Origin of the sequence: Paenibacillus sp. S28 (assembly GCF_016624415.1) — a bacterium.
GTDB classification, from domain to species: Bacteria; Bacillota; Bacilli; order Paenibacillales; family Paenibacillaceae; genus Paenibacillus_AQ; species Paenibacillus_AQ favisporus.
The window spans coordinates 57,672-115,342 of record NZ_JACVTM010000012.1; the positions used below are offsets into that span (position 1 = coordinate 57,672).

The following is a 57,671-nucleotide window of genomic DNA, read 5'->3' on the forward strand; positions in this document are numbered from 1 at the left end:
GTTATTTTTGAGTCCGACCGCATGCAGGAGGATATATATGTTTTGTCCTTCTTTTGTAGGACAAAATAGGGATGTGTCCATTGTATAAGGACAGATCCCGTTTTTTATGCTGTGGATGGCCAAAAGGCAAATGATCATCGTCACATTTTAATTTTATTGTTGATATAAAAAGAGGCGGACCGTACCAGACCCCTAATAGGGTCGCCGGTACAGACTGCCTCTTTTGTTGTTAAAGCGAAGCTTGCTTTGCTATCGAAGCATGATGCGGTCAGCTCGCGATTGTTCGTTGGTGTGCGGCTCCGACCGCTTTGGTCTGGGCGTTCTACATCTTCGTGTTCAAGACGTGAGGGGGATGATACGTTGCCTGGAAATCCGAGTAGAGGGAGGCAGCTATTTAGGCAGACGAATGCGGATAATGACGCCCTTCGGATGGTTATGAAGCGCCTGGATAGTGCCGTGATGGCTGTGCACGATCCACTGGGCGATCGAGAGCCCGAGTCCGGAGCCGCCGCTCTCCCTGGTGCGTGCCCGGTCTTCCCGGTAAAACCGGTCGAAGACGCGCTGAAGGCCCTCCTCGCTGATCCCGATGCCGGTGTCGATGACTTCGATAAACACCCGATTTTCCTTGATATAGGTGCTGATCCCGATGCTGTCGTGCTCTCCCGTGTATTTGAGGGCATTGTCCAGCAGAATGACCATCAGCTGGTGAAGCCGGGCGGGATCCGCTTGGATCCGGGCCATGCTCGTCAGCCGGAGCCAGATATGCTTGTCCGAAAGCTCGGCGATCTCGATATACGGGCTGCACATTTCGTGGATCAATTCGTCTATATCGACCAGCTGCTTCTCCAGCTGGGTTTCGGTGGAATCGGCCCTGGCGAGCGTGAGCAGATCGGTCGTCAGCCGGGACAGCCGACGCGTTTCTGAGAGGGACAAGGCGATGTTCTCGAACGTGTCCACGATTTTTTTATCCGGCATGGTCTGCAGCAGTTCCAGTTTGTTCTGGATGATGGTGAGCGGGGTCCGCAGCTCATGCGATGCGTTCTCCACAAACTCCACCTGCTTCTCCCAAGAGCGTATGACGGGTTTCATCGTTTTCCGAGATAAAATGATACTGGCGGTGATCGATAGCAGGATAAACACGGCCGCACAAATGATGATGATGCGCTTGAAGTTGCCCAGCAGATTATGCTCGGTATCGACATCAACCAGCAGCTGGATGTAGCTGCCCTTGAAAAGGGGGTCGGGAACGGTCAGTGTGCGGAAATGGTACGTGCCGTTCAAGGTCAGGTTGGAAATGACGCCGATCGTAGACAGGTCGAATTTGAGATTTTCCAAGCCGTAATTTTCGTAGTTCAGCATGCCGATCTGCTGGATGTTGGTAATTTCTCCGTTGGCGTCCCATTGAACGGGAATGATCCGGGGGCTTGGAGGGGGCATGACCCTGCCAAACCGGAACCGCTCCGACGCCCCATCCTTGAGCGGACTGCCGCCGAACCTGGCTTCGATGATGCTTTTGTACATGGTCAGATCCCGGTCGGGTTTGGCGAACAGCGTTGTTCGCATTTGGCCGAATACGATCGCTCCGAAGAAGCCGAAGAGCAGGGTGAATGCGATCAGATTGTACAGAATCAGCCGGAGCTGCTGGTGACGGATCACTTTGTTTTTATTCATGATCTTCACCGTTCTCCGACAGCATGTACCCCATGCCGCGGATCGTCTTGATGTATTTGTCGTAACCGGCCGCTTTGAACTTTTTGCGCAGGTTGCTGATATAGACCTCGATCACCGTGTTGGTGGTGTTGGAATCCATACCCCAGACCCGGTCGAAAATTTGTTCTTTGGTCACGATAATGTTTTTGTTGTTCATCAGGTATTCCAGCAGGTCGATCTGCTTGCCGTTCAGCAGGATCGCTTCCTCGCCAATGCTGACCATACGGCTCTTCAGATTGAGCTTCAGTTCCTTGAAGGAGAGGGTGTGCTCCCTGAACCCACCGACAGAGCGCCGGACGATGGCCTCCAGGCGAAGTAGGAGCTCCTCGCGATGGAACGGCTTGACGAGATAGTCGTCGGCCCCCTTCTTGAAGCCCTGAATCTTGTCGTCGATGCTGTCCTTGGCGGTCAGTATCAGCACCGGCGTGGAGATGCCGTATTCCCGAAGATGGGTCAGCACTTCGTACCCGTTCATACCCGGCATCATAATATCCAGAATGATGACATCGTATATATTTTGCTGGGCGAGATACAGTCCCTCTTCGCCGTCAAAGGCTTGATCGGCCTCAAACAGGTCCCGGGTCGTCTCGCATACCGTATCGGATAAATGCTTGTCGTCCTCAATGACAAGAAGCCGCATGGCATGTTCACCTCAATTGACGTTTGATCCTAATCGAAACCTATTTTGTCAGGAATGTCAAATGGGGAGCTGCTTGCGGCTTAACTTGTTCAGAGCCGTAATGCATTCCGCTGCACGAGGCTCGTTCAACCAGCGGTCGTCCAAGGAAGGATTAAGCGTGATTTCCCGTCTGCTGCTGAGGTTTCCAGGCACTCATGAGCGGGCCCGCCGCACCGTACAGCGGATCGGTATTCGGAAGGGGCACCCGGGCGATGTCTTCCAGCACGTTTGGGCGCTCCCCGGGCTTGCCGGTGCACAGATTGTAATCCATGCCGTCCGGATAGGCTCCGACGACCCTGAAATCTTTGCTTGCAGAGCATCGCTTGTGCCCCGTTCCGGCCGGAAGGACGGCCACGTCACCGGCGGTCAGCTCGAACTTCTGGCCATGTTCACCGCCGAGCTGAAGCACGGCGGAGCCGCGAATAACCCCCAGCACCTCATGTGCATTGCTGTGATAATGATGGTAATCAAAGACGCCGTTCGTCCAGCTGTTCAGCCAGCCGTTGCGGTTAAAGATAGCTTCCGTTTCCTCCGGTTCATCCTTAAGCGAACCCAAGTATAGGATGACCGGCAGGTTGGGGTTGCCCGGAATGACACCATCATCCTTAAAAAATATCGTTTTGATCTCCGCACCGTTCATGCCGTCAACCTCCGCTCATCTGCTTTAATTTGGAATGTAAATAAACATATTCGCACTTTATGAAACGCGGTTGTTCTTGGAACGATACCTATGCTATAATCAAGACTGGTAAACGTCAATTTCATATTGTCGGGTAAATGAATGAATATATCCTTGGATAAAAGTCATTTATGGCCTAACTTTTTCTTGCTGTTAAAGGGAAAGTTAGGCCTTTTTGTTTTGCTGAGGACCCGGGGGTTGTGCCGGGGACAGGGAAACACCCGCTTATTTCGTAATCAGGAGGGATATAAAGACACGCTTTTGCGGACACGTGATATAGCGGCCTGCCGCGATTATGTTTAGCAGCGTACCGCAACGACGCGTCTAATTCAATGGATCAATTACATAACCAACAACCATTTCATCAGCTCTTTGCCAGCTATACCAGCAAGCTATTAAGAGACCACTTTGGCAAAGGACCTGAATCCGTGGTGGTTTCTGTCGGTCACACCTTTATTACGATATATTTGCGCAACTTCCTGACGCCGTCTGAACGCATCCTGCTGGAACAGGAGCAGGAGGACATGATTGTGCAGACCAGAGCCAATCTGATGCGGGCGGTGATTCCCGAAATTATCAGTTATCTTGAAATCATGAACGGATCGAAGCCGGAAGAGGTGTATTATGACTGGAATCTCCGTAAAAGATCGGGGATGATCGCAGTCGTATCGGCAGAGGCGGTCAAACAGGGCACCGCGGTGAACAGGGAGTACCCTGCGAAATCCGAAGTGGAAGCGGAAATACTCCACATTTGCCGGCAGATTCAAAAATCACCCGAGCAAATCGACTCTTATGAGCTCAATCCCAGAACGCTGCTGGTGGTGCGAAGCGGCGTGTATCTGGAGCTGGAGAAGGCACTGATCCGGATGGGCCATGGCCGCTTGCTGAAGTCGGTGAAGAGCGGACTGGAAAAAGAGTATATTATGCGCAGCAAGCACCTGAACGGCCTGCTGCATCAGCCGGTATCCGATTGCTTTATAGACTGGAATGATACGCTGGATAAGAGCATTCTTCTGCTGATCATGAATCCGCCCCGATAAATTTCGCGGGCGGATTTTAATTTTACAGTGGCGGGCTTATGGCGTACGGGGCGTGTAACGGTGCATCAGCTTGACCGTCATCTCCCGGATTTCCTCCTCGGCCGGCAGATGCAGGCGGCTCGCCGCCTCGGATACTCCCGCGGCCGTCTGCAGGCTCCGGACCACTTCTTTGACGGAAGCGGCAAACGTATCGGCCGCCCCCGGGCCCATGCCGGTCAGCTCGTCCAGCGAAGCCATGGTACCGGGCTCAACGGACGGGTAATCTCCGTCTTTGGCCCCGGCTGCAGCCAGGTCGTAGAACGACTTGACCAGCTGACCGCGCTCCCGCCCGGATCCGCCTGCGATGACAAAAGCCTGGATCACGTAGGCATGGGCCTGGCGGCGCTGCGCAATGCCGCAGAACTTGCGTCCGCCGATGCTCAGATCATAGTCACCCGGGCAGTAAGCCCCGGCGACTTCCCCTTTGTCCACCGTTTTGCCGGTGGCGGCCAGCGCCTGCCGGATGAGCGCGTACATCCGCTCGAAGTCCCGGTGGAAGTGGAGATCGCCCGCGCCCCGCTTCGGCAGGATGAGCGACACGTTGACCACGTCCGGATCGAGCGGAACGGCGGCGCCGCCCGAATTGCGGATGGCCGTTCGGTACCCGAGCGATTCCAGCCAAGCCCGGGCCTGCTCCGCTCCGGGAAGCCGGCTGTCCCTCAGACCGATAATAAAAGAGCGGGGATGGCGCCAAATATGGCATAATGGCGGACCGCCTTCTCCTGTGCGCCGGCACAGCAGCTCGTCCATCGCGAATGGATACAGAGCATCCACATCCTCCAGGTGTGCCGTCCGGTCCAAAATGAGCATCTGCCCCGCTATTTCCGTAATATCTTCAAACATGCGCACCGCTTCCTTTTCCTCAGGTGATACCGGGACCACCGGTTACCAAACGTTTATTCCGTACCTTTTACAATCTCCCTGATCCTGATTATGACATAACCGATCCGGCGTGGCTACTGCATGAGCATGGGCTACCCGACGGAGCAGGCTGCCCGAAAATGTCAAAAAACAGACAAAGAAGCAGCATACACCAGGCCCATAAATACCATATAATGGATACAAACCGGACGGTCGGTTTTAAAACAACAAGGAGCCTTCCGATCATGAAAAAGCGTAAATACGAAGCCGAACAGACCAAACAGACCATTGTCGAGGGAGCTAAGGCGCTGTTTGCCGCCAAAGGGTATGCCGCAACGTCCATGATGGATATTTGCGAGGCCACGGGCTGCAGCAAGGGAAGCATCTACCACCATTTTCAGAGCAAAGAGGATTTGTTTCTCTACTTGGCGGAGCAGGCGTTTACGAACTCCTGGCAGACCTGGCATGAGCAGTCCGGGGAAGATCGTTCCGCGACGGAGCAGCTCTACGCTTACGCTGACTATTTTGTCGACACGCTTCAGAAGCCGCTCAACAAGGCCGGCGAGGAATTTATGATCCGGGTGGGTGCCGATTCGGAAGCCGGGCGGCGGTTCATGGAGATCATCCAGAACTACATGAAGGGATTTGAGGATCTGGTCCAGGCCGGACTGGACAGCGGGGAATGGAAAGGGGAGAGCGTGCAGGAGCTTTCCTTTATTATTCTCAGCTATTACTCCGGTCTCAGCGACAGCTACCACCTGATGGACAAGGCAGCGATGAAAGAGCTGTTCCGCAAAGCCACCACGTTACTGCTTGATGGGATTCGCAAGTAATCAATCCTAGGGAGAGATGGCTGATGGAAACAAAGCGGTTCGCAGGTACCGACCACACGGGGAACATTAAATTTTCGGTGATTATTCCGGCCAGAAACGAAGAGAACTATATCGGGCGCTGCCTTGATTCTCTGGCTGCCGCGGCGAAGCCTTATCCGGGACAGGTGGAGATCATCACCGTCTTAAACCGGTGCACCGACCGGACTGAGGAGGTTGCTTCGTCGTACGGGGCCGTCATTGTGAAGAACGACAGCAAAAATCTGTCGCAGATCCGCAACGCCGGGATTCAGGCGGCAAGGGGTGACATCATCGTGACGATTGACGCCGACAGCTGGGTGACGGACAACATGCTGACGGAGATCGACCGGCTGCTGGCAACCGGACAATGGATCGGCGGCGGGGTGAGGAGCCAGTTTGAGCGGGTGTCACTCGGTATCATCGTCTCCGGGATGCTGCTGATCGTGCCCCTTCTGTTCAAATACGGACTGGTCACCGTCGGACTGTTCTGGGGGCACAAGAAGGACTTTGAAGCGATCGGCGGCTTTAACGAAAACATGCTGATGGCGGAAGACGCCGAGTTTGCCAAGCGGCTCAAGCAATGGGGCAAGCAGCAGGGGAAGAAATACGGCACCGTCACGAAGGCCAGCATGACGACCTCCTGCCGGAAGTTCGATCAGTACGGCGATTGGGGCGTCGTCAAGAACCCGAAAATTATATGGGCATATCTGAAAGGAACGGACCGCAAGCACGCGGACGAAACGTACTACGAAATCCAGCGGTAGCTGTTTTACGGATCATCAGGCGATTTTTATCATAAATATATATTTCTGGGGCATACTAAGCGGACACCGATGAACTGAGGTAAATAACGGGAGGGTTCGCGATGTATTTCGGAAAAAAAGTGGTCGAGGAAATTCCCGAGGCCGATACTTTAATCTGGTCATGCGTAAACGATGGATGCAACGGCTGGATGAGAGACAACTTTGCTTTTGAAACGGAGCCAGTTTGCGTCCAGTGCAACTCTCCAATGGTGAGCAGCATGAAGATGCTGCCGCTGGTCGTCAACGACCATCCGACGAAAATGCTGAAGAAGGGGACGCTCATCTAAGGGCGCCTCGTTCGGTCAGTTAAAAACACAGTATGAAGAGGTCCTGCGGGGGCCTCTTTTTCGTTTTCAGGCGGATGTTCTGCATACGGGTCTATGGATGCGGCCGTAGTCGAATATGCCCCCTATGAAGAATGATACATATAGGTGTTTGGAATTATTTTCATCCGTTTAATCAGATACGTTGTTTCTTTTTACATTGGCGTTACATTCCCTTCTTAATATCTATCCTGCAGGACGATTGAAATCGATAGCAGAGGAGAGGGAATGAATGGGACGGAAGAAGTTAGGGAAGAAAAGGGGCGTGGCTTTGATTTCACTGGCGTCTTTGCTGCTCGGCGCAGGAAGCGTATACGCGGCGGTAGGAAACCCCTTTGACAAAGACATGGTCGGACGGCAGGCGAACGGTTCAGTATTAACACCGGTCAATCAATACGTCACGCCGGTAGGCCAGCAAGTCGAATTCGGGGGAAATCCGATTTCGGTGAAGGTGCGTCCGGACGGAAAAACGGCAGCGGCCATTATCGGAAGAAGCGATTATGGCGGCAACGGCATCAACATTGTGGATTTGGAAACGGGAGCACTGGTCAAAAATAACATCCCGTTAAGCCTTTCGCATATGTGGGGCCTGGCTTATTCTGCCGACGGCACCCGGCTGTATGCAACTGGCTCGTCCGGGACGACCGGCAAAGTCGTCATCATGTCGGTCGCCGATGACGGCACCCCGTCGATTCTGCAAACCGTGAGCCTTCCTTTGGCAGCTGTAGGCGGCAACATTAACCCTCAGGATATTGCACTGGGGCCGGACGGGAAGACGCTTCTCGTAGCACTTAGCCGTGATAACAGCCTCGGTGTCATTGACTTGGAGTCGGGCCAACTCACGGATCGAATCCCCGTAGGCAACGCACCGACCAGCGTCGTGGTCAGCGGCAATACGGCTTATGTAACGAACACAGGCGGAAGAGCCGCCGAGCCCGGCGACCTCACGGTTGACTCATCCGGGACGCCAATCGTAGCGGAGCAAACGGGAAGCTCGGCCAGCGGCACCGTGTCCGTAGTGGATCTGTCCGGGAAAACGGTCAGCACAACGGTCGAAGTGGGACTGCAGCCTGCACGGATGGATGTCTCCGGTTCGTATGTATTTGTTGCCAACACGAACAGCGACACGGTGTCGGTCATCGATACAAAAACAAACCATGTCGTGCAGACCATCGACGTCAAGCCTTACCCTGATGCACCCAAAGGATCGGCGCCCAATGCGGTAAAGATGATTAACGGGAACCAGCTTGCGGTCAGTCTCGGACGCAACAACGCGCTGGCTGTCTATGACTGGAACGGGCCGTCCAAGGAACCCAGACTTCGTGGACTGGTACCGACCGCATGGTTCCCGGTCGATATCGCAACCGACGAAACCCATAATCGGCTGCTCGTGGCGAATGCCGACGGGGTCGGTTCCCTCGGACCGGAGCGCAACTTGAAGATACAGGGGATCAGCGTAACGGGACATTCCTCTTATGCCCAGAAAGGGTCTCTTTCCATCATTCCGGCATCCTTTGGAAACAAAGAGCTTGTCCAATGGACGGATGATGTCTATGCCAACAACAATTGGTTCGAAATTGCCGGCCGTAATGCCAAGCCCCGCAACAACAAGAAGCCGGTGGCCATACCCGAGCGGATTGGCGAGCCTTCGCCGATCAAGCATATTTTCTACATCGTCAAAGAGAACCGAACCTATGACCAGGTCCACGGGGATATGGGCAAAGGCAACTCGGACCCCGCTCTAACCCAATTCGGAAAAGACGTAACCCCCAACTTCCACAAAATCGCTAATACTTACCCGCTTCTCGATAACTTCTACGTATCCGGTATTCAGTCGGCAAGCGGACACCAGTGGGTCATGCAGGCAACCAATACCGATTATGAAGACAAGGAAACGGACGTAGGCAACGTACGGAGCTATCCGGGGGGCGCGGGAGATTCCTTGGCTTACGCATCGACCGGACACTTGTGGGACAACGCCTTGAAGCATGGGTTATCCGTCGTCAACTTCGGGGAAGACACCACGGCATTCAGTGGCCCTCAGGCATTCGGTACTTGGACGGACTGGTATAACGATTACTTGATTCTGTCGGGGCAAAAACAGGGAGAGCTTCATGTGCCGATCGGGGATTACACGGCCAAGACCGATATTCCGTCGCTCGACCCGATCACCTATAAGCCGTTCCCGACGTTCGATTCGGGCATTCCGGATCAATACCGGTACGAAATCTTCAAGCAAAAGTTCGAGGATTATGTGAAAAACGGCGACCTGCCGCAACTCGTGCAAATGTGGGTCATGAACGATCATACGGCAGGAACATCCACAGGCTTCCCGACTCCGCAGGCCCAGGTGGCCGATAATGATCTGGCCGTCGGCAAGATCGTTGATTTGATCTCCCACAGCCCGTATTGGAAAGACTCCTTGATTCTGGTGACCGAGGATGACGCACAGAACGGGGTGGATCATGTGGATGGTCACCGTGCACCTGCTTACGTCATCAGCCCTTGGGTCAAGAAAGGCGTGACCGATAGCCATTATTGGACGGTGATTAACATGGTCCGGAGCATCGAGCAAATTTTGGGCCTGCCGCCGATGAATCAGAACGATGCGGCAGCCGTTCCGATGAGCGAGCTCTTTACCGACAAGCCGGACTTCACGCCGTATGAGTTCGTGCCGAACCAGATTCCGCTCGATACGTTAAACGGCCAGCCCGGGTCCAATGCCGCGGCACTGGCCAATACGGCAGAGGTGACGACGGAAGCCAAGGAAATCGAGAAGGCGTGGACGGCATGGTCGAACGAAAATAAGGTTCATTTCAGCGGGGAAAAGGCTTCTCCGGACGAGACGAACGCCAATATGCTGAACCATGTGACTTGGTATGCAACCAAAGGGTTTGACACGCCGTATCCGGGCGAGGACAAGGTGCTTACGCCTGCGGAAGTTGCAAGTCAGCCGGACAGCAAAGCCGTTCAATAAAGGGTTGTACCGTCAGTAGACTAGCGTAAAACCAAAGGTGCGGACATATTCCCCCATCGTTCCGTTCAGGAGCATGGGGGATTGTCTGCATTCGTCTATCCCACAAGGAGCTGAGTAATGATGAACAGACTCATCGAGGCAGCGATGAAACGAACGGTGCTGATTCTGATCCTGCTGGCGATCATCTTGGCTTGGGGGGGAGTATCCGCTTACCGTATGCACCGGGACTACCTCCCGCCGATCAACAATCCTACGCTCATGATCACGATTCATGCCCCCAGTTTCCTGGCCGAGGAGATCAAACACGCCGTGTCGAGGCCGATCGAGCAGGCGGTCCGGGGCGTGGAAGAGCTGCAATCGCTGGAGACGAACAGCTTCAACGGCGGACTTCTGATCAGCTTGTATTTTCCCTTGAATTACACCATGGATCGTGCCGAGCGGGACGTAACCGATGCTTTGCGGGATGTAGCTTTGCCAGCAGGCGCGGGCGAGCCGACCGTCACCCGCGTCAGCACGAGCTCTTTTCCGATCATGAGGCTGACCATCACAAGCCCTTCAGGAAAAGTGGATGAGGATACGCTGAGAACGACCGTGCAGGCTCAAATCTCCGATGAACTGCTGCATACGCCTGGCGTAAGCGAAGTCCGGGCTACCGGCTCCGCAAAGAACGGCTATGTTCTGTCGGTTCGGATGGAGGACCTGGCCAAGGCAGGATTAACGGTCGATAACGTCAAGCAGTCCCTGGCCGGGGTGAGTTTTCCTTCGGTCCAAGGCAAGCTGACGGACAGTGTCATGTCCATTCCTCTTGAGGCTTCGGGCTGGAATCCGAATCAGACGGAATGGATGGACCTTCCCATCCAAGGGGCCAACGGGCAGAGCGAGCCTCTCTCCTCGGTTGCCACCTTGTCCCCATCCTTGGTCGACAAGCAGACGATCTCCAGAACCGGAGGTGCTGCGAGTGTCGTGCTGGATATCCTCAAAAAACCGTCGGCCAACATCACGGAAGTATCGGAGGACATTCGCAGCCGTCTCTCAGGCATGACCGGTTACCCGCCGGAGGATGTGAAGCTTTCCGTCATGTTTGACCAGGGAGCGCAGGTTCACTCTTCCCTGAACAGATTATTTCGGGAAGGGCTGTTAGGATGTTTATTTTCCATGGTCAGCGTATTTCTCTTTTTCCGCAGCATCCGGTCCACGCTGCTCATTGCGCTGTCGCTGCCGATTTGCATTCTGGTAACCACGGGGCTGCTTCACGTGATGGGATTCAGCCTCAATATTCTCACCCTTTCGGGACTTGTCGTAGCGATGGGGCGGGTGATCGACGACACGATCGTGATCCTTGACAATATCCACCGCAAGCAGAGCCAAGCCAAATCTTCATCTTCCGGGCGGATATCCGAAGCGGCCAAGGAAATGCTGCCTGCCATCGTATCGTCGACGGCGACGACCGTTGCGGTGTTTGTCCCCATCGCTTTGGTCGGCGGGATGATTGGTGCCGCGTTTTCGGGGTTCGCATGGTCGGTGGTTATTGCTCTGCTAACCTCTCTGCTAGTAGCGGCTTTGGTAGTTCCCGCCTTGTATTATGTATGGCAAAGAGACCGACCTGGCGCTTCCGGCGCAGCCTTCGAACCCGTTACCCGGCGCGTCCTGCAGTGGGCCTTCCTCCGGAAAGCGCGATTGATATCCGTCTTTGCCGTGCTGCTGGCAGGTGCCATCGCCGGAGGGTTCCTGCTACCGGTAAACTTTTTACCTGCCAATTCCACGGGCCAAATTAACGTCCAGCTGGAATTTCCCGAACGGAAGACGTTGTCTCAAGTGGATGCTGCTGTAAAGCGTATGGAACAAGTTCTGGCCTCGGATACTGGAATTTCCACTTATTCTTCGGTACTGGGCTCCACTTTCACGCCTCAATTCGACGATGTGTTTGACGCGGGCGGGGGGTGGATCCAAGGCGACAATATCGCCAATATTGCCGTGTCCGTTCAGAAGGGCGAGGACGTTGACGCAGTAACAGCGAGGCTGAAGGAGCGGCTGACCGCTTTGTCGGGGAGCGCTGTGGTGACCGTCACGAACCAGAATATTTCCGGGGATGATTCCCAAGTAAAAATTGATTTAACCGGGGCCGACGGCGCCACTCTGGAGCAGGCCGCGGGAACGATCCGCAGCAGCCTGGAAGGGATGGCGGACTTGAGCGTTCTGGGAGCCGCCGACGATGAGGATGGCCTGGCGGGTTACCGGGTCGAGCTGGACCGGGCCAAGCTGGAAAGCGCCGGTGTGAAGCCGGAGCAGGTGATGGAAAGAGTCCGGAATTATTTGGCCGGAGGGACGCTGCTCGAGATGAACGCTGGAAGGCAGGATGCGGTTCCCCTTGAAATCCGTACCGAGCTCCCGGCCGCCCGCGATGACGCTTCCGGCATGGAGCTGCCGGAAACGGAGGTACTGGCCATGCTTGGACGCGAAACGTTCCAGGGCAAAGACGGCAAGCCTGTGCCGCTGGAACAGCTGGCAACCTTGACAAGGGCTGCCGGGACGCAGGTCATTCGGGAGCGGGACGGCGAGCCATTCGCCGTGGTGACCGCGAATATTACATCCAGGAATATCGAGCAGGTCGCCGGACAAGTCAAGAAACGTCTGAGCGAGCTTACGCTTCCCGCCGGCGTGCATTATTCGATGAATGGCATCACCGCTCAAGTCGGACAAATGATCGGAGAAATGGCGATCGCATTATCGGTTTCCGTTGTGCTGATCCTCTTGATTCTCAGCATGGTTTTCCGGGGGTGGAGGGCTCCTCTCTGCGTGCTGGCCGGTATTCCCTTCGCCTTTATCGGCTCCATTGCCGGATTGGTCCTGACCGGGGGAGAGTGGGATCTGGCTACGCTTGTCGGCCTGCTGATGATTACCGGTATTGCCGCAACGAATGGCATCGTGCTGGTGGACCGGGTCGAGCGCCATCTATCCGCGGGGATGGCCCCGAGGGAAGCGATTCTTCTCGGCGCTTCCTCCAGGGTACGCCCCGTCTTGATGACGGCGGTGACCACCGTATTGACGCTGCTGCCTTTGTGTTTTTCAAGCGGCAGCGGCACGGTCATCTCAAAAATGCTAGGCATCGTCGTCGTTTGCGGCATGATCAGCTCCACCCTGATCAGTCTGCTGCTCATCCCGCTTCTTTATGACTGGGTGCTTGTTCGGCGCTACAGAACCGCAGCGGCAGACAATGGCGCGAAGACGCTGCTAAGAACCTCTTAAGGACCTCGTGAGAACCTCCGAGTCCTGATTACCTCCCGGATGCAGCCTAAGAGGGTGATCATGCTGTGTTGCTGCACCCCCTGGTACTTCAAATAATTTCCATAACCATGTATGATTGGGCTAAGTGATTAAAATGTCCAATGAGTTCTGAGGCATACAGATTCATGGAAAAGAGGGTGCAGCAGCATGAGCAAATTATGGATGCGGGCGGCTGCGGTAACCGGTCTGGCGGCCGCAGCGATGTGTTTCTGGATCAGCTGGACTCATTCATCGATATTCCAAGCTATAACTTTACGATCTATCAGAAGGCCCACCCGAATGAGGAATTGCCCGCCCAGATGCTGAAGGACACCAGGTGGAGCACCCTTCCTCCTGGGAAGTACACGATCACCGCGCGTCCTGATTTCAGCCTGAAGTCCACGGGCGAGCGTTTCGAGGAATCGGCCGAGATTCAAATTACTGTCAAGTAAAGTAACCGAAGCGGACCCCAAAAAACCGGCTCCTATACATCAGGAAGCCGGTTTTTGACATGGGTATCGATCCCGTAGGGATGAGTGAAAGCTATACTTTAATGCGTCCGAGCGCCTTCTCCGCCGGCACGTAGTCGTATCCGAGGTCGCGGGCCACCGCCTCGTAGGTGATGCTGCCGTTGACCACGTTCGCCCCGCTGCGGATGGCGCTGTTCGTTGCCAGCAGATGCTGCAGGTCTTCGCCGGCCAGCTTCAGGGCAAACGGCATGGTGGCGTTCGTCAGCGCCAAGGTGGAGGTCTGCGGCACCGCGCCCGGCATGTTCGCCACCGCGTAGTGCACGACGCCGTGCTTCACGTACGTCGGGTTATCGTGCGTCGTGATATGGTCGATCGTCTCGACGATGCCGCCCTGGTCGATCGCCACGTCCACGATGACCGAGCCCGGCTTCATCGATTTGACCATCTCCTCGGTGACGAGGCGCGGCGCTTTGGCGCCTGGAATCAGGACGGCGCAGATCAGGAGGTCCGCCTCCTGAACCGACTTCGCGATGTTCGACGGGCTGGACACCAGCGTCTTGATCTGGCTGCCGAAAATATCGTCCAGCTGACGCAGCCGCGGAATGCTGAGATCGAGCAGGGTGACGTCGGCGCCGAGACCCACCGCGATTTTCGCCGCGTTCATGCCGACCGTGCCGCCGCCGATGATCGTCACCTTGCCGCGCGATACGCCCGGAACGCCGGAGAGCAGGATGCCCTTGCCGCCATGCGGGCGCTCCAGCAGCTGGGCGCCGATCTGCGCCGCCATGCGTCCGGCCACCTCGCTCATCGGCGTGAGCAGCGGCAGGGTGCCGTTCACGTTTACGGTTTCGTAGGCGATGGCGGTAACGCCGGACTGCACCAGCGCCTCGGCCAGCTTCGGCTCGGCGGCCAGGTGAAGGTACGTGAACAGGATGAGCCCTTTACGGAAATATCCGTATTCGCTGGGAAGCGGCTCCTTCACCTTCATAATCATATCGGCCTGGGACCACACCTCCGATGCTTCCGTCAGAATGGTGGCTCCGGCCTGCTTGTATTCTTCATCGGGAAATCCGCTTTCCGCACCGGCCTGATGCTCGATATATACCGCATGTCCGTGCTGAATCAGTTCGAGGGCACCTGCCGGCGTGACGGCGACGCGATTTTCGTTGTTTTTAATTTCCTTGGGTACTCCGATTTTCATGACAGATCACCTCACCTCATAATATATTAAAAGTGTACAATCGAATCGGTGCGTATTCATCATACGTCTTGTCAATCCGTTTGCCGCAGCGGCAGGACATAATGTTCGGCTGGTGTTACCATAATTAACATAAGGGATGTGAATGCCGATGAGCAGCGGCTTCAACCTGCATATCCGGGAAGTGCTGGAGCGCCCGGTGTTCAAGCGGGCCCGGCTGATTGCCGGAGCGAACGGCCTGGACCGTGAGGTGGGCTGGGTGCATATTCTCGAAATCACGAACGTGGCCCCGTTCGTGACGAAGAACGACCTGATCCTCACCACCGGCCTTTGGCTCCATCATTACGAGCAGGAGCGCCTGTCCTACATGCAGCAGCTCATCCGCCAGCAGGCGGCGGGGCTGTGCGTCGAGCTGGGCACGAGCATCGAGAATATTCCGGAGGAAATTATCGAGCTGGCGGACCAGTGCGATTTTCCGCTGCTCGTATTCGAGCAGCCTGTCCGCTTCGTTGAAATCACCCAGAATATTCACGGGCTGCTGATCAACCAGCAGCATCAGCTGCTGAAGGATCTGGAGGCCTTTTCCCGCCGGCTGCAGCAAATTACCCTGCAGAGTACGGATGTTCATGCCGTTCTCCATGTATTATATGAATACACGGGTTATCAAATTGTGTATCATTCGTCCGTGGAGGCGAATAAATTTTGTCCGAAGCCGGCAACCTCGGAGGAAGCCGATGAGCTGACTTTCTTCTACCGCAAGCAGGTGGAGGGAAATGAAGCGGCCGCCCAGGAGCCCAGCCGCTTCCCGATGCCGGGCGACCGGCTGCTGCTCTCGCAGCCCGTCATCTGCCTCGGCGAGACTTTGGCGTACGTGGGGATGATTCTCCCAGGCGAGCAGCCGCTGGACCGGATCGTCCTGCTGCTGGACTACACGGCCAAATCGCTGGCCACGCTGCTGCTGCGGATGCTGTTTCTGGAGGAGAAGCATCTGCGGGATCAGAACCAGCTGATCCAGGATATCCTGTCCCACCAGCTGGAGGACGAAGAGGCAGCGCGATCCCGGATGGGCGTACGTCCGGCCAAGCAGGGAGAGGTCCTCTTCATCGGTGGCATCGTCGAGCTGGAGTATCCGGACAGCGCCCTGCGGCCCGACCGGGACCGGATCGAAGCGGAGGAGCAGGATCTCCTCGTCCGGCTGCGCGCCCTGCTCAAGAAGCACGGGCTGCGCAATTTGCTGATGCAGAAAGGGCACCGCATCTACATTTTGTGCGCGCGGGAGCGTTCCGCTTCGGGGGACAACGCGGCGGCCTTGAAGCAGGCGGTGCGCCGGATCGTGGAGAGCCTGCGCCTGACGGGCGTGGGTCTTACCCAGCCGTTCAGCCTGCACGCAGGCTTTGGCAGCATCCGCCCGCGGATGACCGACATGCACAAGAGCTTCAAGGAAGCGGAGCAAGTGATGGAGGTGTCCCGCTCGGTGGAGCTGATGCACAGCAGCCTGTTCTACGAGCGGATCGGCGTCTACCAGCTGCTGAAGGCCATCCCGGACAAGGCGTTCCTCCAATCGTTCGTCGAGGAGCAGCTAGGGGCGCTGATGGCTTACGACAAGGAGCATCACCTGCATTTGGTGCAGACGCTCGACGTCTATTTGCAGTACATGGGCTCGAAGAACGATACGGCCAAGGCGCTGTTTATCCACCGGCAGACCCTGTACAACCGTCTGGACAAACTAAACGAAATTCTCGGGGAGGACTTTTTGGAGCCGGAACGCCGTATATGCCTGGAAATGGCGCTGCTGGCCTGCCCGCTCCTGTCCTGACCCGTAAACCTGTTGATTTTCCAACTCAGAAAGGCAGTGCAGATAAAGGATGATGAAGTTATGAACAAAGTCGGACTGGTCATGAGAAAGATCCAATTTACCGAGAGGCAGGGGCCGCGCGTCTTTGCGGACCGCCTGCAGGCCATCGGCCGCGAGCTGGGGGTGGATATCGTCTTCATATCCCCGGAGCGCCATGTGAGCGGGTATGACTGGGTGCCGGGATATGAGCATGAGAAGGGTGACCTGGTGAACTATGACATCGTGCTGGACCAGATCTACGCGAACGGCATCGAGCACGTGATCTATACCGTATCCGGATTTACCTATCTGAAAATGTTTCTTAAAAACAGCGTACTTTTTCCGCACAGCTTTCCCGATCCGGCCCTGACGGGGTACGATATGATGAAGCCTTTTTATCAAATAGTGGACAAGGCGGTCGTGCAGACCGAGTTTTTGAAAGGCGAGCTTGCCCGCAATTTCGGGGTAACCGACGTGGATGTGATCCCGATCGGATTCAGCGAGGATCTGGCGGAGCGGCATTTTGACCCGTCGCAGATCGTGAACAACCGCATTCTGTGGATCGGACGGGACGAGGAGAACCGCCGGCCGGATCTCGTGCTGGAGTATGCCCGGCAGAATCCGGACAAAGAGGTGTACATGGTCTTCGGGGGCGAACGATACCGGGAGAGCATGAAGAAATACGACATTCCGCTCAATGTCCGGCTGCAGTTTGCGCTGAGCCAGGATGATATTTTTAAGCTGATGAACACGGCGAAGGTGTACTGGAACTGTTCGAAATTCGATACGTTCGCCATGCCGCTGACCGAGGCGCTCGCCATGGGTAAAATCGTCGTAAAGCCCGAGCACCCTTGTTACGGCCATATCAGCGCCCGCCATTCCTTTTCAGGGAATGAAAAAAATTGGTTTGAGCTGGTCAACATGGCTGCGGCATCGCCGTCTTCTTATTCCTGGGACAACCGGAGCTACGCGTTCGAGAGCTTTTCCAGCCGCATCATGAAGGAAGGTTACCGAGAGTTTTTTGACAAGTGGCTTAGGGAATAAAAGGTTTTTGCCGGATATTGGTCGTGACAGATGACCGAAAAAGGAGTAATCTTCACTAGTGTATATGTCTTAAATTACATATCGGTGAACATGTAGCTTTACCTCAAATAAGCGTAAAAAGGTGATGCAGCCATGTCCTTTTTCAACAAGTATGTCAAGAAATACTGGAAACTGTTTTGCGTAGCGGTATTGTTTCTGGCGGTAGAGTCGCTGTGCGACCTGCTGCAGCCGACTATGATGTCCAAGGTCATCGATGTCGGGGTGGCCCAGAGCCGGATGGATCAAGTCTTCCATTACGGAGGGCTCATGCTCCTGATCACCGCCGTTGGAGCGGTGTCGGCCTCCACCCGGAACATCATTTCAAGCCATGTGTCACAGCGGTTCGGGGCGGAAATGCGGTCGGATTTATTCCGGAAAATCCAGTCCCTGTCGTTCGAGGACATGGATAAGTTCGACCGGGCCTCGCTCATCACGCGGCTAACGAATGACGTCACCCAGGTGCAGAACTTTGTGAACGGGATGATGCGGTTCTTCGTAAAGGCGCCGCTGCTGTGCGTGGGCAGCCTCATTATGGCCATCCGTTTGGATGTGCATTTGTCGCTCGTACTGGCGGTGGTCGTGCCGATTGTGGCCGTTCTCATCGTGCTGAACATGAAGATCGGTTTCCCATTCTTTATCCGGGTACAGCGGGCGCTGGATAAAGTGAACAGCGTCATGCGCGAGTACTTGTCGGGCGTAAGGGTGGTTAAGGCGTTCAACCGCTTTGATTACGAAGTGGAAAAATTTGAAAGCGCCAACACGGAGCTGTCCAGCCGTTCGGTCCTGTCGATGAGGGTCATGTCCGTTTTCGGACCGGGGATTTCGCTCTTCCTCAATTTCGGCATCATCGCCGTCCTCTGGATCGGCGGGATTCGGGTCGACAACGGGCAGATGCAGGTCGGCAGCATCATCGCGTTCATCAACTACATGACGCAAATGCTGTTCTCGCTGATGATGATCAGCAACGTCTTCAACATGTTCGTGCGGGCCAAAGCGTCCGCAGGCCGGATTGGCGAAGTGTTTGCCGAAGGAAGCGGGCTGGACAATGGAGGCAAGTCGGCGACGAAACGCGATTCTCAGCGCGGACGCATCGACTTCGAGCATGTGAGCTTCTCCTATGCGGGAACCCAGGGCGACCCGGTCATTCGCGACTTTACGCTGACCTGCCTTCCCGGGGAGACCGTGGGGATTATTGGCTCGACCGGTTCGGGGAAAAGCACGCTGGTCAGCCTGATTCCGCGCTTTTACGATGCCGGCGAAGGGCGGGTCAAAGTGGCCGGCACCGACGTGCGGGACATGGACCCGCATGCGCTGCGCGAGATGATTGCCGTCGTTCCGCAGAAGATCATGCTTTTCACCGGCACGGTGGAGGACAATTTGAAATGGGGCAAGGAAGACGCGAGCCAAGATGAAATGGAAGAGGCGTGCCGGATCGCCGAAGCGCATGACTTCATCATGGCTTCGCCTGAAGGATATGCCAGCCGGATCGGCCAAGGCGGCGTCAACTTCTCAGGCGGACAAAAGCAGCGCCTGTCCATTGCTAGGGCGCTGGTGAAGAAGCCGGAAATTTTGATTCTCGACGACTGCACGAGCGCGGTGGACGTCGCGACCGAAGCCAGAATCAAGGAAGCGCTGCGGACGTATGCCAGCGAGCTGACCTGCATCCTGATCGCCCAGCGGATCACGTCGGTCATGGATGCCGACCGGATCGTGGTGATGGACCGCGGGGAGATGGTCGGCACGGGCACGCATGAAGAGCTGATGGAGACGTGCCGGGTCTACCAGGAGATTTACCAATCCCAGATGGGGAAGGAGATGCATCCGCATGCCGCAGAATGAAGCCGCACAGGCACAGCAGACGCCGCCTCCGGGAGCACCGGGTCCTGCGGGACGCCCTGGCGGGATGATGAGGGGACCCGGAAGCGGGGGCATGAACCGGGGCAAGCCGGTCAAGCCCAAAAACTTCCGGAGAACGATGGGGCGCCTGTGGCGTTATTTCGGACGCGAGCGCAAGCTGCTCAGCCTGATCATGGTGTTTATCATCATCGATGCGGGCGTAACCTTGATCGGGCCGTTTCTGATCGGCAAATCGATCGACGCTATGTCCGCAAACCATGGACGCGTCGCTTTCGGGCTGCTGCAGTCGTTTATTATCGTGCTGGCAACTGCCTATATCACGGACGTCGTGCTCGTCTTTCTGCAGGGCTGGCTGATGGCCGGCGTGTCGCAGCGAATCGTTGCGGGGCTTCGCCGCTCGTTGTTTCAGAAGCTGCAGAAGCTTCCGGTATCTTATTTCGACGCCCGGTCGCACGGGGAAGTGATGAGCCGGCTGACCAATGATATCGACAATGTGAGCCAGACCGTTTCCCAATCTACCACGCAGCTGATGGCCGGCGGCATCGCCATTATCGGCTCGCTGGTGATGATGATCGTGCTCAGCCCGATCCTGACCTTGGCGAGCCTAATTACCGTACCGATTTTGTATTTACTGACGCGCACGGTCACACGCAAAACGTCAGTGCTGTTCAAGGAACAGCAAGTTCAGCTCGGCATGCTGAACGGACATATCGAAGAGACGATTTCCGGTATGGAAGTCGTCAAGGCGTTCAATCACGAGCACCAAGCGATTAACGAGTTCGAGGCGGTCAACGGCCGCTTGTTTGAAGTCGGGCTCAAAGCGCAGATTCGCTCCGGTTTCATGATGCCGCTCATGAACGTCATCAACAACATCGGCTTTGCCGCGGTTGCGCTCGTTGGCGGGATTCTCGCCGTCAAGAGCCTCATTACCGTCGGCGTGATCGCGAGCTTCCTGAGCTACTCCCGCCAGTTTGTTCGCCCGCTGAACGACCTGGCCAACATCTATAATCTGCTCCAGTCCGGCGTGGCGGGTGCAGAGCGGGTGTTCGAGGTGCTGGACGAGAGGGAGGAGCCGGACGATTTGCCGGATGCGGTACGGCTCGATCGCACCAAAGGCCACGTCGTATTCAAGGACGTAAGCTTCGGGTACCGGCCAGAGGTGCCGATCCTGAAAAGGGTCAGCTTCGAATCAAAGCCGGGGACCAGTACGGCCTTGGTGGGGCCGACAGGGGCGGGCAAGACGACGATCGTCAATCTGCTGACACGGTTCTATGACGTGACCGGGGGTTCCATCCGGATCGACGGCGTCGATATCCGCCATTACACCCGCGACAGCCTCCGCCGCACGTTCGGGATCGTGCTGCAGGACACGTACCTGTTCTCCGGCACGATCAAGGAAAACATCAAATACGGCAAGCCTGACGCGACGGATGAGGAAATCCGCGAAGCCGCCGTAATGGCGAACGCCGACGTATTCATCCGCCGCCTGCCGGACGGCTATGAGACGGAGCTGTCGGAGAACGGCGGCAACCTCAGCCAGGGTCAGCGCCAGCTGCTGGCCATCACCCGCGTCATTCTGGCGAAGCCATCGATCCTCATCCTCGACGAGGCGACGAGCAGCATCGACACGCGGACCGAGCTGCATATCCAGGATGCGCTGCTCCAAATCATGAAGGATCGTACGACCTTCATTATCGCGCATCGGCTCAATACGATCCGGGACGCCGACAACATCATGGTCATCGATCATGGCGAGATCGTGGAGCAGGGCAGCCACGACGAATTGATCGGGCGCCAAGGCTTCTACGCCCGGATGTTCGAGAGCCAGTTCAAAAACCTGGAGAGCGCAGGAGAATAATTGGTTGCTTGCGCTCCCGGAGCTTGTTCACGATTATATTGAATTTGTCTTAACCAGATCGAACACATTCGGATTGTATCTTTTTAAGGAGTTTGTTCACTGACAACAAACATATTTCGAGTGCATCTTTTAAAGTGTTTGTTCACTGATAACGAGCAAATTCAAATTGTATCTTTCCAGGGTTTGTTCACTGATAACGAGCAAATTCAAATCGTATCTTTCCAGGTGTTTATTGAGTGATAACGAGCAAAATCAAATTGTATCTTTCAAGGTGTTTGTTGAGTGATAACGAGCAAATCAAATTGTATCTTTCAAGGTGTTTGTTCAGTGATAACGAACAAAATTCAAATTTTTATTTTCATAGTGTTTGTTCACTCTCAACGAACAAATTGCAATTTTGTCTTTCAAAAGGTGGACACTAACACCATATCTTTGTCCTCAGTCACTACCCCGTATATTGATTTGAATATAAATATTAACACAATATATAGGAAAATTTCCTATCCAGCCGCCCGTTGAAGAATATAGTGTCGTGTCCTCCTTTTATAAAACAAAACAAGGATATGTCCATTATACGAGGACAGAGGATGTACGAGAGCTATTACAAAATGGAAAGTCTCGGGGAGCAGCTGGTGGGTTTGAGATTTGTGGAGTGTCGGGGAGCAGTTAGTGGGTTTGTGATCAAGAGAGTGCCGAGAAGACAGTTGATTGGTTTGAGATTAGGAAAAGTGTTGGTGGTTTTGAGATCTGAACAGTGCCGGAGAAAAGGCTGATTGACTTAGATTTGTGGAGTGCCAGGGAAGCAGTTTGTTTGAAACCAGAAGAACAACGGGGGAAAGTCGGTTTGCACCCTTGCACCTCATGCTGATTCCCGATTAGACCAGTTTTGTCTACTGACAACGAACATATTGCGATTTTGTCTTTTAAAAGGCGGACACTAGTACCATTCTTTGGTTCGGCATAAAACTTCTATATATAGTTAAAGGCTGGGTTTTAACGCTAAATATAGGGGTGAACTCTTGAAGTGGCGAGCTGAAGAATATTAGTGCCGTGTCTTTCTTTTGTAGGACAAAATGGAAAAGTGTCCATTGGATAAGTACGTTTTTGGTATATCCTCTCTGTTATTCTTATTGGGTAACGTGAAGGTCCCAATAGAATTGGGGCGTGCAAGAATACACCAGCCACTCAGGTTGGAAGGCCCAGGATGAAAATAACGAACAAGCAACCAGTCCCTTTTGAGGGCCCCATTGATGAGGCAAAAAGGGTCCCCATCGAAGGGACCCTCAATGAAAAAGCAGCCATTCCCCATAGGGGAGGCTGCTTTTTCTCTGTTTAATAGGCGTTGCGTTGGGCATATTAGCGCTTCTCGACAAGCTGCTTCACCGAAGACTCGGAGGAAGTCTCTTCTTCCTCGACGATTCCGCGCGTAGAGCTTCGGAACTCGCGGAGCGTGTCCCCGAACGCTCTTCCGAGCTGCGGGAGCTTCGATGGCCCGAATAGGACGAGGGCGATGGCCAAAATAATGACCAGGCCGGATACACCAATGTTGTTCAGCATAGCATGTACACCTCTTTTCTGGATTAACGTCCTAGCCCCCCAGATGACTGAACGCTGGACGGATGGCGGCTATCGTCTGGTCAGGACTGCGACCCCCGAGTTGCCGGACTACGGAACTGATGCGGTCTCGGATAGACGGAGAGTGCAATTTCCTGGCTGCCAGACGGATTGAACTGCTGCAGTTGCCAGACTTTGGGATTGTGCAGCTGCTGATGAGCAGGAACTGCAGTTTCCTAGCTGCCGCAGGGCGGGAGTGCTCGATATAGCAACCGGATGGTCAGGACTGCAACGATTTAGCTGCCGGACGGGCTGTGCAGCTGCTAATGAGCAGGAACTGCAGTAGTCTAGCAACCGGATGGCGGGAATGCAACGACTTAGCTGCCAGATGGGCTGGATTGCATTTTCCGCCACTGGCGGCCGGATACGTAAACGCTGATCTCGAACAGCAGGATGAGCGGAATGGTGACGGACAGGTGCGAGACGAAGTCCGGCGGCGAAATGCAGGAGCCGAGGATCGCCAGCCCCAGGTAAGCGTATTTGCGCGTCTTTTTCAGCGTATCGGGCGTCAGGATTCCGATTCGGGTCAGGAACAGAATGACCACTGGAAGCTCGAAGGCGATGGCCATCGGGATGACCAGATCGAACAGGAACCCGAAGTACCGGTCAATCCCGTACGTTTCGATCGCCCCGATTGTTTGGTTCATGCGCTTCATAAACTTCAGCATCATCGGAAACACAACGTAATAGCTGAACGACAGCCCGGCCAGAAAAAGCACGAATGCGACCGGAATGAAGGGGAACGCGCTCTTCGCCTCATGCTCCGTGAGCCCCGGCTTCACAAAAGCCCACAGCTGGTACAGGAGGACGGGAACCGTGAACATGAGCGCGAAGATCAGCGCGCATTTCATGTAGATCAGAATGCCGTCCGTAAAGGAAAACACGTTCCAGGCGATCGGCTCCGCCAAAGGCTGAGACTTGAGGTAGAGCAGGATGCCGGGGGCGGCGTACAATCCGGCGGCAAACGTCACGATGAAGCAGATGCCGACGATGATCAGCCGCTTTCGCGCCTCGGCGACATGAACAATCCAATTGTCTTGATCCATTTGATTCCCTCCGCATTTTCCTTGCCCACAGGCGGTGTTTTCGCTTAAACGAGAGATCCGCCTGATTTCAAATATTTCGCAATGCCTTCCGCAGCCCGGTAAGCGAGGGCGCCAACGGTACCAGTCGGGTTATAACCGCTGTTATGCGGGAAGGCGGATGCGCCGACGACAAACACGTTTTCGGCATCCCACATTTGGAGATAGTTGTTGACGACCGAAGTCGAAGGGTCCGATCCCATAATCGCGCCGCCGGTGTTGTGCGTGGATTGATACGGCACGATATTGAACGGCCCCAGCTCCTTGGATGAGCCGATAGACGAGGGTTTCATTTCCTTCATGATGGCTTCGGTTTTACCTGCCATGAAGGAGATCATCTGCCGGTCCTGCTCCTCAAAGTCGAACGTGATCCGGACCAGCGGTTTGCCGTAAGCGTCCTTGTAGGTCGGATCCAGATCGAGATAGTGGTGCCTCCAAGGCATGCTCGATCCCTGCGCCGCCACGGTCAAATAATTGTTCGCGTATTTCAGCGAAGTCGCTTTGAAGTCCTTGCCCCACGTTGGCGTCCCTTTCGGAACCGAATTGTTCGCGATCGGGCGGAGCCCGGTTTGCGAAATCCGGATGCCTGCGCCGTGGATGAAATTCAGATCGCTGTGATCAAAGTTGTCGCCGTTGAAGTCCGGGATTTCCATGCCGAGCGCGCCGGCTCCGGCAAACAGGTTGAACTGCTTGTCGTCATAAAAACCGGTCGCTGAACCGCCATTTGTTTGGTAAGCGTAGTTTTTGCCCACAACGCCCGTTCCCGAATTCGGATCGTACGGCTTGCCGAGCTTGGACGTCAGCAGCAGCCGGACGTTGTTGAACACGTAGCTCGCCAGAATGACGACGTCTGCCGGCTGTTCGTATTCCTGGCCGGTCAACGGGTTAACATATTTCACGCCTGTGGCCTTCTTCCCGTCATGCAGAATATCCGTCACGTTGGCATACTCACGGAGCTCGAAATGCCCGGATTTCTGTGCGACCGGAAGCACGGTCACGACCGGATCGGCCTTGGCGCCGTATTCGCAGCCAAAGCGCTCGCAATAGCCGCAGTACTGGCAAGGGGCGCGGGTAATGCCGTCCGGGTTCGTATACTGCTCGGACAGGTTGGCCGACGGCATCATATACGGATGGTAGCCAAGCTTTTTGGTCGCTTCCTCGAACATTTTGATCATCGGCGTCTTGGTCATCGGCTTGGTCGGGAACGGCTTGGAGCGTTTGCCAACCATCGCCGCCTGTTCCTGATCCCCGGAAATGCCCGCGACCTCTTCGAACTTGTAGAAATAGGGCTCCAGCTCGTCGTATGTAATGCCCCAGTCCTGAATGGTCATGCCATCCGGAATTTTTTTCTTCCCATATCGCTCGATCGTTTTGCTCCGGATTTCGAAATCGTACGGCAGGAACCGGTACGTTTGTCCGTTCCAGTGGATGCCTGCGCCTCCGAGGCCTTCCCCGAGCAGGAAGGCGCCGTATTGGCGCATCGGCAGGGCCGTCATTTTCGACGTGTTCCGAAAGGTGATCGTTTCCTTGGACAAGTCCTGCATCAGCTCATAGCGCTGGGCGTAACGGAGCTCGTCATGGACCATGTAATAGTCCTCAGTAGAACGGGGTTTACCGCGTTCCAAGCCGACGACCTTGATTCCCTGCTTGCTTAATTCGGCGGCGATAATGCCGCCGATCCATCCCATCCCGACGATCAATACCGGGACTCTTGGCAATTTCGTAGCCATGGATAACTCTCCTTCTCTGTCAGCATGTAAAAATTAATGTGTGGCCAAATGGTCATGCAGGCTGAGCGGATCTGTTTTTGCAAAAGCGTCCTCACCGACAATTTTGGCATAGGACATCTGGTTGCCCGGATAGTTCCGCATCTTCCAGCCCTCCATGTTGACGTTGCCGCCATAGAGCGGGTCCGCATATACGCCTTCGAGCGTCATATTGCGAAGCAGGTCGAAGAAGCTTTTGCCGGTGATGCCGTTAATCACTTCAATGTCACCTTTTTCAAGCGAAGTCAGAATGGCGTCTTTTTCTTCGTCGGCAAGGTCGGTAAACCCCTTTTGGTACTTTTTCTGGCTTGCATTGTCAATGGCGGTAAGCCCGAGCAGGAAGACCTCGTTACGGTTAATGCTCTGATAGTCGCCCTGTGTGGCTTCCCCTTTAACAAAAGGCCCCATGCGGTATTCGCGAGCGTTGAAGCCCCAGTGACCGGCTAACTGATGGTCGATGTAGTAAGCAACGCCCAAGTCGTTGGCTCCAGGACCGTTATCGTCCTTAGGAAAAATGCGCTCTGTCGCTGCCTGTGTAATTTGCAGCTGGCGCTGGTTGAAGTACATGGTCGCATGGTTATAATCTGCAGCAGGCTGCGTTCCGGTTTGCGGCGATGTCGGCGCATTTGCAGCCGGCTTTTTCTTGCTGAAGCCGCCGGTAATGGCCCCGCCAATAACGCCACCGACGACCAGACCGCCGATCGCCGTCCCTGAATATTTCAGGAACTGGCGCCTGGACCCGCTTGGTGGTTGTTCCTTTTGTTGTTCTGCCATGGTTTCATTCCTCCTTGTGGGATATGTTCCCCTTTGCTGGGTATATTATGCACTTGCCATGCCAAGCCGAAAAAACCGCAAATACGAAAAATCACGATAATCCGCGTACATGAAAAGCTTATTGCTGGGGCATCGTAGCTGTATTGAGGCAAATTTGAAAAAGTTGAAGGGAGACACCTCCAAATGAAAAAATCGATCATTTTCCTGAGCCTGCTGCTCGTTCTTTCCCTGTCCGCCTGCGGTAAAAGCAGCGACAATAACAACAACCAGGGCGCAGCCAATAACAACGCCGGCACTACCGGTAATACGGGTACAACGACCGGGCAAACCGGCGGCAACGCAGCAGCCGGCAACGGGGAAGCGACCTTTAAAGCCAACTGTGTCAGCTGCCACGGCAACAATCTCGAAGGCGCCGTAGGACCGAACCTGCAAAAGGTCGGAGCCAAATACTCCGCGGACGAGATCGCCGGGATCGTATCGAACGGCCGCGGCGGCATGCCGGCTTTCAAAGGCCAACTGTCCGATGCTGACATTCAAGGCGTAGCCCAGTGGTTGGCCGCCAAAAAATAAGCGCGCTTCGGCCCAGCCATGCAAAAAGCAGCCTTTCTGTCAGGGGGCTGCTTTTTTACTTCACCGGGAAGACGGCGCTGCATTCGCATGTTCGCCGCAGGCTTCATGCTTGGCGGCTTGTTTATTTTTCGACAAAATCGGGTAATTTTAGAGAAAATTCAACATCAAGAATTTCGATATGGGGGGTTTCGCATGAAAATGGGAAGAATCCTTCTGGCCTGCCTGCTGCTCGCGTCGATGCTGACGGCCTGCGGGAATAACGGGGAGAACGCCGGGAAGGTCAAGCTGGAGTTTTTTCAAAACAAGCCGGAGGCCAAAGGCTCCTTTGATAAGCTGGTGGCCAAGTTCAACGCTTCGCACCCCGGGATCCAGGTCACCCAGGTGAATCCGCCGGATGCCGAAACGGTCCTCAAGACAAGGGTCGTCAAGAACGACATTCCCGACGTCATCGGCATGGGCGCGACCGACACGTATTCGATCCTGGCGCAGAGCGATATTTTCGCCGATCTGACCCAGAGCAAGCTGGTCGAATCCATTGATCCGAACTACATAAAAATGCTCAAGGACGTAACGGGGCTGAGTAAAATTACCGGCATCCCTTACGCAACCAACGCCAACGGCATTATGTACAACAAGGACATCTTCAAGAAGCTGGGGCTGAGCGTTCCGAAAACGTGGGATGAGCTGATTGCGACTGCCCAAAAGGTGAAGGACAGCGGCATCATTCCGTTTTATTTTACATACAAGGACGACTGGCAGACGAATCTGCCGTTTAATGCGCTCGCACCCAACTTGGTCGGCATCGATTTCTTCAAGCAGCGCCGTGAGAATCAGGTGACCTTCCAAGAGAAGTTCCGCGAGGTGGCGGAGAAGCAGCTGAAGCTGCTCGATTACGGACATGGGGACAACTTCGGGAAAACGTACGCGGACGGCAACCGTGCTTTTGCGCGCGGGGAATCGGCCATGTATATCCAGGGAAGCTGGGCCATTCCGGAAATCCGGAAATCGAACCCGAACGCGAATATCGGCTTCTTCCCGTTCCCGACCGGAAACGACCCGGACAAGAACAAGCTGATCTCCGGGGTGGACACGCTACTGACCATCTCCGAGAGCACCAAGCATAAAAAAGAAGCGGAGGAATTCATCGCTTTTCTCCTCGAGCCGGACAATATCGGCCAGTACATCAAAGAACAGACCGCGTTCTCGGCCGTTAAAGGTGTGACGCAGGACGACCCTGCGGTTGCCGAGCTGCAGCCTTATTTCAAGGCGGGCCGAGTCGTCGATTTTGCCGACCACTATATCCCGGCTGCCGTGCAGCTGAACTCGATCGTTCAGGGGTTCCTGCAAAACCGGAATATCGACGCCTACCTGAAAACGCTCGATACCGAGTGGGACAAAGTCCAGAGCCGGAAATAACATCATGACCAAAAGAGGAGGATGAAGGGATGTCCAAGCGACTTACGGCGTTTTATTGGATGACCGTGCCGGCGGTCGTACTGTTCTTCGTATTTATGACACTGCCCGCCCTGCAGGGCATTTACTATTCGTTCACGAACTGGAACGGGTTCGGGAAACATTATGACTTTATTGGGTTCCGCAACTACGCAAACCTCTTTACGGACAGCAACGTGGGGAACGCCTATCTGTTCACCTTCAAGTTCGCCATTGTCGTCACCATTCTGATCAATGTGCTCAGTCTGCTGATCGCTCTAGGCCTGAACGCGCGGATCAAGGCGCGCAATTTCCTCCGCGGCATTTACTTTCTGCCGAACATTTTGAGCGTGCTGATCGTCGGTTACATTTTCAACTACCTGTTCTCCAACGTCTTCACGATCTGGGGTCAGAACCTGGGCATCCATGCGTTCTCAACGAACATTCTGGGCAACGAAAATCTGGCCTGGATCGGGGTCGTCATCGTGGCGGTATGGCAGGGGATTGCGTTTAATACGATCCTGTATCTGGCGGGACTCCAGACCATCCCGGCTTCGCTGTACGAAGCTTCAAATTTGGACGGGGCCAGCCGCTGGCAGGAATTCTGGAGAATTACCTTTCCGCTCATTTCCCCGTTTTTCACGATCAATATGGTGCTGGCGATGAAAAACTCGCTGATGGTCTTCGATCAGATCGTTGCCTTGACCAATGGCGGGCCCGGCCGGGCGACACAGTCCATTTCGCACCTGATCTACATCGGCGGGTTCCAGGGAGGCGAGTTCGCTTACCAGTCCGCCAACTCGGTCATTTATTTTATCGTCATTGCGATCATCTCCATCCTGCAGCTTAAATTTCTTCAAGGAAGGGAGAGCGATATGTAATGAGAACGAAAACGAACTGGGCCGTCATGATCCTGATTGCCCTGGGGACGCTGCTGATTTTGTTCCCGCTGTACATGACCTTGACCATTGCGCTGAAAAATCCCGAGGAGATGACGCGGTCGGTCTTCGCGATTCCGACGACGTTTCACTGGGAAAACTTCTCGAACGCGGTGAAAATGACCAACTTCTTCCGCGCATTCCGCAACAGCGCGCTCGTGACGATCTCGACGGTGGTGCTGACGCTGCTCACCAACTCGCTCGTGGCGTACGCCATCGCCCGGAATATGCACCGGAAGTTCTTCAAAGGGCTGTACTTCTACTTCATCAGCGCTATGTTCATTCCGTTCCCGATCATCATGCTGCCGATCGTCAAGCTGGCGTCGGCGCTGCATATGACCAATCTGGTCGGCCTGACGATCCTGCATACGGTCTATGCGCTGGCCTTTAACGTCTTCGTCTACGTCGGCTATATCCGCTCGATCCCGACGGCGCTGGAAGAGGCCGCCACGGTGGACGGCGCGACGACGTGGGGCACGTTCTGGCGGATCATTTTCCCGCTGATGGCGCCGATCAACGCCACCGTCGGCATCCTGATCTGCCTGTCGACCTACAACGACTTCCTGCTCCCGCTGATCATTATCAGCGACCAGTCGAGCTATACGCTGCCGCTCGTGCAGTACATTTTCCAGGGACAGTTCAACACGGACTACAACCTGGCCTTCGCTTCGTATCTGATGGCGATGCTGCCGATGATCATTATCTACCTGTTCGCGCAAAAATGGATCATCAACGGCGTGACACAGGGCGCCGTCAAATAAAGTGTAAAGCGTTTGTTACAAGCCGCTCCTCGGGCAAGCACCGGGGGCGGCTTTTGATTTTCTTGACGAAAGCAGTGCTGTAAGCGTGCTGGCATCGCAGCCGCCGTCTGTTCCACGGCTGTTAGCTGCTCGTTCGTGTGCGCTTGGCCTTAGTCCTCCTGCCGAACTTCGGCTTTGACCCGAGGGGCTGCGGATTTTTTTCTCCGTTTCAGGTACACGACGAGAGCCAGGACCGCAGCAGCCACCAGGATAGCCGCTAGCGAATACTGGGAAATCAAATGCAGGAACTGCTCGATCTTCGAGCCGACCAGCCTGCCGATCATGACATAGACAATAACCCAGGCGAGTCCGCCAATGTAGTTATAGATAAAGAAGGTCCGGACATTGATCCGGAGCACGCCGGACACGTATCCGGTAAAATGCCGAAGCCCAGGCACGAAGTAACAGATCAGAATGAGCTTGGTGCCGTACCGATCAAACCAGCCGGTAATTTTGGCAATCCGGGCCGGGTTCAGGAGGACGTACTTGCCGTATTTTTCAAAGAAGGGCGTTCCCATACGATACCCGATAATATACGTCACCGTCGTGCCGACAATGGCGCCGATATACGAATACAAAATAATTTGCAGCAGGTGAAAGCTCCCCAGCGTCGACATATGGCCGGAGATGGCCATGGCCAGCTCTCCCGGGAAGGGGATCGCCAAAGATTCGGCGAAGAGGCCGGCAAACAGCACCATATACCCGTATTGTTCAAACAGATGGATGATCCACTCCATAGTTTCTCTCCTTACCGGCCTTCGCCGCCTGCAGTCAAATCCAACCTGAGGCCGATGCCGTCTCATGCTTTCGTCCATTCTAACGGAGCGGCGGGTCATCCAGAAACTGTCTCTGGCCTAGGTTCAAACTGGACTTTGGTCTTGGAGATTGCAGAAACTTTGCGAAAATCCTTGAATAATAAGAAAAACGCCTATCTTACGATATAAGTAGGAGCACTTTCTGGAGCTTATACTTTCTTATATCTTCAAATAAAAAGGACACTTCCCCTTCGGTCGAAAGGGAAGTGCCCTTTTTTAATGTTTACCGGTTATTTCTTCGTGCCATGCTGCTTGGTCGGAAGCTTTGCGCTGGCTCCTTTGCTGATGCCATCCTTGTGTTTGCGAGCTTTTTCTTGGGTATCGTGGAGCTTCTCCACATACTCGTGCGTGCTGTCCATGGCTGTTCAACCTCCTTGTGTTTGCAGTCGGCATTCCCTGTTACTATGACCACTCCGGGCGGCCTGCATTCATCTTGCGTGAGGAAGGCAGAAGAATAAAAATACCCAGAAACGTTTGACAAAAACCGGTCAGCTGTTAGAATAATAACTAAGTCAGATAATTGAGAATGAATATCATTATTAATTAGTTCGAAAGTGACATATGCTTTTTCGGAATATTTTCATTATTTTCAATGACTGGCCAGACTAAAGAAAGCGTTGGATAGCCATGAAAAACACTTACCTGTGGACGCTGTGGATCCTGCTTATCGTATTCTCAGCCGCTTCTTTGTTTATCGGGGTGAAGGATATTTCCCCGCTGGATCTGTTTCATCTCACAGCCGAACAGAAGCAGGTGCTCTGGATCAGCCGCCTGCCGCGCCTGATCAGCATTATCATCGCCGGCACGAGCATGAGCATTATCGGCCTGATCATGCAGCAGCTGACGAGAAACAAGTTCGTGTCGCCGACAACGGCCGGAACGATGGATTCGGCAAGGTTCGGCATTTTGGTAGCCCTCATGGTGTTTGGTAACGCGGCGCCGCTGGTGAAAATGCTGGTGGCCTTCGTTTTTGCGCTGCTGGGAACGATGATCTTCATGCGGATCCTGGATAAGGTCAAATACAAGGACGCGATTTTCATTCCGCTTGTCGGACTCATGTTCGGCAACATTGTCAGCTCGGTCACGACGTTTTTTGCCTATAAAAGCGATCTGATCCAGAACATGTCCTCCTGGCTGCAGGGCGACTTTTCCATGATCCTCAAAGGCCGCTACGAGATGCTGTACATCAGCATTCCGCTCCTGATCATCGCCTATCTGTTCGCGAACCGCTTTACGATTGCGGGCATGGGGGAGGAGTTCGCGGTGAACCTGGGGCTTAACTATAAGGCCGTCGTCAACATCGGACTGGTCATCGTCGCCGCTATTTCATCAGTCGTGATTTTAACCGTGGGCATGATTCCTTTTCTGGGCCTGGTCGTTCCGAACATCGTCACGATGTATCTGGGGGACCATCTGAAGAAAAGCCTGCTACATACCGCACTGCTGGGAGCCGTGTTCGTGCTGTTCTGCGACATTCTGGGTCGGGTCATCATCTTTCCGTATGAAATCTCCATCGGCGTCACCGTCGGGGTGATTGGCAGCGCGATCTTCATCTATTTACTGCTGAGAAGAAGGGCATACACATGAGCAAATCCAATCTGACCAAGCTGATCGTTTTAACTGTCATCGCACTTGTCCTGATTGCTGTCTTTATGGTGATCCAGTCCGGCGGCAACTGGGACTATATCCTTCCGCGCAGGGGCAAAAAAGTGCTGGCCATGATCCTGACCGGCGGAGCGATCGCCTTCTCGACGGTCGTATTCCAGACGATTACCAACAACCGCATTTTGACGCCGAGCATTATGGGGCTGGATTCCCTGTATATGCTGTTTCAGACCTTCATGGTCTATGTGTTCGGCTCGATCAGCCTGACGGCGATGGGCAAAAACGTGAACTTTCTCATTTCCGTCGGCATGATGGCCGTGTTCTCGGTCGTGTTCTACAAGCTCCTGTTCAAAAGGGATGGCCAGAACATTTACTTTCTGCTTCTGCTCGGTCTGATCTTCGGCACATTGTTTCAGAGCTTGTCCTCCTTTATGGAGGTGCTCATCGATCCGAACGAGTTCCAAATCGTCCAGGACAAAATGTTTGCCAGCTTCAACAACGTCAATACGGATCTGCTGCTGGTGTCGGCGGCCGGGATTATGCTGGTGACCGCCTATTTTACGCGTTATACCAAGTATCTCGATGTCATTGCTATGGGAAGGGATCACGCTGTCAATCTGGGCGTCGATTACGACCGGGTGGTGAAAAGGCTGCTCATTGTTGTAGCGGTGCTCATTTCCATCGCGACGGCGCTCGTCGGGCCGATCACCTTCCTAGGGCTGCTCGTGGCCAACGTGGCCTATCAGCTGATGCGGACCTACCTGCACACGCTGCTGATTCCGGCTGCGGTGTTGATCAGCATCGTCGCCCTTGTCGGAGGGCAGCTGCTGGTGGAGCGGGTGTTTACCTTCTCCACGACGCTGAGCGTCATCATCAATATGGTCGGCGGCGTGTACTTTATCTATCTTTTGCTAAAGGGGAGTAAATCATCGTGATCGAGGTTAAAGGGGTTTCCAAACAATATGGCGGCAAAACAGTGGTCGACAACGTCTCGGTGAGCATCGCCAAAGGAAAAATCACCTCCTTTATCGGTGCCAACGGGGCGGGCAAAAGCACGCTTCTCTCCATGATCAGCCGCCTCATTTCCTGTGACGGCGGTGAAATCCTGATCGAAGGGGAGCGGGTGGAGCGCTGCAAGAGCAGCGAACTCGCCAAGAAAATCTCGATTCTGAAGCAGTCCAATCATATTAACGTCCGCTTGACGGTCAAGGAACTGGTAAGCTTCGGCCGGTTCCCTTACTCGCAGGGCCGGCTGAAGCCCGAGGACTGGAAATACGTTCAGGAAGCTATCGATTATATGGAGCTCGGCGATCTGCAGGACCAATACCTGGACCGGCTGAGCGGAGGGCAGCAGCAGCGGGCCTTTATCGCGATGGTCATTGCCCAGAACACCGACTACGTGCTGCTGGATGAACCGCTGAACAACCTGGACATGAAGCACTCGGTGCAGATCATGAAGGTGCTTCGGCGGATGGTGGATGAGCTGGGTAAGACGGTCATTATCGTCATTCATGACATCAATTTTGCCTCCGTCTATTCAGACGACATCGTCGCGCTAAAGAACGGCAGGGTCGTGAAGGAAGGAACGGCAGACGAGATCATCGATACGCCGGTGCTGAAGCAGGTCTACGGGATGGACATCCCCATTGAGAACATTAACAACAACAAAATTTGCGTTTATTTTGCCTGAAGCCTGAGGCCCGGGAGAGGTAAGAGGCAGCTTATTCGAAAAATAAAGTTCTCCCTGAGTTGAACGGGCCAGGTGAAGAATCATATGGAATGCTAACCAAGGGAAATTATATGCGTGGACTCATCCCAGCCAGGCGCCGGCGGGTAGTTCATCACATAATTTTATACATTTACGGCTTGGTTCAAGCCGAAAACCAAATCAGAATATGGGGTGGATGAAGTTGAAAACAAGAAAGATGATGCTGTTCATCATCACGGCCGTGTTGGTCGTCGTCCTGGCGGCATGCGGCAATAAAAATACGGCAGAACCCGCGAAAGAGGCGTCTGCTGAACCGACCAACACTTCGGCGGCTGCAGGTTCCGAGGAGCTGACGATTAAACATAAGCTTGGCGAGACAAAGGTCAAAAAAAATCCGCAGAAGGTCGTCGTGTTCGACTTTGGCATTCTGGATACATTGGATAAATTGGGCGTTCAGGTTACCGGGGTTCCGCAGGCGAACATTCCTCCGTACCTGTCCAAGTACGCCGACAAGGATGCATATAGCAACGTGGGGAGCCTGAAAGAGCCGGATTTTGAAAAAATCAACGCGCTGAGCCCGGACCTGATTATTATCTCCGGCCGCCAATCCGATGCTTACGAGGAGCTCAGCAAGATCGCGCCGACGGTTTACCTGGGCCTGGATACGGCGCGGTACATGGAATCGTTTAAGGAAAATATGAACACCGTCGGCCAAATCTTCGGCAAAGAAGACGAGATCCAAACGGAGCTGGACCATGTCGACAAGACGATCGCGGAAATTCACGATAAAGCCGCTGCTTCGGGCAAAAACGCCCTGATCGTGTTGGCGAATGAAGGCAAGCTGAGCGCTTACGGCGCGGGCTCCCGCTTCGGACTGATCCACGATGTGCTGGGCTTTACACCGGTGGATGCAAACATTGAAGCTTCCACGCACGGTCAAAGCGTCACATCCGAATACGTAGCCGAGAAGAATCCGGACTACCTGTTCGTCGTGGACCGCGGCGCGGCTGTTGCCGGAGAAGGCGGGGAATCCGTATCCGCCAAGCAGACGGTGGAGAACGATCTGATCAAAAATACAAAAGCCTTCAAAGACGGGCACATCGTATATCTCGATCCGAACTATTGGTACCTATCCGGCGGCGGACTGCTGTCCGTGCAGGAAATGGTCAAGGAAGTCGGAGCAAGCATTCAGTAGTTAGGCAAAGAGTACGCGGCCGTTCAGGCGCGTGCCACCAGGAGCTGTCGCGGAGGTCCGTAAGGACGCCGCGGCGGTTTTTTTGCGTTTCTTCTCTGCCCCCTTATCGCGGCCGTTCCGCCAGCATCAGGAAGTAGGTGACCAGATAAGCGCAAGAGGTTGCTCCAAACCATGCAAATATGCCCGGGGTCATCGCGAGGAACAAACTAATGGGCAGGGACCAAAGAAAAGCGATCAGCACAAGCGCTTTAAGGCGAAACCAAGCAGACACGATCGCAAGGACGGCCGGCACGCACAGCGTAAAGAAGGTGATTTGAAGGGGGCCGGTTTCGAGGCTGGATGAATACGGATTGAAAAAGCCCAGCATCATCCAAAGCAGGATGGTGGCTGTACCGGCAGTCGTGGCTAGCAGAGCCGCCGGGCGTCTGAGTTGACGTATCATCGATAAAACACCTCTTTCGTCACTTGAATAAATCGGGGTGCTATCTATTGGTTCCTTTCGTTCCCCCATCCTGGCTGCCCCCGCCGCCCAGAACCGGAGTGACCTCCAATTCAGAAAAAGGCGACTGGTGAGCCATAAAGAAGAAACGGGAATGTCCCGTAACGGACAGCACTTGAGCCTCGTTATTCCCTTTTACGGTCATGCTGGTAATCTTCGGGTCAAACACTTTTCCGGCAAGAATATTCACATTACGCCCCTTAGCGGTTTGAACGGTAAAGCCCCCAGTCATATAAGGAGTATCCTCTCCTTGAAAGTTCCGATAGGGGGACGACCGGTACCACTGATACCCGCGGGATCCCTCGTTCACCCCACCCACTCCGAAAGCGCCGTATTTTTCGTAAAAGATGAGCTCTTCCCCGTCGACCGTAATGGTCGTGAGTACGTCGGACAGTTCAACCTGCTCTTCATGAAGGCCATATTCTACGGCCTGTTCAGCACTATGAAACCATGGAGAGCCGGGCGACGCCGACGTTGCACGGCTGCAGCCTATCAACAGGCAGATGACATATAATACAACCGGTACCATGACCAGTCTGGTTTGAATTTTGATCACGGCTGTACCTCCTTCTCATACCTCAAATCCCAACGTCTTTTACTCTTAAACGTTAAGCTGTGATAAAAGTTGGCCTAATGGCATCATTTCATCATATGCCTCCATCCTATTGTGCGGCAAATCGGGAATATGCTTAAATAACAGAAAGGGTTATAAACGATCGCCAAGGTACGCGTAAAAGAAAGGAGGGAGGATGGTGGCCCAGCTGGATTTTGATCCAAGCGGATATACGGTCAGCTACCAGGAGGAGCGCATTTCGCTGCTTGCCAAAGAGTATGCGCTGCTGCAATTTTTATACAGCCATCGCGGCCAGGCTTTCAGCCGGGAACAGCTGCTGGACCGGGTATGGCCGATGGAATATCCGGTGGAGCGGACGGTGGACGACCACATTTACCGTCTGCGCAAGAAGCTGCGTCCCTGGAGTGCCCGCATCTTTCTGAACACGGTGCGCGGCTATGGCTACAGCCTGACGGTCAAGGAGCCGGATCTCCGCAATCCTTCGATGCAGGATACCGAGCTGCAGGCCCAAATGCGGCAGCTGATGAACAAGTACCTCATGTACGGCCAATGCAAGTCGATGATTACGCTGGCGAGCCAGCAGGATCTGCTCGGCTTTGAGCTCCCGCCATCCCACCTGATTTTTATCCGGTACGCGCAGGCGGATATCCACTGGTTTTTAACGGATAATGAATTCCCGCCGTCGAGCAAGCTGTATTATTTGCTGCATTTTTATTTGTACTTTTACCATGAACCGGGAAAATGCCTGGATTACTTCGAGCGAACCATGGCCGCTAATATTGGTCCGGAAGATCATCAGCGGGAGCTGAGGATTTTAAATATCATCGGACTGTACACCGACAACGGCCGGGTCGAAGAAGATCTGTCCAGGATTAGGGCGGCATACGAAGCCGTTCGCGAAGCGGGGGGAGATTTGGAATTTTTCAACGTCCATATCAAAATGGCGGAGATGTACGTTCACCTGGGTGCAGACAACCTGCCCGAAGCCGAACGCTGCGCTGGCGAAGTCGAACGGATGCTGGAAGAAACCCCGTATTTACGGGAAATCTGCTTTTACCACGGTCTTAAAGGGCGAATGCTGCTCCGGCAGGGAAAACGCGCCGAGGCCGCGGCTGCCTTGAACTACGGGATCGAGGTCGGAGAGATGACGCACAACGTGCCGCTGATCGTCGGATCGATCCGGGAGACGCTGGTCTTTCTGGAGCAAAAAGTGCAGGATCCACAGCTTCATCGCCAGTTCGCCGCGAAATACGCCGAATATAACCGGATGTATCAACTGGAAGCCAATAAAGTGCCGATCGAAGAAAAAATCGAAAGCATCCTGGGTGCTGTCTGATATTCCTCTGATATTCCTTCGTTACAGTGAGAGTACGCCATATTCTGACTGAACGGAGGAATTTTTCATGTCTACCCTTGTTACCGAGCCGCGGCCGTCCACAAAATCGGTCTGGACCAACCGCATCTATGCCAAAATGTTTACGGCTTATGCCATCTCGTCGTTCGGTGAATGGTTCGACGCCTTCGCGATCCAGGTTCTGGTCGCCTACCGCTGGCAGGCCGATCCCTTAATGATTGCGCTGATCCCGGTCATGATGGCCCTGCCGGGCATCCTTCTCGGGTCGCTCGCGGGGGTGGTCGCCGACCGTTGGAAAAAGGTCAACCTGATGCTGATCGCCGATGCGGCCGAGACCGTTCTAACGGTCCTGCTGCTGTTTGCTCCCGGCATGTACTGGCTGCTGCCGCTGCTGGCGCTGCGTGCCGCCATGGGCGTATTCCGCGTTCCATCGCATCAGGCGCTGACACGCCAGGTGGTCCACGAGGATCAGCTGCTGAAGGCGACTTCCTATAACGGTCTGGTCAACCAGTTCTCCAAAATCGCCGGTCCGCTGCTGGGCGCGGTCGTCCTGACCGTGCTATCCCCGCAGCTGTGCATTTTGGTGAATGCCGTAACCCGGTTAATTTCCTGCCTGCTGCTGTTTACGCTGCGCCGTATCGAGGCAAATCATACGGCTCCTCAGGCTGACATGAATCCGGGTGTAAATGCCGGTCCGGAGCACAGACCGGGCTTCATCGAGCAATGGAAGCAGGGCTGGGCGGTGCTGCTGCAGCGCCGGATTCTGCTCACCACGCTGATTGTGAATATGACGGTCATCCTCGTTATTCTTATGATCGATTTCCAGTTTCCTACGCTCTATAGAGAGATTGCGCCGGATAACGAATCTCTTCTGGGCTGGATGGTCTCCTCAACCGGCGTGGGTGCCGTAGCCACGATCATGATCTTGAACCGCCGGAACCGGATCGGTTATGGCACAGGGATCGGGGGCGGTATTGTCCTGGTAGGCGCAGCTATCGGGGCGATGGGGCTGCTGAGACCCGGTTCTCCGGAGATCTGGAGCATCGTGCTGGGCCTTGTCATCGGGATCGGCAACGGGCTGTTTATGGTGACGAACAATTACGCGCTGCAAAAGGAAACGCCGGAAGGCATGACCGGACGGATATTCGGCATTCAGAACATGATGTCCAGTACGATTATGATCGCAGCTCCATTGGCCGGTGGTTTGCTGATCAAAGGATTTGGCGTGGGAGAGGTGTTCTGCGTCCTTGGCCTGCTCGTACTTGTTTTTGGTATCATCTGCCTTCTGCTTCAGCGGATGCTCTGGCCGACGGACGCCAAGAAACGCGCCCATGAAGAACCCCTGCGGCAGGTATCCGGGTAGACGGTGCTGCCTTGATCCTGTGCAGGCCGGATAGCTCCCGGACATGAGCACGCCTTCTGCGAACTCCACCAGAAGCGCTTGGCAGCCAGACAAACAAAGCCTTAACCAATACAGCCCTGAGCCAATCGACCGGCTCAGGGCTGTTTGTTCTGGCTGAAACTCCCCCTGCTTATTCTGTAAGCGAACTAAACAATGAAGAGGCTTGTATCCCGCACTTTGGTCGGGGGCGGCATCGACCAAAGTCCAGGGAAAAGTCTGGACCCCGGATAGAATTGCCGGAACCTCCTTCTCTGTACAATAAGACGTAATCAATGCCAAAACGTTCGGATGGAGGAGATTATTCATGGAAATGGTCAATGTAAGGAGCGTGGGCGCCCGGCCGGCGTTCCGCTGGTTTGAAGGGGAGAAGTGGCTGGTCCTGACCGCTGTCTTGGGATTTCTGCTGTCCGCCTTCTGCGGGATCTGGACCCTTGTGAACGGGGCGGAAGTAGCCCCCGGGGGCAATGTTCAAAACGCATTTTCTTTTAACGCTGCGATCGGGATATTTTTGCTGTCGACGGCTCTCATTATCCCGTATTCGGGTCTCGGACGAAGAGGCAGAGCCTTTTACCGCTACCCCTATATCGTGCTCGCACTGTATTCCTATTTTGCCGAAACGGTACAAAACTTCCGGGGAGTTAATCCCCGGTTTGTCAAAGACGGGTCCGCCTTTGACAAGGCAGTGGGCAACGTTTTTGCGTTCATCGCCCTGCTGCTCGTCGTCTTTTATCTGTTCCTGGCCGCGCAGTATTTCCGTCGCAAAGTATACGCGGCTCATCCCGAGCTGGTGACGGGCATCCGTTATGCCATGGTAGCCGTGATGCTGTCTTTTGCAGCGGGGATCTGGATTTCGGTTAACCAAGGCCGGACCGTGGGGCTGCATGGTAACATTATTTGGCTGCACGGCCTGGGCTTCCACGCACTTCAGGCCATCCCGCTCGTCGCCTGGCTGAGTACTCGGACTTCGCTCTCCGTTTGGGTACGTCTCCGAATGATCCACCTGACGGGCATTTGCTACGTGCTTGGATTGGTCTTCATCGGATGGCAGACTTTGTTGGGCCATACGGTTCTTGAATGGTCAACGCTCACTGTTGCTGCCGGTTTCTGCTTCCTGCTCTCCTTGGCTGCCGGTGCTTTGATGCTGCGCAACGCGGACGGATTACTGAGAAAAATGCAATGAGTCATTTGTATTCAGCAGCCAGAGGAGAACCGATTAGGAGTACAGCGCCGCGAGCTTTTCGGCGGTCCGGCCCCATGTGAAAGACTGAAGTACCATGCTGCGTCCGCTGCCGCCCAGGCTGCGCCGCAGCTCTTTGCTTTGGGCCAGTGTGACCAGATATTCCGCAAAACCTTCCGGACGCCAGTAGTCATCCACCAAGTAACCATTTACCCCGTGCTTAATAATTTCGGGAATGCCGCCGATCTGCGAAGCGATGACCGGAAGCCCGGATGCCATGGCCTCGACGTTCACGAGGCCGAAGGCTTCGTGCCGCTGGGAGGGACAGACAAAGCAGTCGGCCATCCGGTAGATGCTGTGAATTTCGCTGTGGTTTTTGTTGCCGGTCCAGGTGACCGCTACCCTCAGCTTGGCGGCCTCGGCTTTCAGCTTCCGGATATATCCCTCCTTGCTCCGGCCTGCAATCACAAGATGCAGTGGGACCTGCTTGCTTGCGATTTGCGCGGCTTTCAGCAGAACGGGCACGCCTTTTCTCGGGATGATCCGTCCAGTGAACAGCACGGTGAAGACATCCCCGATTCCATACCGGCTGCGGGCCTGCGCCCGCTCAAAATCGGTTGGCGGACGAAACCGGTCGGTGTCGACGCCAAGCTCGACCGTACGTATTTTGTGCGCTTGTGAGGGAAACCGTACGGACAGCTTTTGCTTTAGCGAAGCGCTGTTGGCGACAATCCACCATGCATGCTTCAGTCTCGCGGCAACGAGCCGTGTCGAAGGCACGAACGTGAGCGAATGGAGAAACAGGGTTACTTTGGCCTGGGGAAAAGCCCGCTGAATAGCAGCCATATATTGGGGACGGTTATCCACCTGGATGACGTCGTAAGCTCTCCCTTGAATGAATCGAAGCACCGACGCGAGGTAGACTTTGGAGCTGCCGGAACGGACCCTGACAATACGAAACCCCTCATCCGTGCTCTCCAGAGGCAGTCCCGCGGAGGCTCTGCTTAAGACGGTTACCGCATGCTTCTTGGCAAGCTGCCTGGCGATGGATAAAATGCAGATTTCCACCGAGCCGCTGCCGGGAACAGGGAGCCGTTCGGGGGCTACGATCAGTATGTTCAAGCCGCTTTCCTCCCTTACAGCAAAGATGCTGATCCCCGCATCTGCTGCTTCAATTGATCCTTCTATTATTTATGCGCGCTCTCATAAGGGAGTACAGGATGCCAGCCCAGAAACGGAATCTATTGTTCTGCTTGCGGGATGAATGTCCTGTCCAGTCCGCCGTGCCTTGCATACAATAAACAGGTTTTGCAAGCGCGTTACAATCAATTTTGAAGACAGGACAGGAGAGATCGGTGGATGGGGGAGAAGAACCGCACGGCAGTCGTCAGCAAGTGGATTAAAACGAAAGTGCTGCTTGACAGCAAGGAAGTCCGGCCGTTTATGCTCGATACCCGTAAAATCAGCAAAACCGACCTGAAGGAGATGCTGAAGTCGTACCGTATGGTCTATGTCAAACCGGAAAACGGCACCCACGGCAAAGGGGTGATTCGAGCGGAACAGCTGGATAACGGAGATTATACGTATCAGGTGGAGACGGTAAAAAAGACCTTCGGCAGCTATGATCCGTTCTATCAATCCCTGCAGAAGCTGACCGGGAAGCGAAGCTACCTGATTCAAAAAGGGATTCATCTCGTAAAGTACCGTAAGCGCCGTTTCGATATCCGGGTGATGGTGCAGCGGCGTCCTGGAGGAGATTGGGAGGCGACCGGTTTGATCGGAAGAGTGGCCCATGAAGGCAAAATCGTGACTAATTACCACAGCGGGGGCACGCCGATGGATGTCAAAACGCTGCTCGGTGCCCATTTAAATGAGAAAGAGACGGCTAAAGTCATCCAATCCCTGAACAAGCTCGGGGTGACTACCGCAAAGCATCTGCACAAAAAGTACCCCGGTTTCCGGCACATCGGCCTGGACATCGGCTTTGACCGGACATGGACGCCGTGGATCATTGAAGTGAATACGAAGCCCGATCCGTACATTTTTAACCAGCTGAAGGATAAATCCATGTATCGTAAAGTGATGAAGTTCAGACAGGCCTGGAAGTAAGCAGGCATCTGCCGGATGCCGTTCATATGCAGTATATGCGGGGAAGGGGTCGGCTGAAGCGCCGGCCTTCTTTTTTGTATAATAAAAGGCACTTATCATCGACGGCTTCCCCGAATGTTAAAAAAGCAGCCATTGCCCTGCGGGTGAACCCGCGGTCAAGGCTGCTTTTTCGTATTAGGGCGTTTGCCCAACCTCCCGCTCAAAACCGACGATCCAATCGCCTTGGACCGCCGCATAACCTTCATCTCCTTCGGCAACCAAGCCGTACAGATGCTTCACGTCCAGGTATTCCTTCCGCTCCCCGTTATCAAATTCCAGGGTGATGTAATAGTACGTTCTGGAGGAGCCGCTGGAATTGGCAAAGCCGCTGCCGTTATCATGATGGCTGGCGCTGTGATGGCGGATGTCCATCCGTTTGGAAATGACGCGAGCGTAAACGGACGACCGGGGCGTACGGGCATTTTTTACATAACGGGCACCATTCATAATGAAGCTGGCAACGATGATGATGAACACAATGCCGAAAATAAAGGGGAAAATTCTAAACATAAAATCGAAGAAGTCAAAGCCTCCTCCGCCAAAGGGCGGTGGCCCGGGAGTCACCATAACGTTATTCTCCTTTCATGATGCCGGTTCGGTGTGCATTTAACCGGACATTGTGTAGAACGCGTAAAATGAAGGAAAGTTGTCGCATATCGGCAAAAAATACGGCGATTGTATGATTCATGGTCCGCTTCCATCCCTATATCTGCTATGCTAGTATTTGGAAAATAAAGATGATAGGGGGAGCTGCTATGCCAGAATCAAACCGTGAGCCGATCATCTCCATCCAAGGACTCGAAATGAACTATGGGGGAAAGCAGGTTCTGAAGGGCATCAACCTGGATGTGTATGAAGGGCAAATCATCGGATATATCGGCCCGAACGGCGCGGGAAAAAGTACGACAGTCAAAATCATGCTGGGGCTTGTCAAAGGTTACAGCGGCCGGGTTCGCATCTTCGGTAAGGATATTTCGGACGGAGAGGTAGAGTATAAGGCTAGGATCGGCTATGTTCCGGAGATCGCCGAGATGTACGATAGCTTGACCGCCCAGGAATACTTGACGTTCGTTGGTGAGCTGTACGGTCTTGAGCGGCGGCTTGCCGATCACAAGGCCCAGCGGTTGATGAAGCAGTTTGGCTTGGAAGAGGTCTACTATAACCGGATCTCCTCTTTAAGTAAAGGTATGCGCCAGAAGGTGCTGTTGATCTCAAGCCTCCTGCATAATCCTGACATTCTTTTTTTGGATGAGCCGCTCAGCGGGCTGGATGCAAACAGCGTTATGGTGGTGAAGGAGATGCTGGCGAGCCTTGCAGCCGAAGGCAAAACGATCTTTTATTCGTCTCATATTATGGAGGTTGTGGAGAAGATCAGCAGCCGGATCGTTTTGCTGAATGAAGGGAATGTTGTCGCCGATGGCAGCTTCGAGCAGCTGCAGGAACATCTGCATGAAGGAACACTGGAAGAGATTTTTACAGAGCTGACCGGGTATCATGAGCATAAAGATACGGCAGCTCGAATCGTGTCCATTGTAAAAGAGGTACAGCGATGAATGATTTCAAAACGCTGATTGTGCTGGACCGCTGCAAGGCTCTGTTCGAAAAGACAGGGATGGATTATGTGCAGATGCGCCGTATCCTACAGGTTAAACTCACGATGGATGGCCGCCGGGCGCCGACACTCATCGGTAAAACTTCCCGATCTGCTGATCCCGATGAGCTGTCGAACCAGTTTCTTAAGTCGCTGTGGATTTATGCCGTGATGGGGGTGGTCATGACCCCATTCGTGGTCATGGGTCACAACCTTATTTTTCAGATGAGCATCGTATTCGGTATTTTGATGTTTATGATCACGACGTCGATGATTTCCGACTTCTCCTCCGTATTGCTGGACGTTCGGGACCATACCATTTTGGGCTCCAAACCGGTAAACGCTAAGACGATCAATATGGCTAAGGCCATTCATATTATGATTTATTTGTTTTTTATTACAGGCTCGATTACGGCCGCACCGCTCGTTGGTGTCCTGTTCCGTTATGGTATCTTGTTCTTTTTGGTATTTGTGCTGGAGATCGTACTGATGGATCTGCTGATCGTCGCGATAACGGCATTGTTATACTGGCTCGTCCTCCGCTTCTTCGACGGAGAAAAGCTGAAGGACATTATCAATTATGTGCAAATCGGCCTCACGATGGTAATGGCGGTTGGTTATCAGCTCATCGCCAGAGTGTTCAATTTAGTGGATCTGCAGATCGGGTATGAAGCCCAATGGTGGCATGTATTTCTGTTCCCGGTCTGGTTTGCGGCTCCGTTTGGATGGCTGTTCGGTGGACATAGGGGAGAGGCGATCATCGTTTTCAGCCTATTGTCGGTCCTCCTGCCGCTCCTGGCCGTATGGATTTATGTTCGGATGATCCCATCGTTTGAAGCCAATTTGCGGAAACTGTCCACCCAGACTGCCCGCAAGAAGGGAAGGGGCGGACGGTGGCCGAATGTTCTGGGGCGCTGGATCTGCAGAAGCCGGGAAGAGCAGGTGTTTTTCCGCTTTGCGCTCGGCATGATCCGGAAGGAGCGGGATTATAAACTAAAGGTGTACCCTTCGCTGGGACTCTCGCTCATCTTTCCGTTTATTTTCATGTTTAATACGTTTAATTCGGGCAGCAGCTGGGAGGAGATTCGTGCAGGCAACTCTTATTTGTTTATGTATTTCTGTGCCGTGATGATCCCCAGCGCCGTCATGATGCTGCAGTACACCAGCACGCCGAAAGGGGCGTGGATTTTCAGTACGGTACCGCTGCGTAATCATGAGCCTGTCTATAAAGGCACGCTTAAAGCATGCATTGCTCAGCTTATTTTGCCGATTTTCGTTGTGGAGAGCGTGATCTTTACGGTGATTTTCGGCGTCAGAATTCTGCCGGATCTGCTGGTCATACTCGTCATGACCTTGCTGTATACCGTGATCAGCTTCCGGCTCATGGGTTTGGAGATGCCGTTTACCGAACCTGCTCAGGCAGGAACGCAATCCGGAAGGGCCGGCTTGATGCTCCTACTATTTTTGATATTGGGGGCCATGGCAGGGCTTCATTTTGCACTCCGTTTCTCGACTTACGGAGTATATGTGCTGATGGCTATGGCCTTGATCGCCAATATTGCCGCATGGAAACTGGCCTTCCGTAACCTTTAAGCTAAGGGCCGGAATATATTCTGCAAGCGGTTTTCTATCAAGCTGTACATAAGCGGCTCCGCCAATGCGGCGGAAGGCCGCTTTTTAATTCCCAAAATCGCTATTGACATCCCAATTGAGAACCAATATCATTTAGATATTTAATTGATACTGATTCTCAATATCAATAATTAGTACATAGCAGAGAGGGAGATTGTGTTCATGAAGACATTCCGGTTAAAACGGGGGCTGTTCGCTCCGTTCATCGTGTGCTGCCTCATCGCTTTATTCACTGCAGGCTGCAGTACGGGGGGAGAAGCCAAGGAAGGAGCCGCGCCACAGGCTGGCAGTGGAGATTCAAGCACACCGGCCCAACAGGAGGAGGTTCGCACGATCCAGCACTCGATGGGAACCGCCGAGATGAAAGGGACGCCGAAAAACATCGTCGTTCTTGAATGGACGTACGCGGAGGATTTGATTGCACTGGGCATTCAGCCCAAAGGTGTCGCTGACGTGGAAGGGTATAAGAAATACGTGAACGCCCAGCCGGGGCTGTCGGCGGACGTCATCGATGTAGGTACGCGGCAGGAGCCCAGTCTGGAGCTGATTACAAGCCTCAAACCAGACCTGATTATCGCGGAAAATTTCCGCGTGAAGGATACATACGAGCAGCTAAAGGCGATTGCGCCGACCGTAGTTTTTGATAACTACTCCAAAGAAGCTTCCCAGGATCAATACGCCACGATGGAGAATTCCTTCCGGACGATTGCCGATATCGTCGGCAAGAAAGAGAAAGGCGAGAAGGTGCTCGCTGACGTGAAGGCCACCTTTGACAATGCCAAAGTGAAGCTGAAGGCCGCGGGCAAAGAACATGTGAAATATGCTTTGATTCAAGGCTTTTCGAATCAGGATGCGGCGGTCATGCTGCTGTACTCGGACAACTCGATTGCTGCGGGCGCGCTGAAGCGTGCGGGCTTCGAGAATGCCTATCAGCCTAATCCCCTTCCGGAGGACGGCTATGCCCAGACGACAGTGGAATCGCTGGTTCCTGTACAGGATGCCAATCTGCTGTACGTGGTTCAGGATGATGATAACATCATCGAGAAACAGATGAAGAACAATGCGGTCTGGAACGGCCTGCATTTCGTCAAGGAACAAAAAACGTATCCTCTCGGCGGCGATATGTGGGTATACGGCGGCCCGCTGTCGGCGAAAATTCTGGTCGATAAAGCGGTCAGTCTGCTGACGCAATGAAGCCGGTAATGGAGCCGATAACGGGGCACGAGGCAGCCGTAAGGCCGGGAAATCGCCGAATCAGCCTGAATCTGCTGGTGTTTGCCGGGGGAGGCGTCCTGCTCATATTCCTGCTGGCGCTGAGCCTGACGCAAGGGGAGCTTCATATTCCGCTTCGTACGGTGTATGAGGCGATCGTTCACCCGCAGAACATCGCGGAACATCAGACCATTCGCGGCCTGCGGCTGCCCAGAGCCGTCATGGGCATTTTGGCTGGTGCCGCCCTGGCTGCGGCAGGCGCCCTGCTGCAGACGGTGACGCGGAACGCCCTGGCGGAAGCGGGAACCTTCGGCATCAATGCCGGCGCCTATTTTGCCGTGGTGCTGTGCACGATCTTTATGCCGTCCCTGATTCATTCGTCACCGCTTATCACGGCTTTGCTCGGCGGCTGCCTGGGCGCAGGGCTGTCTTACCTGCTGGCCGGGGCAAGCCGAAGCACGCCGGTCCGGATGGCGCTCTCCGGCATGATCGTGTCGCTGGTGCTCGCCTCGTTCACCGGCGCGCTCCAGCTGCTGTTTGAGAACGAGACGAATGGGCTGTTCGTCTGGGGCTCGGGCTCGCTGAACCAGAACGATTGGCACGGAGCGGCCTACAGCTGGCCGTGGGTGACCGGCGTCCTCGTTCTGGCATGGTTGTTCCGGCGCCAGCTGGACCTGCTGGAGATGGGGGACGAGACCGCCCAGGCGCTGGGCCAGCGGGTCGGGTTGGCCCGCACCGCCGCACTCTCCGCGGCGGTCCTGCTCGCCGGGGTCACCGTCAGCGTGGTGGGCCCGATCGGTTTTGTGGGGTTGATCGCCCCGCATCTCATCCGCTTGCTCGGGATGCGGCGGCATGCGCTGCTCATTCCAGGCAGCGCGTTATGGGGCGCGGTCATCCTGCTGGGTGCCGACGCCATTGCCCGGTTGTTCCGCGGCACGCTCGGGGAGCTGCCGGCGGGGGCCGTCACGGCGCTGTTCGGCGCGCCGTGGCTGATCTGGCTGGCGCTGCGGGCCAGCCGCACGACTGCGGCGGAAGGCGGAGGCGGGATGAGCGCCGGCGTGCTGCATAAACGCCCGCCGTACCTGCTGCTGCTTGCAGCCATGATTGTGCTAATCCTGCTGGCATCGGTCATCAGCATATCGGCAGGCAGCCTGCGCATCCCGCTGGGCGATACGCTCGCGGTCCTGAGCGGCGGCGGGGAGGCGATGTACCGCAATATCATCTTTGATATGCGTCTGCCCCGCCTGCTGGTATCGCTGCTGGCCGGAGCCGGTCTCGCCGTGGCCGGCGTCATGCTGCAGAGCACCGTCCGCAATCCGCTGGCGGATGCCTCGGTGGTGGGCGTCACCTCCGGCGCGGGCGTTGGGGCACTGCTGCTGATCGTGCTCTTCCCGGCCGCCTCTAGCGGATGGCTGCCGGCTGCGGCCATCGTGGGCGCTGTGGGCGCAGCAGCCGTGGTGGGCGTGCTGTCCTGGCGGAAGGGGCTGGAGACCAGCACGTTGACGCTGGTCGGCATCGCCGTGTCGGCGGCCTGCGCCGCGGCGATCCAGTTCCTGGTCATCCGCTCCGGCATGGGGGCTGCTCCGGCGCTGGCCTGGCTGGCCGGCACCGTCTATGCCCGCGGCTGGAGCGATTTGATCAGGCTGGCTGCGCTGCTGATCGTCCTGCTTCCGGCGGCCTGGCTGATCGGCCGCCGGGCGGACCTGCTGGGATTCGGCGATGCCGTATCCCAGGGGCTTGGCCTGGCGCTGACGCGGGCCCGGCTGCTCACAGCGCTGATCGGCGTGCTCATCGCGGCCGCCGTCGTTCAGGCCGTTGGCACGGTCGGTTTCGTCGGACTGCTGGCACCGCACGCCGTCCGCCTGCTGACCGGGCATCATACCCGGCGCGCGGTCGTGCTGTCGGCGCTGCTCGGGGGCCTGCTGATGGTCGTATCCGATATCGTCGGCCGGCTGCTGATCGCCCCCAAGGAAATTCCGGTCGGTCTTGTCGCAGCGGTCATCGGAACGCCTTATCTGCTCTTTCTGATGTTCCGCTCCAACCGGCTCAGGAAATAGCCTTCCGCCCCGGCTCCCTTCGCCTCAGCTGGAATAAGCTGGGGTGAAGGGGGTGAGACGCATGACGACATCCAAGCATTATTCGGCAGCCAAGAAGTATATGAACCGCCGGGTAAAGATCAAGACGAAGTACGGAAGCACGTTCTACGGTAAGATCGTCAAGGTCAGCAGTTCCAAGGTATACCTGAAGGTTTCCTCGGTCTCGAGCAGTCCCGGTAAGGCGCATATCTCGTTTTTTCCTTTCATTCTGCCGCTCGTACTGTTCGATCTGCTGGTGATTGTGCTGGCGGACGGCCGTCACCATCATGTTCCGCATCCACACTATCCACACGGTCCGTATCCCGGCCCATACCGTCGTCTATAATCGGACTTGTTTCTGCGGCTAACAACCGTTTACACCAGGCGGATTTCGACAAAATGGCTGGTAAATGTTATCCTTTTGTCGTAATTTCATACAAAAAATGAAGCCGCACGCATGCCGCATTAAAGCGCTCTACATCCGGCAGCTGCGGGTTTCCCGCTTTGGAAGGCTCCCGAAAGGGGGCTTTTTTATATTTCCGGCACTTGGCACTATTTCTCACTTTGATTCTGTCCCTCAGAAGTAGTACATTATTAATTGAAATCATAAGGAGGTTTCCGAATTAATGTTCTATGAAGACAATGAGAATTTGAGCATCATGACCTACACCTTGAATAGCGGCATTAAAGGAACTGTACCTTTATCCAATAAGCAGATTCAGGAATGGATCGAGTGCTATCGCACAGATGCGAAATTCATCACAGCGATCGGTAAGGAGTTTTTCGGCCTGAATCCGGAGCTGGTCGCCGATTTTAAAGTGCATAATCGGTTCTCCAATTACGCTGAACTGATCAAGCCCGTAGTATCATCTTCGGAGCCAGACAACACGGATCAGCTCTCGAAGGCGTACGAAGAAAATCGGGTGTACTTCAAAGTCGATTGCAAATGCGGTACGACTTACACGACCTTTTCCCAATACTACACGACCAAATGGTATTGTTCCAAGTGCAAGGAAATCGTATTTTTGGACAAGAAGAAGGGCAGAGTGCCGACCGATAAGGGCGATGCCTGGTACATGACCAATAAATACTATGTGGCACGGGACTAGCATGATTTCACGAACGAGCCTGAAGCAGGCAACATATATAGAGGAACTGAAGAATTGGACGGCTGCGCCGAAAGGTGCGGGCGTCTTTTTTGTGCTTGAAGGGCCTCATTTTTTAATATTTTGTGACTTATTTCACAAAATTAACGATTTGGGCTTGGTATTGTGACATAAATCACAATATTCGGATTCAAAGTCTGCCATGATACAGGAAGAAACGATGAAGCCAAGTTATCGGAACCTGTTAGGCGGGTTTTAAGAATAACGACAGGAAAGAGGGAAGAGACGATGGATGTAGTTATGCTGTCACGTATCCAGTTTGCCGCGACGACGATTTTTCACTTTTTCTTCGTGCCGCTATCCATTGGACTGGTGTTCACGATCGCGATCATGGAAACGATGTATGTCGTCAAAGGCAAAGAAGAGTACAAACAAATGGCTAAATTTTGGGGTAAGCTGTTCCTGATCAACTTCGCTGTCGGCGTGGTGACGGGGATCTTGCAGGAGTTCCAGTTCGGCATGAACTGGTCGGCTTACTCCCGCTTTGTGGGTGACGTCTTCGGGGCACCGCTGGCGATCGAAGCGCTGCTTGCGTTTTTCCTCGAATCGACGTTTATCGGCCTGTGGATTTTCGGATGGGAGCGCCTGTCCAAAAAGGTCCACATGATCTGCATCTGGCTGGTCGCGTTCGGCACGGTGATGTCGGCGTTCTGGATTTTGGCGGCCAACTCCTTTATGCAGCGTCCGGTCGGTTTTACGATCCATAACGGCCGCGCGGAGATGAATGACTTTCTAGCTTTGATTACGAACGGCCAGCTGCTGCTGGAGTTCCCGCACACGATTCTGGCGGCTTTTATGACCGGGGCCTTTCTGGTCACCGGGGTCAGCGCCTACAAGCTGCTGAAGAAGCAGGATACCGCCTTTTTCAAAAAATCTTTTGCCATCGCGGTGATCATCGGGCTTGTGTCCTCGATCGGCGTGGCACTGGTGGGCCACCAGCAGGCGCAATATTTGGTGAAGACCCAGCCGATGAAAATGGCTGCGACCGAAGCGCTCTGGGAAACGAGCAGCGATCCCGCGCCGTGGACGGTCACCGCATTTATCGATACGAAAAATCAGACCAATACCGGGGAATTCCAAATTCCCTACCTGCTCAGCTTCTTGTCTTACAGCAAGTTTTCCGGCGAAGTGACGGGGATGAAGGAGCTGCAGTCCCAATATGAACAGCAGTACGGCCCAGGGGATTACATTCCTCCCGTGCGCACGACCTTCTGGAGCTTCCGCATCATGGTGGCCAGCGGCTCGCTGCTCATTGTGCTCAGCTTGTATGGCGCCTATCTTGCGGCACGCAAAAAGCTCGACAACCGAAACACCTGGTTTATGCGCCTGATGCTGTTTGCCATTTCGCTGCCGTTTATCGCCAATACGTCGGGCTGGATCATGACGGAGATTGGACGCCAGCCTTGGACCGTATTCGGGCTGATGACGACAGCCGACGGGGTGTCGCCGAGCGTCACGGCCGGCCAGGTATTGTTCTCCATCATTGCTTTTACGGCCATTTACGCCATTCTGGCGGTGGTCATGGTGTATCTGTTCGTTCGCGTCATCAAGAAAGGACCATACGCCGACAACGCTGCTCACTCGAATGAGTCGGCCGATCCATTTGATAAGGAGGGAGTTCCGCATGCTGTCTCTCAATGAGCTGTGGTTTGTCCTTGTAGCTGTCCTGTTTATCGGGTTTTTCTTTCTGGAGGGTTTTGACTTCGGGGTCGGGATGTCCACGGGCATTCTGGCCAAAAACGATACGGAGCGCCGGGTGCTGATCAATTCGATCGGCCCCTTCTGGGATGCCAACGAGGTGTGGCTGCTGACGGCCGGCGGCGCGATGTTCGCCGCATTCCCGAACTGGTACGCGACGCTATTCAGCGGTTTTTACACACCGCTGGTGCTCCTGCTGCTCGCCCTGATCGGGCGCGGGGTGGCTTTTGAATTCCGCGGCAAGGTGCAGACCGCTGCTTGGAAAAAAACGTGGGATGTCGTCATCTTCATCGGCAGTCTGCTGCCGCCGCTGCTGCTCGGCGTCGTCTTCGCCGACCTGATCCGGGGGCTGCCGATCGATCAGGCGATGGAAATGAAAGCCGGATTTTTCGGCGACATCGTCAACCTGTATTCCGTGGTCGGCGGGCTCACCATGGTAGTGCTCTGCCTCGTGCACGGACTGATGTTTACGACGCTTCGGGTCACCGGCGACCTGCAGGTGCGGGCCCGCCGCTTGGCGGAGGTGCTGCTTGCACCGCTGGCGGTACTGATCGCGGCGTTCGGAGCCATGACCTATTTCGAAACGGACATTTTTGAGGGCCGTGCCTTCCTGCTGACCGTCATGGGCGTGGTGATCGTCGCCGCTTACGTGCTGGCCGCCATCTTCATCGCCAAGCGCCGTGACGGCTGGGCATTCGGCATGACGGGCGCCGTCATTGCGCTGACGATTGCCTTCTTCTTTGCCGGATTGTTCCCGAACGTCATGATCAGCTCGATCGATCAGGCGTTCAACCTGACGCTGACCAACGCCGCATCGGGTCCGTATTCCCTGAAGGTCATGACGATCGTGGCTTTATCCCTGCTGCCGTTCGTGCTTGGCTATCAGATCTGGAGCTATTTCGTCTTTCATAAACGGGTTCACGAGCAGAGCCATCTGGAGTACTGAGAACCATGGATAAGCAGCTGCTGGGTTACAAAGGGATAAAGCCCGTTTTCGCCGTCATGCTGCTCCTGACGGTTCTGCAAGGCGTCTCCATCCTGATGATGGCCAAGGGGCTGGCCGAGGCCGTATCGGCCCTGTTCGCCGGGGCGCTGCTATCCGGGCAGACCGGCAGGATAGCGCTGTTCCTCGGTGCCTTCCTGCTCCGGCACGGGCTCGGACTGCTGCAGCAGAAAATCGGCAGCGCGTTTGCGGACCGCACCGCGGCAGATGTCCGGAGGCGGGTGCTGCGCAAGCTGTTCCGGCTCGGCCCGCGGTTTGCGCGAACCGAAGGCACGGGCCATCTGGTCACGCTGGGGCTCGAAGGGACGGAGAAGTTCCGCAAATACCTGGAGCTGATCCTGCCCCGGATGGCAGGCATGTCCATCATTCCCTGGCTGATTCTGGCCTACGTCTTTTTCCGTGACATCACGTCCGGCGTCATTCTGCTGGTCTCCATGCCGATCCTGATCGCCTTCATGATCCTCATCGGGCTGGCGGCCCGCAAGCAGGCCGAGAAGCAGATGGACACCTTCCGGGTGCTGTCCAACCACTTCGTCGATTCGCTGCGCGGCCTGGAGACGCTGAAGCTGCTGGGGCAGAGCCGGGAGCACGGCGCATCGGTAGCCAAGGTGAGCGACCGCTACCGGACGGCGACGATGCGCACGCTGCGCGTCGCCTTCCTGTCCTCGTTTGCGCTCGACTTCTTCACGATGCTATCGGTGGCCGTCGTCGCCGTCGGCCTTGGCCTGCGGCTTGTGAACGGCCAGCTTGAGCTGGTCACCGCGCTGACGGTGCTGATCCTGGCGCCGGAATATTTCCTGCCCGTCCGGCAGGTCGGCACGGATTTCCATGCGACGCAGGACGGCAAAGAGGCGGGCGCCGTGATGCAGTCCATCCTGGATCGGCCGGAGCGAGAGCCGGCTGATTCCGACGGAGCGCCGGGTCCGGGCGCCGATTGGCATTGGTCGCCATTCAGCCGGCTGACGCTGTCGGGGGTGACCGTGCAGCACCAGGCTGAGGCGTACGGTTCAGCACCGGAGACGGATGGTGCTGAACGCGGACGGGAGGCTGGGGCTGACCGCCCTGCAGAGGGCTTCACGGATGGAGCCGGGCAGGAGCAAGGGCAGGGGCAGAGCTTTCAGAACCTCCAGAGCCCTCGTTCCTTGGATGACGCGTCCTTTGAGGTTCAGGGCATGCCGACCATCGGCATCATCGGCGCCAGCGGCGCGGGCAAATCCACCCTGATCGACGTGCTGGGCGGGTTCCTCGCACCCGATGCAGGCGAGATTTGCCTGAACGGGACGCCGGTCGGTTCGCTGGCCGGTGAAGCGTGGCGCAGCCAGATCACCTATATCCCGCAGCATCCGTATCTGTTCAGCTGCTCCCTGCTGGACAACATCCGGTTCTACTCGCCGGAGGCGTCCCGGGAGGAAGCGCTGCAGGCTGTGGAAGCAGCCGGCCTTGCTGGGCTGGTCCGCAGTTTGCCGGGTGGCCTGGATGAGCCGATCGGCGAGGGCGGGCGCCAGCTGAGCGGCGGGCAGGCGCAGCGCGTGGCGCTCGCCAGAGCTTTTCTGAGCGACAGGCCGATTATTTTGCTGGATGAGCCGACGGCCCATCTCGATATTGAAACCGAGTATGAACTGAAGCAAACGATGCTGCGTCTGTTCCGGGGCAAGCTTGTTTTTCTGGCCACCCACCGCCTGCACTGGATGCCCGATATGGACCGTGTATTGGTGATGGATCAGGGCAGGATCGTCGAGGAGGGCACCCATTCGGGGCTGCTCGGCAAGGGCGGGGCGTATGACGCTTTGATTCGATCGCAAATGGAGGGAGTAAGGTGAGAAAAGAAGGATGGATTGTACCATACATCCGGGCCCACTGGGGACGCTGCCTGCTGATTATCGGGCTTGGCAGTCTCGCGCTGCTGTTCGCGGCAGGTCTGATGTTCACCTCCGGACTGCTGATCTCCAAATCGGCGCTGCGCCCGGAGAACATTCTGATGGTGTACGTGCCGATCGTGCTCGTCCGCACGTTCGGCATCGGTCGGGCCGTCCTGTTCTATGCCGAGCGGCTGGCGGGCCATGATACAGTCCTTCGGATCGTATCCTCCATGCGCGAGCGGCTGTACCGGATCCTGGAGCCGCAGGCGCTCTGGATCCAGTCGCGTTTTCGCGCCGGAGACGTTCTAGGCGTGCTGTCCACCGACATCGAGCATCTGCAGGATGTGTATTTGCGGACCGTGTTTCCCGCAGCGTCGGCGCTGGTCATGTACGCGGCAGCCGCAGCGGCGGTGGGCCGCTGGGATCTTCGCTTTGCCCTGGTCCTGGCGCTGTATATGTTTATCCTGGTCGGCATTCTGCCATGGCTATCCCTGCTGATGACCAAGGCCCAAACGAAGCTGGCCAAAACGCAGAAGGCCGGCATGTACCGGCAGCTGACCGATGCCGTGCTGGGCATGGGCGACTGGGTGATCAGCGGCCGGGAGGCCCAGTTTCTGGCGGCATACGAGGTGAAGGCTGGGGAAGCCGCCCGAACGGATGCGAAGCTCCGCGCCTGGGTACGCTTCAGACAGCTGGCTGCCCAGTGCGTTGTCGGCTTGATCCTGCTGACGGTGCTGGTCTGGGCGGCAGGGATGCATGCGGACGGGAAGCTGCCTGCCGTGCTGATCGCGGCCTTTGTGCTTGTCGTGTTCCCGGTGACGGATGCCCTGCTCCCGGTCTCGGAAGCCCTGGAGCATCTTCCCCGCTACCGGGATTCCTTGCGGCGGCTCTCGGATTTGGAAGGGGAGGAGTCTAACGTGAATGGATACGGAAAAGGACAGATGAGCAGAGATCAAGCCGCAGCGATGGCCGGCGGCCCCGTTCATATTCGGGTGGAACGCGCCGGCTTTCGCTATGAAGGCGATTCGTCCTGGACACTGCGGGATATATCCCTCGATATTCCGCAGGGCAAAAAGGTCGCCATCATCGGCCGCAGCGGTGCGGGCAAATCGACCTTGCTAAAGCTGCTTGAAGGGGCGCTTACCCCTAGCGAAGGCGAGGTCACGCTGAACGGCGTTCCGGCCGCGGCGATCGGGGAGCATATGCCCCATATCGTTTCCGTGCTGAACCAGAATCCGCATCTGTTCGATACGAGCGTGGCCAACAATATCCGGCTCGGCAGCCAGGACGCCGGCGAGGAGGATATCGTGCGGGCTGCCCGGCAGGTGAAGCTTGACCGGCTGATCGAATCGCTGCCGGACCGCTACCATACCCGGATGCACGAGACCGGGCAGCGGTTCTCCGGAGGCGAGCGCCAGCGGATCGCTTTGGCCCGGATTTGGCTGCGTAACAACCCGGTGGTCCTTTTGGACGAACCGACGGTTGGCCTGGACCCCCGGACGGAGAATGAGCTGATCCGGATCATGCTCGATTCGCTGCAGGGGAAGTCGCTGATTTGGGTGACGCATCATTTGGCCGGAGCGGAGCACATGGACGAAATCGTGTTTATGGAGGAAGGCAGGATCGTGATGCGCGGCAGTCATGCCGAGCTGATGGAGAACGAGCCCCGCTACCGCAGCTTGTACCAGCTGGACCGGCCGGAGGCGCTGCTGATAAAGGCCAATTAAGCGGCTCTAGAAGGCGCGGTATGCATAAAAAAACTGGACTGGTGCATCCTACCACTTGGGCAGTTTTTTGCAATTAAAGGAGGTGCACCCGGACATGACGAATCACAATGATCAAGAGCTTAGTAAACACGAGGTCCAAAGAACCGAGCTGAACAAAATGCCGGTACCGGACAAACAAAGAGAAGAGTTCGCCAAAGAAATGGTGAAGGACGCCAAAGAAGCGTTCAGCCAGCAGCCAACCCAGGATAACGAATAATCGGCCCTCGGGCTTTGGCCAAATGACCATTTTCCATTCATAGCAGCGATACGACGTCGGGGCGCCCTTAAGGAGATCGTGAAGATCGGGGGCGTCCCGCCTGTTTTTGTGCAAAATACTTGACTGAACGTTCAAGAAAATGTTATCCTCACATCAGGATCAAGAAAGGGGCGTTTACGGTATGGGCAGACACAAGGAATTCGACCAGGAGAAAGCCGTCGACCAGGCGCTGGACCTGTTCTGGGAGAAGGGCTATGAGAGCACCTCAATCCAGGATTTGTGCGATCATCTCGGGATTCACCGGGGCAGCCTGTACGATACTTTCGGCGACAAGCATGAGCTGTTTTTGGCCTGCCTGGACCGTTTCAGCGCAAGGACGGACGAGAATTACAACTATATTTTAAAAGAGGACAGCGACTCGCCCAAGGAGCAGCTGGAGCGTTATTTTTCCAGAGTGATGGACGTTTCACTGAG

50 protein-coding genes (1 of these 50 only partly in view) are annotated in these 57,671 nt (G+C 55.2%); 35 read left to right on the forward strand and 15 right to left on the reverse strand.

Features of this window, described 5'->3' with window-relative positions; genetic code table 11:
- Positions 1-390: 390 nt before the first annotated feature.
- From IAE55_RS24545 to IAE55_RS24555, 3 genes are all read right to left on the reverse strand, one after another.
- Positions 391-1,671: a sensor histidine kinase gene (locus IAE55_RS24545; protein WP_200634148.1), complete on the reverse strand. Its 1,281-nt coding sequence runs from the start codon at positions 1,669-1,671 to the stop codon at positions 391-393.
- Positions 1,664-2,350 carry a response regulator transcription factor gene (locus tag IAE55_RS24550; RefSeq protein WP_200634149.1) on the reverse strand — a complete coding sequence of 229 codons (687 nt, stop codon included), beginning with the start codon at positions 2,348-2,350 and terminating at the stop codon, positions 1,664-1,666. Before IAE55_RS24550 ends, IAE55_RS24545 begins: the two co-directional genes overlap by 8 nt.
- Positions 2,351-2,501: 151 nt before the next feature.
- The gene (locus IAE55_RS24555) at positions 2,502-3,029 is read right to left on the reverse strand and encodes a cupin domain-containing protein (RefSeq protein ID WP_105445501.1); all 528 of its coding nucleotides are present in this window, start codon (positions 3,027-3,029) and stop codon (positions 2,502-2,504) included.
- Positions 3,030-3,400: 371 nt separating this feature from the next.
- Here IAE55_RS24555 and IAE55_RS24560 point away from each other — a divergent pair, with 371 nt between their 5' ends.
- Entirely contained in the window at positions 3,401-4,108 is a 708-nt protein-coding gene (locus IAE55_RS24560; RefSeq protein ID WP_105445502.1) for a DUF2294 domain-containing protein, read from the forward strand.
- A 36-nt stretch (positions 4,109-4,144) separates the two neighbouring features.
- Here the strand turns inward: IAE55_RS24560 and IAE55_RS24565 are convergent, their stop codons facing one another.
- Positions 4,145-4,990, reverse strand: a complete 846-nt coding sequence (locus IAE55_RS24565) for a lipoate--protein ligase family protein (protein WP_200634150.1) — start codon at positions 4,988-4,990, stop codon at positions 4,145-4,147.
- 263 nt (positions 4,991-5,253) lie between these two features.
- Between IAE55_RS24565 and IAE55_RS24570 the strand changes: the two genes are divergently transcribed.
- The 6 genes from IAE55_RS24570 (at position 5,254) to IAE55_RS24595 (ending at position 13,678) form a co-directional block, all read left to right on the forward strand.
- Positions 5,254-5,841: a TetR/AcrR family transcriptional regulator gene (locus tag IAE55_RS24570; RefSeq protein ID WP_105445504.1), complete on the forward strand. Its 588-nt coding sequence runs from the start codon at positions 5,254-5,256 to the stop codon at positions 5,839-5,841.
- Positions 5,842-5,861: 20 nt separating this feature from the next.
- A complete protein-coding gene (locus tag IAE55_RS24575) occupies positions 5,862-6,623 on the forward strand; it encodes a glycosyltransferase (RefSeq protein WP_442793350.1) in 762 nt (253 codons plus the stop codon).
- Between the two features lie 101 nt (positions 6,624-6,724).
- Positions 6,725-6,949, forward strand: a complete 225-nt coding sequence (locus IAE55_RS24580) for a cold-shock protein (protein WP_076172035.1) — start codon at positions 6,725-6,727, stop codon at positions 6,947-6,949.
- Positions 6,950-7,217: 268 nt separating this feature from the next.
- Positions 7,218-9,962: a bifunctional YncE family protein/alkaline phosphatase family protein gene (locus IAE55_RS24585; protein WP_200634152.1), complete on the forward strand. Its 2,745-nt coding sequence runs from the start codon at positions 7,218-7,220 to the stop codon at positions 9,960-9,962.
- A 117-nt stretch (positions 9,963-10,079) separates the two neighbouring features.
- Positions 10,080-13,208 carry an efflux RND transporter permease subunit gene (locus IAE55_RS24590; protein WP_234489829.1) on the forward strand — a complete coding sequence of 1,043 codons (3,129 nt, stop codon included), beginning with the start codon at positions 10,080-10,082 and terminating at the stop codon, positions 13,206-13,208.
- Between the two features lie 164 nt (positions 13,209-13,372).
- Complete coding sequence (locus IAE55_RS24595) at positions 13,373-13,678, forward strand: hypothetical protein (RefSeq protein WP_145162703.1); 306 nt, start codon at positions 13,373-13,375, stop codon at positions 13,676-13,678.
- 91 nt (positions 13,679-13,769) lie between these two features.
- On the opposite strand, the gene ald is transcribed toward IAE55_RS24595, so the two are convergent.
- On the reverse strand, positions 13,770-14,897 hold the full coding sequence (gene ald, locus IAE55_RS24600) for an alanine dehydrogenase (RefSeq protein WP_089549627.1): 1,128 nt from the start codon (positions 14,895-14,897) through the stop codon (positions 13,770-13,772).
- 148 nt (positions 14,898-15,045) lie between these two features.
- Here ald and IAE55_RS24605 point away from each other — a divergent pair, with 148 nt between their 5' ends.
- The 4 genes from IAE55_RS24605 (at position 15,046) to IAE55_RS24620 (ending at position 21,526) form a co-directional block, all read left to right on the forward strand.
- A complete protein-coding gene (locus IAE55_RS24605) occupies positions 15,046-16,710 on the forward strand; it encodes a PucR family transcriptional regulator (protein ID WP_200634153.1) in 1,665 nt (554 codons plus the stop codon).
- A 60-nt stretch (positions 16,711-16,770) separates the two neighbouring features.
- On the forward strand, positions 16,771-17,772 hold the full coding sequence (locus IAE55_RS24610) for a glycosyltransferase (protein ID WP_145162709.1): 1,002 nt from the start codon (positions 16,771-16,773) through the stop codon (positions 17,770-17,772).
- 132 nt (positions 17,773-17,904) lie between these two features.
- On the forward strand, positions 17,905-19,650 hold the full coding sequence (locus IAE55_RS24615) for an ABC transporter ATP-binding protein (RefSeq protein ID WP_200634154.1): 1,746 nt from the start codon (positions 17,905-17,907) through the stop codon (positions 19,648-19,650).
- A complete protein-coding gene (locus IAE55_RS24620) occupies positions 19,637-21,526 on the forward strand; it encodes an ABC transporter ATP-binding protein (protein WP_442793347.1) in 1,890 nt (629 codons plus the stop codon). Before IAE55_RS24615 ends, IAE55_RS24620 begins: the two co-directional genes overlap by 14 nt.
- A gap of 1,356 nt (positions 21,527-22,882) precedes the next feature.
- Here IAE55_RS24620 and IAE55_RS24625 read toward each other — a convergent pair.
- From IAE55_RS24625 to IAE55_RS24640, 4 genes are all read right to left on the reverse strand, one after another.
- A complete protein-coding gene (locus IAE55_RS24625; protein ID WP_076172013.1) occupies positions 22,883-23,083 on the reverse strand; it encodes a twin-arginine translocase TatA/TatE family subunit in 201 nt (66 codons plus the stop codon).
- Positions 23,084-23,457: 374 nt separating this feature from the next.
- Positions 23,458-24,186, reverse strand: coding sequence for a twin-arginine translocase subunit TatC (gene tatC / locus IAE55_RS24630; RefSeq protein ID WP_105445510.1), 729 nt, complete (start codon positions 24,184-24,186; stop codon positions 23,458-23,460).
- Between the two features lie 44 nt (positions 24,187-24,230).
- Positions 24,231-25,952, reverse strand: a complete 1,722-nt coding sequence (locus tag IAE55_RS24635; protein WP_105445511.1) for a GMC family oxidoreductase — start codon at positions 25,950-25,952, stop codon at positions 24,231-24,233.
- Between the two features lie 33 nt (positions 25,953-25,985).
- A complete protein-coding gene (locus IAE55_RS24640) occupies positions 25,986-26,762 on the reverse strand; it encodes a gluconate 2-dehydrogenase subunit 3 family protein (RefSeq protein WP_200634155.1) in 777 nt (258 codons plus the stop codon).
- Between the two features lie 183 nt (positions 26,763-26,945).
- Between IAE55_RS24640 and IAE55_RS24645 the strand changes: the two genes are divergently transcribed.
- From IAE55_RS24645 to IAE55_RS24660, 4 genes are all read left to right on the forward strand, one after another.
- Entirely contained in the window at positions 26,946-27,332 is a 387-nt protein-coding gene (locus IAE55_RS24645) for a c-type cytochrome (RefSeq protein ID WP_116233377.1), read from the forward strand.
- 192 nt (positions 27,333-27,524) lie between these two features.
- Positions 27,525-28,748, forward strand: coding sequence for an ABC transporter substrate-binding protein (locus IAE55_RS24650; RefSeq protein WP_089549633.1), 1,224 nt, complete (start codon positions 27,525-27,527; stop codon positions 28,746-28,748).
- A 29-nt stretch (positions 28,749-28,777) separates the two neighbouring features.
- Positions 28,778-29,644: a carbohydrate ABC transporter permease gene (locus IAE55_RS24655; RefSeq protein ID WP_105445513.1), complete on the forward strand. Its 867-nt coding sequence runs from the start codon at positions 28,778-28,780 to the stop codon at positions 29,642-29,644.
- On the forward strand, positions 29,644-30,462 hold the full coding sequence (locus tag IAE55_RS24660; RefSeq protein WP_089549635.1) for a carbohydrate ABC transporter permease: 819 nt from the start codon (positions 29,644-29,646) through the stop codon (positions 30,460-30,462). Before IAE55_RS24655 ends, IAE55_RS24660 begins: the two co-directional genes overlap by 1 nt.
- 149 nt (positions 30,463-30,611) lie before the next feature.
- Here the strand turns inward: IAE55_RS24660 and IAE55_RS24665 are convergent, their stop codons facing one another.
- Complete coding sequence (locus IAE55_RS24665; RefSeq protein WP_145162723.1) at positions 30,612-31,238, reverse strand: DedA family protein; 627 nt, start codon at positions 31,236-31,238, stop codon at positions 30,612-30,614.
- 308 nt (positions 31,239-31,546) lie between these two features.
- Positions 31,547-31,675 (reverse strand): DUF4023 family protein, encoded by a 129-nt coding sequence (locus tag IAE55_RS24670; protein ID WP_076171988.1) that lies wholly within the window; start codon positions 31,673-31,675, stop codon positions 31,547-31,549.
- A 268-nt stretch (positions 31,676-31,943) separates the two neighbouring features.
- On the opposite strand from IAE55_RS24670, the gene IAE55_RS24675 reads away from it, so the two are divergent.
- From IAE55_RS24675 to IAE55_RS24690, 4 genes are all read left to right on the forward strand, one after another.
- On the forward strand, positions 31,944-32,903 hold the full coding sequence (locus tag IAE55_RS24675; protein ID WP_200634156.1) for an ABC transporter permease: 960 nt from the start codon (positions 31,944-31,946) through the stop codon (positions 32,901-32,903).
- Positions 32,900-33,856 (forward strand): iron chelate uptake ABC transporter family permease subunit, encoded by a 957-nt coding sequence (locus IAE55_RS24680; RefSeq protein ID WP_200634157.1) that lies wholly within the window; start codon positions 32,900-32,902, stop codon positions 33,854-33,856. Before IAE55_RS24675 ends, IAE55_RS24680 begins: the two co-directional genes overlap by 4 nt.
- Positions 33,853-34,611, forward strand: coding sequence for an iron ABC transporter ATP-binding protein (locus IAE55_RS24685; RefSeq protein WP_200634158.1), 759 nt, complete (start codon positions 33,853-33,855; stop codon positions 34,609-34,611). Before IAE55_RS24680 ends, IAE55_RS24685 begins: the two co-directional genes overlap by 4 nt.
- 235 nt (positions 34,612-34,846) lie before the next feature.
- The gene (locus IAE55_RS24690) at positions 34,847-35,824 is read left to right on the forward strand and encodes a siderophore ABC transporter substrate-binding protein (protein WP_234489842.1); all 978 of its coding nucleotides are present in this window, start codon (positions 34,847-34,849) and stop codon (positions 35,822-35,824) included.
- A 103-nt stretch (positions 35,825-35,927) separates the two neighbouring features.
- On the opposite strand, the gene IAE55_RS24695 is transcribed toward IAE55_RS24690, so the two are convergent.
- Complete coding sequence (locus IAE55_RS24695; protein WP_200634159.1) at positions 35,928-36,266, reverse strand: hypothetical protein; 339 nt, start codon at positions 36,264-36,266, stop codon at positions 35,928-35,930.
- A 40-nt stretch (positions 36,267-36,306) separates the two neighbouring features.
- Entirely contained in the window at positions 36,307-36,879 is a 573-nt protein-coding gene (locus tag IAE55_RS24700; RefSeq protein ID WP_200634160.1) for a hypothetical protein, read from the reverse strand.
- A gap of 193 nt (positions 36,880-37,072) precedes the next feature.
- On the opposite strand from IAE55_RS24700, the gene IAE55_RS24705 reads away from it, so the two are divergent.
- The 3 genes from IAE55_RS24705 to IAE55_RS24715 all read left to right on the forward strand — a co-directional run bounded on the left by IAE55_RS24705 (position 37,073) and on the right by IAE55_RS24715 (position 40,833).
- Positions 37,073-38,233, forward strand: coding sequence for a winged helix-turn-helix domain-containing protein (locus tag IAE55_RS24705; protein ID WP_200634161.1), 1,161 nt, complete (start codon positions 37,073-37,075; stop codon positions 38,231-38,233).
- Between the two features lie 67 nt (positions 38,234-38,300).
- Complete coding sequence (locus IAE55_RS24710; protein ID WP_200634162.1) at positions 38,301-39,614, forward strand: MFS transporter; 1,314 nt, start codon at positions 38,301-38,303, stop codon at positions 39,612-39,614.
- A gap of 343 nt (positions 39,615-39,957) precedes the next feature.
- Positions 39,958-40,833: a hypothetical protein gene (locus tag IAE55_RS24715; protein WP_234489830.1), complete on the forward strand. Its 876-nt coding sequence runs from the start codon at positions 39,958-39,960 to the stop codon at positions 40,831-40,833.
- Between the two features lie 33 nt (positions 40,834-40,866).
- Here IAE55_RS24715 and IAE55_RS24720 read toward each other — a convergent pair whose 3' ends face one another.
- A complete protein-coding gene (locus IAE55_RS24720; protein WP_200634163.1) occupies positions 40,867-41,952 on the reverse strand; it encodes a glycosyltransferase family 4 protein in 1,086 nt (361 codons plus the stop codon).
- A gap of 237 nt (positions 41,953-42,189) precedes the next feature.
- Between IAE55_RS24720 and IAE55_RS24725 the strand changes: the two genes are divergently transcribed.
- A complete protein-coding gene (locus IAE55_RS24725; protein WP_145162752.1) occupies positions 42,190-42,939 on the forward strand; it encodes a YheC/YheD family protein in 750 nt (249 codons plus the stop codon).
- A 174-nt stretch (positions 42,940-43,113) separates the two neighbouring features.
- Here the strand turns inward: IAE55_RS24725 and IAE55_RS24730 are convergent, their stop codons facing one another.
- Entirely contained in the window at positions 43,114-43,542 is a 429-nt protein-coding gene (locus IAE55_RS24730) for a DUF2500 domain-containing protein (RefSeq protein WP_442793351.1), read from the reverse strand.
- 191 nt (positions 43,543-43,733) lie between these two features.
- Here IAE55_RS24730 and IAE55_RS24735 point away from each other — a divergent pair, with 191 nt between their 5' ends.
- The 12 genes from IAE55_RS24735 to IAE55_RS24790 all read left to right on the forward strand — a co-directional run.
- On the forward strand, positions 43,734-44,531 hold the full coding sequence (locus tag IAE55_RS24735; protein ID WP_200634164.1) for an ABC transporter ATP-binding protein: 798 nt from the start codon (positions 43,734-43,736) through the stop codon (positions 44,529-44,531).
- A complete protein-coding gene (locus IAE55_RS24740) occupies positions 44,528-46,162 on the forward strand; it encodes a hypothetical protein (protein WP_200634165.1) in 1,635 nt (544 codons plus the stop codon). Before IAE55_RS24735 ends, IAE55_RS24740 begins: the two co-directional genes overlap by 4 nt.
- 201 nt (positions 46,163-46,363) lie before the next feature.
- The gene (locus tag IAE55_RS24745) at positions 46,364-47,395 is read left to right on the forward strand and encodes an ABC transporter substrate-binding protein (protein WP_200634166.1); all 1,032 of its coding nucleotides are present in this window, start codon (positions 46,364-46,366) and stop codon (positions 47,393-47,395) included.
- On the forward strand, positions 47,392-49,470 hold the full coding sequence (locus IAE55_RS24750; RefSeq protein ID WP_234489832.1) for an iron ABC transporter permease: 2,079 nt from the start codon (positions 47,392-47,394) through the stop codon (positions 49,468-49,470). The genes IAE55_RS24745 and IAE55_RS24750 overlap by 4 nt, the downstream gene beginning before the upstream one ends.
- A gap of 61 nt (positions 49,471-49,531) precedes the next feature.
- Positions 49,532-49,834, forward strand: a complete 303-nt coding sequence (locus IAE55_RS24755; RefSeq protein ID WP_076171949.1) for a hypothetical protein — start codon at positions 49,532-49,534, stop codon at positions 49,832-49,834.
- A gap of 280 nt (positions 49,835-50,114) precedes the next feature.
- Positions 50,115-50,597, forward strand: a complete 483-nt coding sequence (locus IAE55_RS24760; protein WP_116233394.1) for a hypothetical protein — start codon at positions 50,115-50,117, stop codon at positions 50,595-50,597.
- Positions 50,598-50,882: 285 nt separating this feature from the next.
- Entirely contained in the window at positions 50,883-52,295 is a 1,413-nt protein-coding gene (locus IAE55_RS24765) for a cytochrome ubiquinol oxidase subunit I (RefSeq protein WP_200634167.1), read from the forward strand.
- Positions 52,279-53,298: a cytochrome d ubiquinol oxidase subunit II gene (gene cydB, locus IAE55_RS24770; protein WP_200634168.1), complete on the forward strand. Its 1,020-nt coding sequence runs from the start codon at positions 52,279-52,281 to the stop codon at positions 53,296-53,298. The genes IAE55_RS24765 and cydB overlap by 17 nt, the downstream gene beginning before the upstream one ends.
- 5 nt (positions 53,299-53,303) lie before the next feature.
- Positions 53,304-55,175 (forward strand): ABC transporter ATP-binding protein/permease, encoded by a 1,872-nt coding sequence (locus IAE55_RS24775; RefSeq protein ID WP_200634169.1) that lies wholly within the window; start codon positions 53,304-53,306, stop codon positions 55,173-55,175.
- Complete coding sequence (gene cydC, locus IAE55_RS24780) at positions 55,172-56,941, forward strand: thiol reductant ABC exporter subunit CydC (RefSeq protein ID WP_200634170.1); 1,770 nt, start codon at positions 55,172-55,174, stop codon at positions 56,939-56,941. Before IAE55_RS24775 ends, cydC begins: the two co-directional genes overlap by 4 nt.
- A 94-nt stretch (positions 56,942-57,035) precedes the next feature.
- Complete coding sequence (locus IAE55_RS24785; protein WP_181153153.1) at positions 57,036-57,197, forward strand: hypothetical protein; 162 nt, start codon at positions 57,036-57,038, stop codon at positions 57,195-57,197.
- 181 nt (positions 57,198-57,378) lie between these two features.
- Positions 57,379-57,671 carry the 5' portion of a TetR/AcrR family transcriptional regulator gene (locus IAE55_RS24790; RefSeq protein WP_192716759.1) on the forward strand. Its footprint extends 295 nt past the window's final position, so only the first 293 of its 588 coding nucleotides appear in the window; the start codon lies at positions 57,379-57,381; its stop codon lies beyond the right edge, outside the window.

Bases quoted from the DNA above. Each gene is read 5' to 3' on its own strand.
- IAE55_RS24545 (WP_200634148.1), bottom strand. From the start codon at position 1,671: ATGAATAAAAACAAAGTGATCCGTCACCAGCAGCTCCGGCTGATTCTG.
- IAE55_RS24550 (WP_200634149.1), bottom strand. From the start codon at position 2,350: ATGCGGCTTCTTGTCATTGAGGACGACAAGCATTTATCCGATACGGTA.
- IAE55_RS24555 (WP_105445501.1), bottom strand. From the start codon at position 3,029: ATGAACGGTGCGGAGATCAAAACGATATTTTTTAAGGATGATGGTGTC.
- IAE55_RS24560 (WP_105445502.1), top strand. From the start codon at position 3,401: ATGGATCAATTACATAACCAACAACCATTTCATCAGCTCTTTGCCAGC.
- IAE55_RS24565 (WP_200634150.1), bottom strand. From the start codon at position 4,990: ATGTTTGAAGATATTACGGAAATAGCGGGGCAGATGCTCATTTTGGAC.
- IAE55_RS24570 (WP_105445504.1), top strand. From the start codon at position 5,254: ATGAAAAAGCGTAAATACGAAGCCGAACAGACCAAACAGACCATTGTC.
- IAE55_RS24580 (WP_076172035.1), top strand. From the start codon at position 6,725: ATGTATTTCGGAAAAAAAGTGGTCGAGGAAATTCCCGAGGCCGATACT.
- IAE55_RS24585 (WP_200634152.1), top strand. From the start codon at position 7,218: ATGGGACGGAAGAAGTTAGGGAAGAAAAGGGGCGTGGCTTTGATTTCA.
- IAE55_RS24590 (WP_234489829.1), top strand. From the start codon at position 10,080: ATGATGAACAGACTCATCGAGGCAGCGATGAAACGAACGGTGCTGATT.
- IAE55_RS24595 (WP_145162703.1), top strand. From the start codon at position 13,373: ATGGAAAAGAGGGTGCAGCAGCATGAGCAAATTATGGATGCGGGCGGC.
- ald (WP_089549627.1), bottom strand. From the start codon at position 14,897: ATGAAAATCGGAGTACCCAAGGAAATTAAAAACAACGAAAATCGCGTC.
- IAE55_RS24605 (WP_200634153.1), top strand. From the start codon at position 15,046: ATGAGCAGCGGCTTCAACCTGCATATCCGGGAAGTGCTGGAGCGCCCG.
- IAE55_RS24610 (WP_145162709.1), top strand. From the start codon at position 16,771: ATGAACAAAGTCGGACTGGTCATGAGAAAGATCCAATTTACCGAGAGG.
- IAE55_RS24615 (WP_200634154.1), top strand. From the start codon at position 17,905: ATGTCCTTTTTCAACAAGTATGTCAAGAAATACTGGAAACTGTTTTGC.
- IAE55_RS24620 (WP_442793347.1), top strand. From the start codon at position 19,637: ATGCCGCAGAATGAAGCCGCACAGGCACAGCAGACGCCGCCTCCGGGA.
- IAE55_RS24625 (WP_076172013.1), bottom strand. From the start codon at position 23,083: ATGCTGAACAACATTGGTGTATCCGGCCTGGTCATTATTTTGGCCATC.
- tatC (WP_105445510.1), bottom strand. From the start codon at position 24,186: ATGGATCAAGACAATTGGATTGTTCATGTCGCCGAGGCGCGAAAGCGG.
- IAE55_RS24635 (WP_105445511.1), bottom strand. From the start codon at position 25,952: ATGGCTACGAAATTGCCAAGAGTCCCGGTATTGATCGTCGGGATGGGA.
- IAE55_RS24640 (WP_200634155.1), bottom strand. From the start codon at position 26,762: ATGGCAGAACAACAAAAGGAACAACCACCAAGCGGGTCCAGGCGCCAG.
- IAE55_RS24645 (WP_116233377.1), top strand. From the start codon at position 26,946: ATGAAAAAATCGATCATTTTCCTGAGCCTGCTGCTCGTTCTTTCCCTG.
- IAE55_RS24650 (WP_089549633.1), top strand. From the start codon at position 27,525: ATGAAAATGGGAAGAATCCTTCTGGCCTGCCTGCTGCTCGCGTCGATG.
- IAE55_RS24655 (WP_105445513.1), top strand. From the start codon at position 28,778: ATGTCCAAGCGACTTACGGCGTTTTATTGGATGACCGTGCCGGCGGTC.
- IAE55_RS24660 (WP_089549635.1), top strand. From the start codon at position 29,644: ATGAGAACGAAAACGAACTGGGCCGTCATGATCCTGATTGCCCTGGGG.
- IAE55_RS24665 (WP_145162723.1), bottom strand. From the start codon at position 31,238: ATGGAGTGGATCATCCATCTGTTTGAACAATACGGGTATATGGTGCTG.
- IAE55_RS24670 (WP_076171988.1), bottom strand. From the start codon at position 31,675: ATGGACAGCACGCACGAGTATGTGGAGAAGCTCCACGATACCCAAGAA.
- IAE55_RS24675 (WP_200634156.1), top strand. From the start codon at position 31,944: ATGAAAAACACTTACCTGTGGACGCTGTGGATCCTGCTTATCGTATTC.
- IAE55_RS24680 (WP_200634157.1), top strand. From the start codon at position 32,900: ATGAGCAAATCCAATCTGACCAAGCTGATCGTTTTAACTGTCATCGCA.
- IAE55_RS24690 (WP_234489842.1), top strand. From the start codon at position 34,847: ATGATGCTGTTCATCATCACGGCCGTGTTGGTCGTCGTCCTGGCGGCA.
- IAE55_RS24695 (WP_200634159.1), bottom strand. From the start codon at position 36,266: ATGATACGTCAACTCAGACGCCCGGCGGCTCTGCTAGCCACGACTGCC.
- IAE55_RS24705 (WP_200634161.1), top strand. From the start codon at position 37,073: ATGGTGGCCCAGCTGGATTTTGATCCAAGCGGATATACGGTCAGCTAC.
- IAE55_RS24710 (WP_200634162.1), top strand. From the start codon at position 38,301: ATGTCTACCCTTGTTACCGAGCCGCGGCCGTCCACAAAATCGGTCTGG.
- IAE55_RS24715 (WP_234489830.1), top strand. From the start codon at position 39,958: ATGGAAATGGTCAATGTAAGGAGCGTGGGCGCCCGGCCGGCGTTCCGC.
- IAE55_RS24725 (WP_145162752.1), top strand. From the start codon at position 42,190: ATGGGGGAGAAGAACCGCACGGCAGTCGTCAGCAAGTGGATTAAAACG.
- IAE55_RS24735 (WP_200634164.1), top strand. From the start codon at position 43,734: ATGCCAGAATCAAACCGTGAGCCGATCATCTCCATCCAAGGACTCGAA.
- IAE55_RS24740 (WP_200634165.1), top strand. From the start codon at position 44,528: ATGAATGATTTCAAAACGCTGATTGTGCTGGACCGCTGCAAGGCTCTG.
- IAE55_RS24745 (WP_200634166.1), top strand. From the start codon at position 46,364: ATGAAGACATTCCGGTTAAAACGGGGGCTGTTCGCTCCGTTCATCGTG.
- IAE55_RS24750 (WP_234489832.1), top strand. From the start codon at position 47,392: ATGAAGCCGGTAATGGAGCCGATAACGGGGCACGAGGCAGCCGTAAGG.
- IAE55_RS24755 (WP_076171949.1), top strand. From the start codon at position 49,532: ATGACGACATCCAAGCATTATTCGGCAGCCAAGAAGTATATGAACCGC.
- IAE55_RS24760 (WP_116233394.1), top strand. From the start codon at position 50,115: ATGTTCTATGAAGACAATGAGAATTTGAGCATCATGACCTACACCTTG.
- IAE55_RS24765 (WP_200634167.1), top strand. From the start codon at position 50,883: ATGGATGTAGTTATGCTGTCACGTATCCAGTTTGCCGCGACGACGATT.
- cydB (WP_200634168.1), top strand. From the start codon at position 52,279: ATGCTGTCTCTCAATGAGCTGTGGTTTGTCCTTGTAGCTGTCCTGTTT.
- IAE55_RS24775 (WP_200634169.1), top strand. From the start codon at position 53,304: ATGGATAAGCAGCTGCTGGGTTACAAAGGGATAAAGCCCGTTTTCGCC.
- IAE55_RS24785 (WP_181153153.1), top strand. From the start codon at position 57,036: ATGACGAATCACAATGATCAAGAGCTTAGTAAACACGAGGTCCAAAGA.